This window comes from Fusicatenibacter sp., from assembly GCF_050872605.1.
GTDB lineage: Bacteria > Bacillota > Clostridia > Lachnospirales > Lachnospiraceae > Fusicatenibacter.
The window spans coordinates 1-47,468 of record NZ_JBNMHD010000023.1 but is presented as its reverse complement, the minus strand read 5'-3'; the positions used below and the strand labels follow the sequence as shown (position 1 = coordinate 47,468).

The 47,468-nt window shown below is 47.8% G+C and carries 43 protein-coding genes, 1 pseudogene and 1 riboswitch; of the genes and pseudogenes, 8 read left to right on the top strand and 36 right to left on the bottom strand.

Annotated features, from left to right (window positions below; genetic code table 11):
• Window positions 1–360: 360 nt before the first annotated feature.
• From ACY2VT_RS08500 to ACY2VT_RS08445, 12 genes are all read right to left on the bottom strand, one after another.
• Window positions 361–846 (bottom strand): metallophosphoesterase family protein, encoded by a 486-nt coding sequence (locus tag ACY2VT_RS08500; protein WP_461874443.1) that lies wholly within the window; start codon window positions 844–846, stop codon window positions 361–363.
• Window positions 847–860: 14 nt separating this feature from the next.
• Window positions 861–1,463 carry an XTP/dITP diphosphatase gene (locus tag ACY2VT_RS08495; protein ID WP_022462628.1) on the bottom strand — a complete coding sequence of 201 codons (603 nt, stop codon included), beginning with the start codon at window positions 1,461–1,463 and terminating at the stop codon, window positions 861–863.
• Window positions 1,464–1,590: 127 nt separating this feature from the next.
• Window positions 1,591–3,321, bottom strand: coding sequence for a carbon starvation CstA family protein (locus ACY2VT_RS08490; protein WP_461879578.1), 1,731 nt, complete (start codon window positions 3,319–3,321; stop codon window positions 1,591–1,593).
• Between the two features lie 44 nt (window positions 3,322–3,365).
• A complete protein-coding gene (locus ACY2VT_RS08485) occupies window positions 3,366–3,890 on the bottom strand; it encodes a hypothetical protein (protein WP_461879577.1) in 525 nt (174 codons plus the stop codon).
• A 161-nt stretch (window positions 3,891–4,051) separates the two neighbouring features.
• Window positions 4,052–5,209: a THUMP domain-containing class I SAM-dependent RNA methyltransferase gene (locus ACY2VT_RS08480; RefSeq protein WP_461879576.1), complete on the bottom strand. Its 1,158-nt coding sequence runs from the start codon at window positions 5,207–5,209 to the stop codon at window positions 4,052–4,054.
• A 16-nt stretch (window positions 5,210–5,225) separates the two neighbouring features.
• On the bottom strand, window positions 5,226–5,768 hold the full coding sequence (gene yfcE, locus ACY2VT_RS08475) for a phosphodiesterase (RefSeq protein WP_022462632.1): 543 nt from the start codon (window positions 5,766–5,768) through the stop codon (window positions 5,226–5,228).
• Between the two features lie 106 nt (window positions 5,769–5,874).
• Window positions 5,875–6,192, bottom strand: a complete 318-nt coding sequence (locus ACY2VT_RS08470; protein ID WP_461879575.1) for a rhodanese-like domain-containing protein — start codon at window positions 6,190–6,192, stop codon at window positions 5,875–5,877.
• A 120-nt stretch (window positions 6,193–6,312) separates the two neighbouring features.
• Complete coding sequence (locus ACY2VT_RS08465) at window positions 6,313–6,498, bottom strand: hypothetical protein (RefSeq protein WP_461879574.1); 186 nt, start codon at window positions 6,496–6,498, stop codon at window positions 6,313–6,315.
• Window positions 6,476–6,760 (bottom strand): hypothetical protein, encoded by a 285-nt coding sequence (locus ACY2VT_RS08460; RefSeq protein WP_461879573.1) that lies wholly within the window; start codon window positions 6,758–6,760, stop codon window positions 6,476–6,478. Before ACY2VT_RS08460 ends, ACY2VT_RS08465 begins: the two co-directional genes overlap by 23 nt.
• A gap of 286 nt (window positions 6,761–7,046) precedes the next feature.
• Window positions 7,047–8,411: an alanine/glycine:cation symporter family protein gene (locus ACY2VT_RS08455; RefSeq protein ID WP_461879572.1), complete on the bottom strand. Its 1,365-nt coding sequence runs from the start codon at window positions 8,409–8,411 to the stop codon at window positions 7,047–7,049.
• Between the two features lie 209 nt (window positions 8,412–8,620).
• A riboswitch (glycine riboswitch) is annotated at window positions 8,621–8,711 on the bottom strand.
• Between the two features lie 309 nt (window positions 8,712–9,020).
• Window positions 9,021–10,775, bottom strand: a complete 1,755-nt coding sequence (locus ACY2VT_RS08450) for an ABC transporter ATP-binding protein (protein WP_461879571.1) — start codon at window positions 10,773–10,775, stop codon at window positions 9,021–9,023.
• On the bottom strand, window positions 10,772–12,532 hold the full coding sequence (locus ACY2VT_RS08445; RefSeq protein ID WP_461879570.1) for an ABC transporter ATP-binding protein: 1,761 nt from the start codon (window positions 12,530–12,532) through the stop codon (window positions 10,772–10,774). Before ACY2VT_RS08445 ends, ACY2VT_RS08450 begins: the two co-directional genes overlap by 4 nt.
• 137 nt (window positions 12,533–12,669) lie before the next feature.
• Between ACY2VT_RS08445 and ACY2VT_RS08440 the strand changes: the two genes are divergently transcribed.
• A complete protein-coding gene (locus ACY2VT_RS08440) occupies window positions 12,670–13,527 on the top strand; it encodes a LysR family transcriptional regulator (RefSeq protein WP_461879569.1) in 858 nt (285 codons plus the stop codon).
• A gap of 76 nt (window positions 13,528–13,603) precedes the next feature.
• Here ACY2VT_RS08440 and ACY2VT_RS08435 read toward each other — a convergent pair whose 3' ends face one another.
• Window positions 13,604–14,845, bottom strand: coding sequence for an Nramp family divalent metal transporter (locus ACY2VT_RS08435; protein WP_461879568.1), 1,242 nt, complete (start codon window positions 14,843–14,845; stop codon window positions 13,604–13,606).
• Between the two features lie 216 nt (window positions 14,846–15,061).
• On the opposite strand from ACY2VT_RS08435, the gene ACY2VT_RS08430 reads away from it, so the two are divergent.
• Entirely contained in the window at window positions 15,062–15,544 is a 483-nt protein-coding gene (locus ACY2VT_RS08430) for a GNAT family N-acetyltransferase (RefSeq protein WP_461879567.1), read from the top strand.
• 153 nt (window positions 15,545–15,697) lie between these two features.
• Here the strand turns inward: ACY2VT_RS08430 and ACY2VT_RS08425 are convergent, their stop codons facing one another.
• The 9 genes from ACY2VT_RS08425 to ACY2VT_RS08385 all read right to left on the bottom strand — a co-directional run bounded on the left by ACY2VT_RS08425 (window position 15,698) and on the right by ACY2VT_RS08385 (window position 27,665).
• Window positions 15,698–17,080 carry a uracil-xanthine permease family protein gene (locus ACY2VT_RS08425; RefSeq protein ID WP_461879566.1) on the bottom strand — a complete coding sequence of 461 codons (1,383 nt, stop codon included), beginning with the start codon at window positions 17,078–17,080 and terminating at the stop codon, window positions 15,698–15,700.
• Between the two features lie 85 nt (window positions 17,081–17,165).
• A complete protein-coding gene (locus tag ACY2VT_RS08420) occupies window positions 17,166–17,825 on the bottom strand; it encodes a TatD family nuclease-associated radical SAM protein (RefSeq protein ID WP_461874431.1) in 660 nt (219 codons plus the stop codon).
• Window positions 17,825–18,661 (bottom strand): pyridoxamine kinase, encoded by an 837-nt coding sequence (locus ACY2VT_RS08415; protein WP_461879565.1) that lies wholly within the window; start codon window positions 18,659–18,661, stop codon window positions 17,825–17,827. Before ACY2VT_RS08415 ends, ACY2VT_RS08420 begins: the two co-directional genes overlap by 1 nt.
• Before the next feature lie 324 nt (window positions 18,662–18,985).
• The gene (locus tag ACY2VT_RS08410) at window positions 18,986–20,929 is read right to left on the bottom strand and encodes a beta-galactosidase (protein ID WP_461879564.1); all 1,944 of its coding nucleotides are present in this window, start codon (window positions 20,927–20,929) and stop codon (window positions 18,986–18,988) included.
• Window positions 20,930–21,116: 187 nt separating this feature from the next.
• Window positions 21,117–22,160 (bottom strand): LacI family DNA-binding transcriptional regulator, encoded by a 1,044-nt coding sequence (locus ACY2VT_RS08405; RefSeq protein ID WP_461879563.1) that lies wholly within the window; start codon window positions 22,158–22,160, stop codon window positions 21,117–21,119.
• A gap of 154 nt (window positions 22,161–22,314) precedes the next feature.
• Complete coding sequence (melB, locus tag ACY2VT_RS08400; RefSeq protein WP_461879562.1) at window positions 22,315–23,685, bottom strand: melibiose:sodium transporter MelB; 1,371 nt, start codon at window positions 23,683–23,685, stop codon at window positions 22,315–22,317.
• Between the two features lie 23 nt (window positions 23,686–23,708).
• A complete protein-coding gene (locus tag ACY2VT_RS08395) occupies window positions 23,709–25,817 on the bottom strand; it encodes an alpha-galactosidase (protein WP_461879561.1) in 2,109 nt (702 codons plus the stop codon).
• 193 nt (window positions 25,818–26,010) lie between these two features.
• The gene (locus ACY2VT_RS08390; RefSeq protein WP_055219683.1) at window positions 26,011–26,934 is read right to left on the bottom strand and encodes a SufB/SufD family protein; all 924 of its coding nucleotides are present in this window, start codon (window positions 26,932–26,934) and stop codon (window positions 26,011–26,013) included.
• Window positions 26,934–27,665, bottom strand: a complete 732-nt coding sequence (locus tag ACY2VT_RS08385) for an ATP-binding cassette domain-containing protein (RefSeq protein WP_461879560.1) — start codon at window positions 27,663–27,665, stop codon at window positions 26,934–26,936. Before ACY2VT_RS08385 ends, ACY2VT_RS08390 begins: the two co-directional genes overlap by 1 nt.
• A 230-nt stretch (window positions 27,666–27,895) precedes the next feature.
• Here ACY2VT_RS08385 and ACY2VT_RS08380 point away from each other — a divergent pair, with 230 nt between their 5' ends.
• Window positions 27,896–28,552, top strand: coding sequence for an SDR family NAD(P)-dependent oxidoreductase (locus ACY2VT_RS08380; RefSeq protein WP_461879559.1), 657 nt, complete (start codon window positions 27,896–27,898; stop codon window positions 28,550–28,552).
• 107 nt (window positions 28,553–28,659) lie between these two features.
• Here the strand turns inward: ACY2VT_RS08380 and ACY2VT_RS08375 are convergent, their stop codons facing one another.
• Window positions 28,660–29,466 carry a class I SAM-dependent methyltransferase gene (locus ACY2VT_RS08375; RefSeq protein ID WP_461879558.1) on the bottom strand — a complete coding sequence of 269 codons (807 nt, stop codon included), beginning with the start codon at window positions 29,464–29,466 and terminating at the stop codon, window positions 28,660–28,662.
• A gap of 47 nt (window positions 29,467–29,513) precedes the next feature.
• Window positions 29,514–30,158: an L-2-amino-thiazoline-4-carboxylic acid hydrolase gene (locus ACY2VT_RS08370; RefSeq protein WP_461879557.1), complete on the bottom strand. Its 645-nt coding sequence runs from the start codon at window positions 30,156–30,158 to the stop codon at window positions 29,514–29,516.
• Between the two features lie 299 nt (window positions 30,159–30,457).
• Here ACY2VT_RS08370 and ACY2VT_RS08365 point away from each other — a divergent pair, with 299 nt between their 5' ends.
• Window positions 30,458–30,550, top strand: coding sequence for a putative holin-like toxin (locus tag ACY2VT_RS08365; RefSeq protein ID WP_461879556.1), 93 nt, complete (start codon window positions 30,458–30,460; stop codon window positions 30,548–30,550).
• 601 nt (window positions 30,551–31,151) lie between these two features.
• Window positions 31,152–32,084, top strand: a complete 933-nt coding sequence (locus ACY2VT_RS08360) for an AEC family transporter (RefSeq protein WP_461879555.1) — start codon at window positions 31,152–31,154, stop codon at window positions 32,082–32,084.
• Between the two features lie 64 nt (window positions 32,085–32,148).
• Here ACY2VT_RS08360 and ACY2VT_RS08355 read toward each other — a convergent pair whose 3' ends face one another.
• The 5 genes from ACY2VT_RS08355 to ACY2VT_RS08335 all read right to left on the bottom strand — a co-directional run bounded on the left by ACY2VT_RS08355 (window position 32,149) and on the right by ACY2VT_RS08335 (window position 38,855).
• Window positions 32,149–33,831: an AAA family ATPase gene (locus ACY2VT_RS08355; protein WP_461879554.1), complete on the bottom strand. Its 1,683-nt coding sequence runs from the start codon at window positions 33,829–33,831 to the stop codon at window positions 32,149–32,151.
• Between the two features lie 210 nt (window positions 33,832–34,041).
• On the bottom strand, window positions 34,042–34,863 hold the full coding sequence (rhaD, locus tag ACY2VT_RS08350) for a rhamnulose-1-phosphate aldolase (RefSeq protein WP_461879553.1): 822 nt from the start codon (window positions 34,861–34,863) through the stop codon (window positions 34,042–34,044).
• A 37-nt stretch (window positions 34,864–34,900) separates the two neighbouring features.
• Window positions 34,901–36,322 carry an arabinose isomerase gene (locus ACY2VT_RS08345; RefSeq protein ID WP_461879552.1) on the bottom strand — a complete coding sequence of 474 codons (1,422 nt, stop codon included), beginning with the start codon at window positions 36,320–36,322 and terminating at the stop codon, window positions 34,901–34,903.
• A gap of 29 nt (window positions 36,323–36,351) precedes the next feature.
• Window positions 36,352–37,752, bottom strand: a complete 1,401-nt coding sequence (rhaB, locus tag ACY2VT_RS08340; protein ID WP_461879551.1) for a rhamnulokinase — start codon at window positions 37,750–37,752, stop codon at window positions 36,352–36,354.
• A 248-nt stretch (window positions 37,753–38,000) separates the two neighbouring features.
• Window positions 38,001–38,855 (bottom strand): YitT family protein, encoded by an 855-nt coding sequence (locus tag ACY2VT_RS08335; RefSeq protein ID WP_461879550.1) that lies wholly within the window; start codon window positions 38,853–38,855, stop codon window positions 38,001–38,003.
• 223 nt (window positions 38,856–39,078) lie between these two features.
• On the opposite strand from ACY2VT_RS08335, the gene ACY2VT_RS08330 reads away from it, so the two are divergent.
• Both ACY2VT_RS08330 and ACY2VT_RS08325 read left to right on the top strand, forming a co-directional pair.
• Window positions 39,079–39,336 carry a hypothetical protein gene (locus ACY2VT_RS08330; RefSeq protein WP_461879549.1) on the top strand — a complete coding sequence of 86 codons (258 nt, stop codon included), beginning with the start codon at window positions 39,079–39,081 and terminating at the stop codon, window positions 39,334–39,336.
• Window positions 39,300–39,968, top strand: a complete 669-nt coding sequence (locus ACY2VT_RS08325; RefSeq protein WP_461879548.1) for an ROK family protein — start codon at window positions 39,300–39,302, stop codon at window positions 39,966–39,968. The genes ACY2VT_RS08330 and ACY2VT_RS08325 overlap by 37 nt, the downstream gene beginning before the upstream one ends.
• A gap of 145 nt (window positions 39,969–40,113) precedes the next feature.
• Here the strand turns inward: ACY2VT_RS08325 and ttdB are convergent, their stop codons facing one another.
• From ttdB to ACY2VT_RS08300, 5 genes are read right to left on the bottom strand one after another with little or no spacing between them, the layout of a single operon-like run.
• Window positions 40,114–40,740 carry a L(+)-tartrate dehydratase subunit beta gene (ttdB, locus tag ACY2VT_RS08320; RefSeq protein ID WP_461879547.1) on the bottom strand — a complete coding sequence of 209 codons (627 nt, stop codon included), beginning with the start codon at window positions 40,738–40,740 and terminating at the stop codon, window positions 40,114–40,116.
• Window positions 40,740–41,639 carry a L(+)-tartrate dehydratase subunit alpha gene (gene ttdA, locus ACY2VT_RS08315; protein WP_461879546.1) on the bottom strand — a complete coding sequence of 300 codons (900 nt, stop codon included), beginning with the start codon at window positions 41,637–41,639 and terminating at the stop codon, window positions 40,740–40,742. The genes ttdB and ttdA overlap by 1 nt, the downstream gene beginning before the upstream one ends.
• Window positions 41,640–41,652: 13 nt before the next feature.
• Window positions 41,653–42,399, bottom strand: a complete 747-nt coding sequence (locus ACY2VT_RS08310; protein ID WP_461879545.1) for a hypothetical protein — start codon at window positions 42,397–42,399, stop codon at window positions 41,653–41,655.
• Entirely contained in the window at window positions 42,351–43,067 is a 717-nt protein-coding gene (locus ACY2VT_RS08305; RefSeq protein ID WP_461879544.1) for a serine hydrolase domain-containing protein, read from the bottom strand. The genes ACY2VT_RS08310 and ACY2VT_RS08305 overlap by 49 nt, the downstream gene beginning before the upstream one ends.
• Window positions 43,067–44,440: an APC family permease gene (locus tag ACY2VT_RS08300; RefSeq protein WP_461879543.1), complete on the bottom strand. Its 1,374-nt coding sequence runs from the start codon at window positions 44,438–44,440 to the stop codon at window positions 43,067–43,069. Before ACY2VT_RS08300 ends, ACY2VT_RS08305 begins: the two co-directional genes overlap by 1 nt.
• Before the next feature lie 324 nt (window positions 44,441–44,764).
• Between ACY2VT_RS08300 and ACY2VT_RS08295 the strand changes: the two genes are divergently transcribed.
• A complete protein-coding gene (locus ACY2VT_RS08295; protein WP_461879542.1) occupies window positions 44,765–45,634 on the top strand; it encodes a LysR family transcriptional regulator in 870 nt (289 codons plus the stop codon).
• Window positions 45,635–45,898: 264 nt separating this feature from the next.
• Here the strand turns inward: ACY2VT_RS08295 and ACY2VT_RS08290 are convergent.
• Window positions 45,899–46,264, bottom strand: a pseudogene (locus ACY2VT_RS08290) (PfkB family carbohydrate kinase); the annotation flags it as partial.
• A partial coding sequence (locus tag ACY2VT_RS08285; protein ID WP_461879541.1) for an MFS transporter occupies window positions 46,248–47,468 on the bottom strand: 1,221 nt, incomplete at its 5' end. The pseudogene ACY2VT_RS08290 and the gene ACY2VT_RS08285, both read right to left, overlap by 17 nt.

The following is a 47,468-nucleotide window of genomic DNA, read 5'->3' as shown; positions in this document are numbered from 1 at the left end:
GTCCCAAACCAGGCGCTCTAGCCAAGCTGAGCCACACCCCGTAAACAAGGTTTCCCGATTTGCGTTTAACCCTTTCGCGCTCGACGCAAGATTTATTATATTACATTGTTTTCGGTTTGTCAACACTTTTTTTCATTTTTTTCAAAATGTTTTTTGTGTTGTTTTGTTCTCACCGGACAACAAAGAGATCTTATCATATCTTTTCTCATCTGTCAACACCTAAATTGTATTTTTTTGACAAACTTTTTAAAGATTAGTCAGAACCTGCTCCGGTACTACCCTGTTTTCTTTGGAATAGTCATGTTAGTTGCGATAATTCATTCGATTTTGGGCTGTTTTCCGCCCTTTTTCAACCCGTTTTTACTCCAGATATTTGATTTCCACCGAAAGCTCATGCTCTTCGTTGATCGTCAGCATGGCATAGCTTGGTTTTCTTCCCATCTGGCGCGGATACGTGAGGCTGCCCGGATTGACAATCCAGAGATTTCCACGCTTTTCTGCGACCGGCCGGTGCGTATGGCCGAACAGCACGATATCCACACCTCTGGAAAGCGCCTCCGCATAGATTCCCTCTAAACCGAGCGATACGCCGTAGTTATGACCGTGTGTGATAAAGGCACGGTAATCATCGATGTTCACCTGAATCTCCGCCGGGAGGTTTGAAAACCAGTCATTATTTCCCATGACCATATAGCACGGGCCGTTTACCTTGGATTTGATCAGGTCATCCATCCCTTCCACGTCACCGCAGTGGATCATGCCGTCGAACTCCTCACGTTCCATGGCCTCCTCGAGGTTATACATCCGTCCATGGGTATCGCTCACTACCAGAAATTTCATACTCATTCTCTTCCCTCTTCTTATTTCAAATATGATGCAATCTGCTCTTTCATCGCCGCCAGTGCTTTTCCTCTGTGGCTGACTGCGTTTTTCTCTTCCGGAGAAAGTTCTGCTGTCGTGCGGCTCATATCCGGCAGATAGAAAATCGGGTCATAGCCAAAGCCGTTCTCCCCGCGTTCCTCGTAGCCGATTTTTCCTTCGATTGTTCCCTTGGTGGTACAGACTGTTCCATCCGGGAAGGCGGCTGCAATCACACAGACGAATCTTGCCGTTCTTTTCTCCACCGGCACGCCCTCCAGGCGGTCAACGAGGCTCTGATTTTTGATGCGGTAGGACGTATCCTCTCCCATATATCTTGCCGAATAGACACCAGGCTCGCCGTTTAAGGCATCGACTTCCAGACCGGAGTCATCCGCAAGCACGATCGTGTCGCCGTCTGTGCATCCGGCAACGGTCTGTGCTTTGATTTTTGCATTCTCCTCAAAGGTTTTGCCGTTCTCATCGATCTCGACCGAAATGCCGGCTTCTTTCATTGAATAAATTTCCACCGGCAGATCCGCAAGGATTTCACGGATTTCTTTCATTTTGCCGGCGTTTCCTGTTGCAAATACAATTTTTTTCATAACCGTTTTCCCTCTTTCACGCTGAAATAACTTGCGATCATTATACCGTATGTGTGACGCAAACACAAGAACCCTGTCGCAAAAAAGGCCCCCGTTTTTATCCGGGAGTCTTTTCTGTAATCCTGTATTATTTCGTTTTTTTCTGATTTGCCAGAGTCTTGAATCCATCGCCAGCCAGGATCAGCGCCAGGATGACAAGCAGGCCTGCCAGCACGATACGTGCTACGCACCAGCCGATGCCAACGCCTGCACCAAGGCCCTTGAAGTTTGCGATCAGGGTCTGTACAAGGGATGTGATGGTTACGATCAGCATGAATACCATCGGGAACAGGAACATTTTGTTGTTTTTGCCGACTTTTCCAAGCCAGGTGGCAACAGCAAGAAGTCCGATGGCTGCCAGCAGCTGGTTGGATGCACCGAACAGCGGCCAGATTTTGGAGTAACCGGTCAGGCCAAGGCCGATGCCGAGTACTACGGTGATAACGGTTGATACAACCGGATTGGTCAGAACGGCTTTGTAGCCGGTTGCCTCTTTGTAAGTCTGTCCCGGCTCAAGCCAGAACTCCTGGAACATGTATCTTGCCAGACGGGTTGCGGTATCCAGAGAAGTCAGGCAGAATACCGATACAGTCAGAACCAGCAGAGAGTACAGTACGTGGGTCGATCCGCCAAGTCCCGGAATGGTTGCTACCATCTCGGAGATACCGGTTGCAAATACAGCGGTCGGAACAACGGTGGTTCCGTCTGCGTATCTGGACCAGATGTAGCCGACTGCACACAGAGATATGATTGCAAGTGCACACTCAATCAGCATACCGCCGTATGCGATCGGGCGGGCATTTTTCTCATTGTCAAGCTGTTTCGATGTAGTTCCTGAACCAACGAGTGAATGGAATCCGGAAATTGCTCCGCAGGCGATGGTTACGAACAGGGCCGGGAACATAAATCCAAGAGAACTTCCGGTCGGAGCCAGCATATCTTTGAATCCGGTGAATGCCGGGATATCCAGGGATGCATGGCCCATCAGAGCACTTCCGATGACACCGACAACGGCTACGATCATCATGAAGTACAGAAGGAAGGAGCTTAAGTAGTCACGCGGCTGAAGCAGAATCCAGACCGGTGCAACAGAAGCTACGGTGATATAGATACCAACGATTACCATCCATGCTGTCTCGGAGAGATAGATCGGATGGAAGTTTAATCCAACAACAACGCAGACAACGATAGCTGCAACGCCTGCGATGGTGGAAACGCCAAGAGATACATTTCTTCTGTATACCATGAACCCGAACACAACGGCGAGCACAATGAACAGAATGGAAATCATAGCGGTTGTTGCATTTGCAGAACTTGCTGCCACATCGACAGCGCCGCTCTCGGTGTAGGTTGCCCTGAAGGTATTGGCAACGATGGAACCGAAGGCTGCAACAACAAGGATCAGGGTCAGGTAAGCGAATACGATAAAGAGTTTTTTCGCTTTGCTTCCCATGGTGTCTGCGATAACCTCGCCGATGGACTGTCCTTTGTGGCGCAGGGATGCAAACAGTGCGCCGTAATCATGAACGCCTCCAAAGAAGATACCGCCGATGAGTACCCATAAAAGAACCGGAACCCATCCAAAGACAGCGGCCTGAATCGGTCCGTTGATCGGGCCTGCGCCTGCGATGGATGAGAAGTGATGTCCCATTAAGACAGGAGCTTTGGCAGGAACGTAGTCCACACCGTCCTCCTCGGTGAATGCAGGGGTTTTCCGTTTCGGATCAACGCCCCACTGCTCGGCAAGCCATTTTCCGTAGAATACGTATCCGGCGATCAGAATGCCGATTCCGACAACCAGTACAAGAATACTATTCATTTGTTTTTTCCTCCCTCTTTTTGGTAGAATAAATTTATAGATAACTAAGACCGGAACATCTTAGCATATCCCTTTACCAACTCCCAAGCCGCCCGGTTTCCAAACACTTTCTGTTCTGCCGCATCAAAGACGAGCAGCCGCACCTGACAGTAGCCTCTCAAAGAAAACCGGTAATTTTTATAATACTTATATTTTCGGATTTTCTTCTTTACGTTGTCCGCAACCGGTTTGTCCGCAAAAAAAATACCGGTGACCAGCGTGTACATGTGGTCGGTATCCGGTACTTCCTTCCCCTCGCGAACCACCTTTGGCTCTATCCATTCTGTCAGGTCCGTCAGAAATGTTTCGACGTCCTGGTCGTTCAGTTCTTCCACCGCTTTAAAATACGCGTGTTCATGACAGCTGATCCTCCACAGCTCTGCTTTCTTTGAGAGCACGTATTTTGCGCCGCTCTCGTGGTAGCTTGCACAGGCATCGTATGTATGGCCGTTTACTTCGGACGGCTTTACGATATCGTAGCTCCTCTCGTAGGAATGCAGCAGCCTGTCTCTGATCTCCTGTCCGTTCATGGTTTCCTCCGCTTGATGAAAAAATTTCGCATGAGGACAGTTTAGCACAGTAGCGCAGTGATTTCAAGGAAATATTATGCTTTTCTAAAATTTTTCTTTTAATTTTTGTTTTCAAAAAGGAGCACCGCCAAAAATCATTCGGCATTGCTCCTCTATTTGTATTATTTCTGTCCTTTTTCCCGGCGCGGCGGCTTCGGTCCCGCGTACTGGTAAAAGTAGGTTTTCAGCATTCCATTGTAAATTTTACGGTTTTTATCCGCCTTTTTGCCGAGATACCGCTCGGCATCCTCGTAGCTCGTGATCAGATACATCGACCAGGAATCGAGAGCGCGGTACCGCTCTCCTAATGTCTGATACAGGGCCGGAAGATCTTTTTTGTCCTCCAGGCGCTCACCGTACGGAGGGTTGGTAATCAGAAAACCGTATTTTTTCGGGTGCGACAGCTCGGCAACCGGACGCTGCTGGAAATGGATCAGGTGATCCACACCGGCCAGCTTTGCGTTCTCTCTGGCACTCTTGATGACATCTCCGTCGATATCAAAGCCCTGAATATCTGTCTCAATATCGTTCCGGATCCGGTAGCGTGCATCCTCCGCCGCATCCATCCAGCATTTTTTCGGCACGAGGTGCGTCCACTGCTCCGCAAGGAAAGAACGGTTGAGACCCGGTGCAATATCGGCCGCCATCATGGCCGCCTCGATCGGGAACGTACCGCTTCCGCAGAACGGATCGACAAGAATCCGGTCACCCTTCCACGGAGTCAGCATGATAAGTGCTGCGGCAAGGGTCTCGGTGATCGGCGCTTTCGCGGTCAGCTTGCGGTAGCCTCTCTTATGAAGGGAAACGCCGGAGGTATCGAGTCCGATCGTAACCTCGTCTTTTAAAATCGAAACACGGATCGGGTACTGTGCACCGTCCTCCGGGAACCACTCCATATGGTAGACCTGTTTCAATCGCTCGACAATCGCTTTTTTCATGATCGACTGGATATCGGACGGGCTGAAGAGCTTACTCTTGATGGAGTTTGCCTTCGTTACCCAGAACTTTCCGTTTTTCGGGATAAAATTCTCCCACGGGAGTGCTTTTGTCGCTTCAAAGAGTTCATCGTACGTCTCGGCGTGGACCTGTCCTACTTTGAGCAGGATACGCTCGGTCGTGCGAAGGAACAGGTTGGCGTAGGCGATTCCCTCTGCATCTGCAAGAAACGTTACTTTTCCATCCTCCACGCGCTCGATTTCGTAGCCGAGGTCGAGGATTTCACGTTTCATCACCGCCTCCAGGCCGAAGTGGCACGGGGCGATCAGTTCATATAATTCCATACTCTCCCGTCCCCTCTTATAATGTGAGCTGTTTTACGACGGTGCCGTCAAAGCCTTTGATCGTAAATACGCCGTCCTCGAGGATTGCATAGGTCGGGATATTGCCCTCTTTCGGCAGAGATACAGAACCCGGGTTCAGGAAGGTGTGTGCGCCTTTTTTCTCGGCACGCAGGACGTGGGTATGGCCGTACAGGAAGATATCTCCATCCATCAGCGGCGGCAGATTCTGCTCATTGTAGATGTGGCCATGGCTCATATAGAAGGTATGGCCTCCCTCGATCAGGATGCCGTAATCTGCCAGCACCGGGAACTCCAGTACCATCTGATCTACTTCTGCGTCGCAGTTTCCGCGCACGTTGGTGAGATACTGTTTTTTCTCATTCAGCATGGCGATGACCTGTTTCGGTGCGTATTCTTTTGGAAGATCGTTTCTCGGGCCGTGATAGAGAAGGTCGCCTAACAGAAACAGGCGGCTTGCGCCCTCTGCCTCGAAGGCTTCCAGCATTTTTCTGCAGTAATAGGCAGAACCGTGAATATCAGATGCAAACATGTATTTCATATCGTGATCTCTCTTTCGTTTTGTGGTTTGGTTTTGTATTGTTTTCTGTTTCATCTTACCGTATCTTTTCCCGCTTGACAAGAAGAAATGTTGGATTGCCGCCCCCTTACAGTTCTTCTCCCGCCACCAGATATCGTCCGCGGTATGCATGCATTCCGCCGATGACCGTTTTGACCTTGTATCCGTTCTCCGCCAGCCGCTTTCCCTCCGCCATGCTCGCGGCCCCCCGCTCACAGCAGATCACAAGAATTTTGTCCCGCGGCAGACAGACCCGTTCGAGCAGATGGTCATAGGGAAGATTCACCGCTCCTTTCACATGCCCTTTTTCATATTCCCGCCGGTTCCGCACATCGATGATCATCGCCCACGGTTTTCCCACGTACCAGTCCAGCTGGTCTGCCGCCAGCAGTGTCATGCCTGCCATATCCTGGTCCCCCTCTCCGGATCTGACTTTCTCTCCTGTTTTATATGTATGCAGAAACCGGCGGCAGAGTCCGTATGGGACCCGCCGCCGGCTTTTTTCTGCCGGAATCCCAAGGTTTACTTAGTATTTTTCATACTCATCCTTTTCTTCCTGCTCCCGGTTCTGCTGACCATAGGATGACATCTCACGGTCTTTCACATGACTGCAGTCTCTGCTGTTCTTCTGGTTTTTGCTGTATTCGCTTTTCTCGTATCCGTTCTTACTGTACTCGTTTTTGCTGTATTCATTTTTGCTGTTTCTGGTCATAATCTTGTTTCCTCCTGAATGTTTTTTGTCCTGCGACATCCTTTAGTATCGCTTTTTCCGCGCAGATTATGCATCCAGAACCCTGTTTTTCCATGGTATCTGTTCCAAAGTGGGGAATGCAAGCCCAAAAACACTGTGTTTTTCCTGCTTTTGGACCACTGCTTTCCAAATTGTGGTAATTTTTTCCAACTTTTGAATTTCGATGTTGCTTTTTCCCGTTATCTGTATTATAATCAATTTTGTAAAAGAATTTACCCTTCATAAATTTTTTTACAATTAATAACCCCTTATTAATTATTTATACTCCCCTTGAAAGACCGGTAGCTCCCCTGCCGGTCTTTCTTTTTGCAATTATTCAGAGCCATGCAAAATTTCAAAAAGAACTGTGAGTCATGCTCGCATGAACGAACAGTTCTTCTTGAAATTTTATATGGCGAGAAGCCACATCGAGATGCAGCGCAGCGGAATCGAGATGGGGCTCTGAATAATTGCAAAAAGAAAGTCTGCATCAGCAGACTTTCCTCCTTTTTCCCGTTCTGTATATATGATTAGAATTCTACTTTTTCACCTTTTGCCGCTTTCGCTACGGTTCCTGCGAGGACGATCAGCGCCATGAGGTTTGGAATTACCATCAGGCCGTTAAAGAGATCTGACAGGTTCCATACGAGATCTACTTTCAGCAGAGAGCCGAAGAATACAAACACAACAACAATCAGCGAGAACGGAACGACTGCTTTCTTTCCAAACAGATACTGTACGTTCTGTCTTGCGAAGAAGTACCATCCGACGATGGTTGAGAACGCAAAGAACAGAAGGCAGATCGCTACGAACGCCGGACCAAAGCCTTTGAGGCCGGTACGGAATGCCGCCTGTGCAACCGGGGTTCCTACAACACCGGTACTCATCATCTCTTCCAGAACGCCGGAAGAAAGAATAACGAGAGCGGTCATGGTCAGAACAACGAAGGTATCAACAAAGACACCGATCATCGCTACTTCACCCTGATCCTCCGGGTTCTCGACATCGGCAATCGCATGGGCATGCGGGGTGGAACCCATACCGGCTTCATTAGAGAAGAGGCCTCGGGCAACACCGTAACGCATGGCTTTCCGCACGGTAATACCGGCTGCTGCACCAAATACGGCGTCCGGACGGAATGCACAGATAAAGATCGAAGCAATCGCTGACGGCACATGCTGGATGTTGATCAGAATAACAACAAGGGCTCCGACGAGATACAGGGCTGCCATCACCGGAACAACTTTTTCGGTGAAGGATGCGATACGGGAGATACCTCCGATGAAAATGAATGCGGCGAGAACGGCTACAATCACACCCATCACCCATTTCGGTACGGAAAATGCGGTGTAGAACGCATCACTGATGGAGTTCGACTGTACCATATTTCCCATAAAGCCAAGCGCCAGAATAACGGCTACGGCAAAGAAGCCTGCCAGTGCTTTTCCAAACGTTCCCTTGAATGCGTGGGTAATGTAGTAAACCGGTCCTCCGATGACTTCTCCGTTCTCATCGCGGCGTTTGGAGATCTGCGCGAGATACGCCTCGCCGTAGATCGTTGCCATGCCGAAGAACGCAGCAAGCCACATCCAGAAGATGGCTCCCGGGCCGCCGGATACGAGTGCGGTCGCACATCCTGCGATGTTTCCGGTTCCGACCTGTGCGGCGATCGCTGTTGCAAGCGCCTGGAAGGAAGTCATGCCGTCTTTTCCGGCCTTCTTACCCTTTAACGAGAAACCGCCGAAAACGCGGTTCCACGCGGTCTTAAACTTTCTTACCTGTACAAAGCGGGTCCGAACAGAGAAATAAACTCCCGTACCTACCAGCAGAAACAGCAGTACGCTGTTCCAGAGCACATCACTGATCTGCGCAATTGCCTGATTCAATGCATCCATTTTCTTTTCTCCCTTTCCATTCGACGTATGGTCTGAACGATGTGGATCACACATCCGCACCGTTTTGAGAAAAAAAATACCATCTCCTGCGGGACTTTTCCTGCAGAACATGGCTCTGATTGAAAAATACAGCAAAAAACCGCGCTTCCGGAATTTTTTCGTTTCTGCGTACCGCTTTTTTGTTCCGCGGCTGTTCTTCTTCTGTATCTTTTTTTGACTCTGTCCTTTTGCCTGAGAGATTCTGCATCGCTGCATTGCACCTTCGGCACTCTTTTCAAGAGCTTCTCCAGAGACCACTCCGTTTTTAGTCCTCGCCGTCTCCCGTCCGTTCTTGTTTTAAGAAGAGAACCAGCACCTGAAAGTTTTACTTCTTCGGTCGTGCACCTTTCAAAAATTAAATTTCCAAAGGCTCTCCGCACATTTTCTAAAAACTTCTACGTCTTTTTTTATTTTTGTAAAACTATAGCACCTGTGATAGGATTCGTCAATACCCCATGCCGTATTTTTTTCGGAATATTGCAAAAATATATAAAAAATCAGCAGATCTGCGCGCACGCCTCAAAATCGCATGCGCGGCACAGATCTGCTGTTCTCTTTTCCAAATATCTTTTATGACGCCTGGAACTGGCTGTTGTACAGATTGTAGTAGAAGCCTTTCTTCTCAAGAAGCTCCTCATGGCATCCCTGCTCGATGATCTTTCCGTCTTTCATGACAAGGATCAGCGAAGCGTTGCGGATCGTGGACAGACGATGGGCAACGACGAAACTCGTTCTGCCCTGCATCAGCTTGTCAAACGCCTCCTGAACCTGCAGTTCGGTACGGGTATCGATGCTGGAGGTCGCCTCGTCGAGGATCAGCATCGGCGGCAGGCAGAGCATGACACGGGTGATACAGAGAAGCTGTTTCTGACCCTGGCTGATGCTGTCTTCGCTGAGAACCGTGTCAAGCCCCTTCGGCAGACGCTTGATAAACTCCCAGCTGTGTGCCTCTTTGGCCGCATTGATGATCTCCTCTTCCGTCGCATCCGGCTTTCCGAAGCTGATGTTGTCGCGCACGGTTCCCTGTTTGATCCAGGTATCCTGCAGCACCATACCAAAGCAGCTGCGGAGCGCATGGCGGGACAGTCCGTCGATCGGCTTTCCGTCGATGCAGATCTTTCCGGCATCGACATCATAGAAGCGCATCAACAGGTTGATAAACGTCGTCTTTCCGCATCCGGTCGGGCCGACAATGGCAACACGCATGCCCGGCTGTACGTCAAGCTTAAAGTTCTCGATCAGTTTTTTCTCTTTGTCATAACTGAATGCTACATCATCGATCGTCACATTTCCCGTCACGGTATCGATCGTTCCGGCCGGGTCTGCACTCTCCTCTTTCTCTTCCAGAAGAGCAAAGATACGGCCTGCGCAGGCAAGCGCGTTCTGCATCTCGGTGATAACGGAGCTGATATCATTGAACGGTTTCATATACTGGTTTGCGTACGACAGCAGAACGGAAAGTCCGCCGACGGTCAGCGCGCCGCCCGGGATCATGAAAGCTCCCACAAGGGCAACACCGGCATAGATCACGTTGTTGACAAAACGGGTGGACGGGTTCGTTAAGGAACTGTAGAACACGGCCTGCTGGCTGTATTTCTGCAGATCTTTGTTGATCTCTGCAAAACGCTCGGAAGCTTTTTCCTCATAGCCGAACGCTTTGACTACTTTCTGGTTTCCGATCATCTCATCGATGAGTGCGGTCTGTTTTCCTCTCGTCTCACTCTGTTTCTGGAACATTTTGAACGAGCGGCCGGAAATAAATTTTGCCACGAAGAAGCTGAGAGGTGTCAGGCAGATCACAAGAAGGGTGATCCATACGTTCTTCGAGAACATGAAAAACAGTGTCACAATAATGGTTACGATGCCGGAGAACAGCTGCGTAAAGCCAAGCAGAAGACCGTCCGATAAGATATCGGTATCTGCGATAACACGGCTTACGATGTCTCCGGAGCTGTGCTGATCCAGATAGGACAGCGGCAGCACCTGGATATGACGGATCGCCTGGGAACGAAGGTCGCGCACGATGCGGTACGTCATACGGTTGTTGATCAGGTTCATGATCCATGCGGAAAGTGCGGAAACGAGGGTAAAGAATACGATTCGTTTCAGATAGAACCACATCTCCGGGAAATTGACCTGGTGGGCTGCAACGACCTCATCGATCGCATCGCCGAACAGGATCGGAATATAAAGCTGTAAAATAACGGTAACCGCAGCCAGGACAATACTAAGGCCTAAGAAAATTTTATAATTTCCGATAAACGCCATCAGCTTTTTCATGACCTGCATGCCGCTTTTTCCGGACTTGTTTTCTGTCTTTTTCATGCGATCACCCCGCTTTCGTTGTTATAAACTGCACGCTCTTCCGGGAACTGGGAGAAGTAAATCTCGCGGTAAACCTCGCAGGTTTTCATCAGCTCGTCGTGTGTGCCGTTTCCTTCGAGCGTACCATTTCCAAGAACGAGGATCTGGTCTGCCTGACGGATGCCGGCGATTCGCTGGGATACGAGGAAGGTTGTCGTGTTTCCTTCGAGATTGTGGATGGCTTTGCGGAGTTTTGCATCCGTTGCAAAGTCAAGCGCACTCGAGCTGTCGTCCAGAATCAGGATTTCCGGTTTTTTTACCAGCGCACGCGCAATAGAAAGACGCTGTTTCTGTCCGCCGGAGAGGTTCTTTCCGTTCTGCTCCAGCATAAAATCGAGCTGATCCTGTTTTGCTTCTACGACTTCTTTCGCCTGGGCTGTGGTGAGTGCCTCCCAGATTTCTGCATCGGTGGCGTCCTCTTTGCCCCACTTCATATTGTCGCGGATGCTGCCTTTAAAGAGCACTGCTCTCTGCTGAACAACACCGACTTTATTGCAGAGCTCTTCTTTCGTGTAATTCTTTACATTCTCGCCGTCTACCATGACGTCACCGCTGGTCGCATCGTAGAAACGGGAAATCAGGCTGACCAGCGTCGATTTTCCGCTTCCGGTACCGCCGATGATTCCGATGGTCTGGCCGCGTTTTGCGGTAAAGCTGATATCCAATAAGCTCTCTGCGCCGGCTCCTGCATAGGTGAAGCTGACATTTTTAAATGTAACAGCCGCATCGCCAGTTACTTTCTTTGCAGCGCCGCCTTTTGCCGGGTAGTTCATGGTTGTCGGAACCGCCAGTACGCCGGAGACACGCTCTGCACAGGCAACGGATTTGTTTAAGGTGATGATGAGCGATGCCAGTTTGATCAGCTCCACGATGATCTGCAGCATGTAGTTGTAAAGTGCGACAACCTGTCCCTGCTGCATACTGCCGATGTTGACCTGAAGGCCTGCCTGCCAGATCAGGACAACGGCTGCAATGTTGATGAGGACATAGGTCAGCGGATTTAACAGTGCGGAAATTTTTCCGACAAACTCGTTCAGACGGGTCAGCTCATCGTTGCTCTTTTCGAAATCGGCAACAGACTGCTCCTCACGGCAGAACGCACGGATGACACGGACACCGGTCAGATTTTCTCTTGTCATTCCGGTGACGCGGTCGAGTGCCGCCTGTACCTTTTTGAACAGCGGGATGCTGACCAGCATAATGCCGAATACGGCAACGAACAGGATCGGAATAGTAATCAGGAATACGATGGCACATTTTACGTTGACGGTAAATGCCATCACAACGGAACCGAATACGATAAACGGACTCCGCAGCAGCAGACGCAGACCCATGTTGATTCCGTTCTGCACTTGGTTGATATCGTTGATCAGACGGGTGATCAGCGTATCGGTTCCAATGGTATCCAGCTCCGTAAAGGACAGAGCCTGGATGTGGTCAAAGACCGCCTGGCGAAGCTCGGTTGCACAGCCGACGCTCGCTTTTGCCGCGAAATACTGCGCGGTGAAGCTGCAGCAAAGTCCGACTGCCGCCATCAGAACGAGGATTCCAAAACGGCTGACGATGTACGGACGGTTATTGCCTGCGATACCCACATCGATGATCTGGGCAACAACCATCGGCACCAGAAGGTCGAATACGACTTCCAGAAGCTTGAACAAAGGAGCGATGACGCTCTCTTTTTTGTAGTGCTTCAAGTAGACTCCAAGACTTTTCATCTTCTTTTTCACTCTCCATTTCTTTGTTTCTTGACATTGACAGTATAATCTCATATGATTAATACGAATAGTATTGTTTTTATAGCTTAGTGATACAATTTTAATATCATAGATAATTTCACGAAAGGAAGTCTCTTATGGAACTGCGCCAGCTTGAATATTTCCGCGTCATCGCCGAAACCGAAAGCATTCACGAGGCCGCCCGCCGCCTCAATATGTCCCAGCCGCCGCTCAGTTATCAGTTAAAGCAGCTGGAAGCCGAACTGAACGTCACTTTATTTGAACGCACCCGCCAGGGCGTCCGCCTGACCGAAGCCGGAAAACTGCTGTACGACCGCTCCGCCAACCTGCTCGAGTACGTGAAATCGACGGAGCTTGAGGTCGCAAAGGTCGGCAAAAAGCGGGTTCTGCGCCTCGGCATCACACCGACCACCGTTGCGACGATCATGCCGTGCGTCTCGCTTTTTTCCCGCCGCAATCCCGATGTCAACTTCGAGGTGCACGACGGCATCACCTACACGCTGTACCGCTATCTGATGGACGGCATCATCGACATTTCCATCGCCCGCACGCCGCTGCGGCTCGACGATGTCGACTATAAAATTTTAAGCTCTGAACCTATGATTGCCGTTTCTTCAAAAGATATGCTTCCCGAAAAGAACGGATCGCTAAAGCTCTCGGATCTTTTGAATGTTCCGCTCATCATCTACCGCCGGTATGAGGCGCTCATCATGGATGCGTTCCACTCGCGCGGCATGGAGCCCGATCTTTTCTGCGTCTGCGACGATCCCCGCGGCGCGATGCTCTGGGCAAAGGAAGGCCTTGCCACTGCCATTTTCCCGCAGTCCATGAGCTCTCTCTGCCAGGGACTCCGCATCCAGCCGCTCGCAGAAAGCGACCTGGAAACGCAGATCGCCGTGATCTGGAAAAAGGGGCGGAAACTCTCTCCGCTTCTGCAGAACTTTGTCGATGCCTGCATGGAGAGCATATTATAATAGAAGAAGTCCGCTGCGCCGGTCTCTTTTTCAGGGATCAGCGCAGCAGACTTCCTTTTTTTATTTCTCATTCTTTTTACTGCACAAACAGCAGCGCGATATTCAGCAGTGTCACAATCACCGCAATCGCAGACAGGGCAATTTTCAACCGCAGACTGTTCGCATATTTTCCCATGACTTTTTTCGAGGACGTCAGATAAATCTGCGTAAATACCGTAATCGGGAGCTGCATTCCAAGGAACATCTGTGAATAGAGAAGGCCCTGGAACGGGGAATCAATCAGAAGAATGACCGCTGCGGCCGGGATCATGGTAAGAAGGATTCCCCAGCGTGTCTCCTTACTCTTGATCTCATACGGCTTGTTGAAAATCCCCGAAAAAATCGTTCCGCCCGCCATTCCCGCGGTGATGCTCGATGAAATTCCGGCGAGGAGAAGCGCCGCTGCGAAGATCACCGATGCGGCATTTCCAAGGAGCGGTGTCAGCATCTTTCCCGCCGTTGCGAGATCATCCACCTGTTTTGCATTCTGCGGCTGGAAAAACGTCGCGGCCGCCATCAGGATCATTGCACTGTTGATGGCCCATCCGATGATCATGGAAAACAGGGTGTCTTTGAACTCATACTTTAACTGGCGCGCAATCACCTCATCATCCTCAAGATTCCACTGGCGGCTCTGAATAAATTCCGAGTGGAGAAACAGGTTGTGCGGCATGACGACCGCACCGAGGACGCTTAAGATGACCGGCATTGAGTGCTCTGGAAACGACGGTTTTACCCAGCCGACAGCCGCCTGCGCCCAGTCGATATCGGCGATCCAGACCTCAAAGAGGAACGAAAAGCCGATCAGCGAGACAAACACAATGATCAGTTTTTCAATCCGTTTGTAAGCACTTGTAAACTCACAGATCAGAACCAGCACGAGAATTATCATGCTGCCGAGCTTGATCGGAATGCCGAACAGCATCTGGAGCGCAATCGCACCGCCGAGGATCTCCGCCATTGCGGTCGCCACCGCTGCCATCATCGCCGTCGCAAGAATCGTGTTTTTCAGCCACGCAGGCAGATAGAGGCTCGCCGCCTCCGAGAGGCACTTTCCCGTGACAATGCCGAGATGCGCCGCATTGTGCTGCAGAAAAATCAGCATGATCGTGGACAGGGTGACCATCCACAGAAGCTCGTAGCCGTAACCCGATCCGGCGGCAATGTTGGATGCCCAGTTTCCCGGGTCGATAAAACCGACCGTAACGAGAAGTCCCGGGCCGAGATAGCGGAGAAAATTCATGCCCGCCGTCTCTTTTCGTTTTCGATTTTGTTTCATATTCTTTCCTTTCTGACAATTTGATACGGAACCGGCCCATCCAGGACCGGCAGAAATCGTTGTGTTGTGGTTTTGGTTACTTTGGTTAGTTATAACTAACTGCATTGTACATGGGATTTTTCAAAAAGTCAAATCCTGTTTTCTCTTTCTTGTACTTCACCGTCCGCTGTGCTACAATAAAACTGCTTATTTTGAACTAAAAGGAGAATTTTTATCATGATACGACTTGCCGTCCCGGAGGATTTTACTTCGATCATGTCAATCTATGCTTACGCCCGCTCTTTTATGCAGGAAACCGGAAATCCAAACCAGTGGGGAAATCATTTTCCGCCGGAGGAACTGATTCACAACAGAATCCGCGACAAACAGCTTTTTGTTTTTGAGGAAAGCGGCACGCTGCACGGCGCGTTTGCCTTCATCATCGGCGAGGATCCGACGTATCTGCAGATTGATGACGGCTCCTGGCTCTCCGATGCGCCGTACGGCACAATCCACCAGGTTGCCTCGGATGGAGCGATCCACGGATTTTTCTCGCAGATCGTCGATTACTGCTGGGCACAGATCCCGCATCTGCGCGTCGATACGCATGCGGACAACAAAATCATGCAGCATCTGATCCGGAAAAACGGATTTGAACAGCGCGGTATTATTTATGTGCTGAATCACTCCCCGCGGATTGCGTTTGAGCGGGTAAAATAAGTTTTTCTTCGCCGTACAGGCATCAAAAAACAGAGCACCTGATCTGTCGTAACATACAGATCTGTGCTCTGTCTTTTTATACAAACTTCAGCAGTGTGCGGATCACACGGCTCCTCTTTCAGGACCTCTTTTCCATCTTTCCTGTGTATCGTTTTATGCGTGGATTCCTCTGTTCTCGTCCCCGGACTCGTTTACGCCGAATTCGTAATCATTGCCCGGCAGAATCATGTTCAGCAGGATTCCTGCGATGGCTGCAATGGCAAGTGCCGTCAGGGTGACGGTCGTTCCGCCGATCGTAAAGGAGAGACCGTTGCTGAAGCCCAGTCCGCAGACAAAGATGACGCCCGCGATGATCAGGTTTCTCGATTTGGTCAGGTCTACTTTATTCTCTACCACGTTGCGCACACCGATGGCAGAAATCATACCGTACAGCATGAAGCTGACGCCTCCGATGATGGAGGACGGCATGGTGCTGATGAGTGCCGATACCTTCGGAATGAAGCTGACGATAATCGCAAAGACTGCGGCAATACGGATGACTCTCGGGTCATGTACGCGGCTCAATTCCAGAACGCCGGTGTTCTCGCCGTACGTCGTGTTGGCCGGTCCGCCGATGAAACCTGCCATTGCGGTTGCAAGACCATCACCGAGCAGGGTTCTGTGCAGGCCCGGATCAGAAAGGAAGTTCTCTCCTACGGTTGCAGAGATCGCCGACATATCGCCGACATGTTCCATCATGGTCGCGATCGCGATCGGTGCCATGATCATAATGCTGGTCAGATCGAATTTGCAGAGCTGCAGCGGCGGAAGTCCGACGATGCCTGCCTGTGCAGCCGGCGCAAAGTTGATGATCACGGATCCGTCCGGATTTTTGATGCCGAGTGCATTCAGGACAACTGCCACAGCGTAGGCAATCACAACGCCCATCAGAATCGGAATGATTTTGAACATTCCTTTTCCCCAAATGTTGAAAATGATGATGACTGCCAGCGCAACCAGTGCCAGGAACCAGTTCGTCGAAGCATTATTAATGGCGGAACCAGCAAGGCTGAGGCCAATGCAGATGATAACCGGACCTGTGACAACCGGCGGCAGGTAGCGCATCACGCGTTTGACGCCGACCATGCGGATGATCAGGGCAAAAATCAGGTACAGAAGACCTGCTACCACAATACCTCCGCAGGCATAGGCTGCCTTGTCGTTGACACTCATGCTGGCATATTTTCCGGTGTTCAGGTTTGCAACAGCAGCAAAGCCGCTTAAGAATGCAAACGAGGAACCAAGAAATGCCGGTACTTTAAATTTCGCACACAGATGGAACAGCAGCGTTCCAAAGCCGGCGCAGAACAGCGTGACGGATACGGTAAGACCGCGGGACGTTCCCTCGCCGCATGCATCTACAAAGTAGCTGTTTACCAGAATCGGCACCAGAATGGTTGCACCGAACATGGCAAACATGTGCTGCAATCCGAGAATCAGCATTTTAGGAATGCCGAGCTTTCTCGCATCGCGGATGACTCCATTAGACTCGTTCATACGTCTCTCCCTCTCTTTTGTTTTTCCTTCCCATTATAGGCGTTATATTCTGGAAATACAAGCGAAAGATTCCGTTCCGCACACTTTAATTTTCAAACGGGCGGACACGAAGGGCAACACCTAATTCATCGCAGATTTCCCGGCATTTCTGAATCTTTTCTTCCGGCATAACTTTCTCGACAACGGTCATCACAACATTCGGCACATACTGTTTTGCAAGTACTGCAAACTCCTTGATCGCCTCGTACGACTGGATGCCGAATTTCGACCGCGTGAGCTCCAGAAATTCCTTTTCATCCGGCGCGTTTAAGGAAATCGAGACGGTATCGAATCTTCCCTTTAATTCCGGGGTGACATCTCTTCCATAGATCAGGTTGGCAAGACCGATCGTATTCAGACGCACTTTCAGGTTCGGATACGTTTCTTTTAAGGAATCGATCACCCGACAGACATCCGCAAGCCGCTCAAGCGGTTCCCCGAAGCCGCAGAATACCAGTTCATTGATCACGTTCAGATCGTACTGCGCGAACAGCTCCAGCATCGTCTCAACGGATGGCTCGCCCTCTTTTAACCACAGTGTATTTCCCTCCTGCTGCTGTTTCGTCTGGCGCAGACAGAACACACAGCTGCACGGGCATTTGTTTGTCATGTTGACATAGACATTTTTTCCGGTAAGATCGCCGCTCTTTGCAAGGTCGAGATACCCTTCCTCGCCGACGGCTCCGGTTACAGTATATAAATACATTACGCTTCCTCCGTTAAGTCCTTCATAAACATTTCAAAGCAGAGTCCCCAGCAGCTCGGCACTTCGTTTTCTTCGCAGTAGCGGATGCATTTCGATACGTAATCCGCTGCCTTTTTCACCGACTCGTACAGGCTGTGGCCGTTCAGATACATGCCTGCGATAATTGCCGCAATGACATCTCCCGTACCGCTCCGGTCGCCGCCGATGCGGTCTACCATGACGATCTGGAAATCTTCGCCTTTGTTATAGATAAAGTTGGCAATCTGTGTCTGGTTAAAGTGGATACCCGTCACAACAATATGTTTCGGTCCCCGCTCTGCCAGTTTTCCGCACATCTCCTTCAGCTCCTCAATCGAAGCTCCGTTCTCCGGATACGGCGCATCGAGCAGTGTACAGAGCTCTGTCAGGTTCGGCGTGATGATGTCCGCGTAGTGAACCAGCTCTTTCATCTTGTCGCACATCTCTTTCGTGTACGTCCGATACAGCTTTCCATAGTCTCCCATGACCGGATCGACGATGACAAAGTTGCGGTCCGTCTTGAAATGGCGGATAAAATCAAGCACAATATCCACCTGCTGTTCCGATCCTAAAAAGCCGGTCGAGATCGCATCGAAATCGAGCTTCAGATCCTTATAGGTCTGAATGTAATCCTTCATCCGGTCAGTATAATCATCAAAGTAATACGTCGGAAACTGCGTATGTGCCGAGAGAATTGCGGTCGGAACTACCACCGCCTGAATCTTCATCGCCGACACGATCGGCGCCATCACAGCAGTGGAACAGCGGCCAAAACCGGTCAAATCGTTAATCAGTGCTATCTGTTTCTGTTTTTCCATGTTGTTCTCCTCTTTTCCGGAATGCCACCACACCCGTTTTACGTTTATTTTTACACAACTGTTCCTTATTTACAAGTTTTTTCCGGAGAAAAAGAAAAGTATCCGTCACAGATACCGGATACCTTTCTTTTTCTCTTTGCTATTTTGCGGGTTTCTATGTCTACGCTTCTATAGCAAGACCCGAAAATAATGCAAAAAAGGCAGTGCTACAGAGCGCGAATTGCAAGGAACAGATTTGAAGGCGTACCGGGGTACGACGAAAATCTGTGACGCAGTAATTCACGCTCTGCGGTGCTGAATTTTTTGCATTATTTTCGGGGATTGCTATAAAATCTTGCATGCGAATGGTGCCAGTGCCATATCTCCATACGTTACTTCCTTCGCGTTATGATTGATATACATTGTCACCTTCTGCTTCTCGTTTCCTCTCGTCACGATCTCAAGGCCCTCTTCGGACGGCACCATCTGGAAATGGCAGTCCCGCATCACCTGCTCCATCAGAAGCTTCGTGATCTTCTCTTCCAGACCGCAGCCCACGTAATACAGGGTTCCCTTTCCTGTCTGTTTTCTCGTCACGGCTGCAAATTCCTGGTAGAACGCATCCGCGTAACGGAACAGCACTTCCGCATCCTGCACTTTGATCATATCGCGGAAGATTCCGCCTGTGCCTTCCACGCCCTCGAACACGCCGCTTCCCACAACCGGGAATGCATCGTAGTCCTGAAGACTCTCCGTCTCCTCTACCGTAAGACCCGCAAGCGCATTGTAGTGCACCGGCAGTGTCTCGCCGAACGGAACGTTATTGTCCGCATCTTTCACGGCGTGGCGGTACGTCACGATTACGGTTCCGCCGTTTTTCACAAACGCTTCCACCTTTTCTTCCATCTCCGGCTTCGTAATGATCATCTGCGGCAGGATCACAACTTTATAAGAAGAAAATTCTCTGTCCTCCGGAATCACGTCCACGCCGACATTCTGATCATAGAATGCTTTATAAAACTTCTGCATCTCCGCCGCCGGGTCGAGCAGAATGCTCTGGCGCTGGATACGGAACGATGCCAGGGAATCGTAATCGTACACGATCGCCGCCTCGTTCTTCACCGGGGCTTCCATCGCTTCTCTGTATTTTATAATATCATGGAAGAAGCTCTGTACTTCATAGAATTTTCTGCGTTTCACATTATCCGCATCAATGATACCATAGCAGAACTGCTCCGCACCTTTTGTGGCCCCGCGGTAACGGAAATACATCAGGGAATCGGCGCCGTGTGCCATACTCTGATACGACCACATCTTCGCCTGGTTCGGACGCGGCAAAAAGCCCGTCACATCGTGGCCCTGCGCTCCCATGATCGCCTCGGTAATCCAGAAATTCTCACCTTTTAAGCCGCGGATGTAGTCGAGCGCGAACGCAATCTCATGCGGCGCAATCGGCTCTTTCTGTCCGCCCCAGACCGGGTAATTGTTGTATGCTGCCTGATCGAGTGTCTTTGCCACTTTCGAATAGTCAACATGTTTTCCAAGACCGCCGCCCGGGAAATCATGCATCACAACAGCCTCCGGCGAGATCTCCTTGATGAGCTTTGCCTGAAAGGCCATGAAATCCACGATCGACTGGCTGCGGAACCGCTCCCAGTCCTGGCGGAGTGCCGGGTTGTGTGTCGTGATCGTCTCCGACGGGGTCGGAATTTCATCAAATGTGTTGTATTCCTGCGACCAGAACGTGGTTCCGTACGTCTCGTTTAACGCATCCATATCGCCTGAAAACTTTTTCGACAGATACGTCTGAAACGCCTTCTGACAGTTTTCGCAGTAGCAGACATCGCTTCCCTCATGGCCGATCTCATTGTCGATCTGCCATGCCACGATGCTCTCCTCATCCTTATAGTGCTCGACCAGTTCACGGATGATTTTTTCAGAATACGCATACATGTGCGGACTGTTGAAGCAGTAAACGTGTCTTCCGCCGAAGGCTCTCTTCTTTCCGCCTTCGAATTCCGAGAGGATGTCCGGATGCTTTTTTGCCAGCCATGCCGGAATCGTCGCGGTCGGGGTTCCCATAATCACCTTCAGGTTCCGCTCTTTTGCTTTTTCGATGACACGGTCAAAGAAAGAGAAATCGTACTGTCCTTCCTGTTTCTCCATCAGATGCCAGGAAAATTCCGCAATTCGGATCACGTTGCATCCCAGCTCCACAATTGTATCAAGATCCTGCTCAAGCAGGGATGCATCCCACTGCTCCGGATAGTAATCTACACCAAGCCACATAGTCGTTCCTCCACATTTTTACTAAAATTTTTATATTGTTTCTGCAAGCCCTCATTCGGCTTTTTCTCTGTGTTTTCTGACTATAATGGTAGCAAATTCCATCCGTTGTGTCAACGCTATTTTACTAAAACTTTTACTGTTTTCCCTTCATAGAAGAAAAGTTTTACTTCATCCCGTTTTTCCTGTTTTACTGTTCTTTTTTCACACTGCCGCGTACCACAAGACTGCACGGAACTACGATTTTTCGCGGGAGACGCTCCACGTTCCACAGCCGCTCCAGTGCAAAGGCAGCCTCCCTTGCACTCTCCCGCAGATACACCTCAATAGAATCGAGCGGCGGTGTGCTGCTCTCGGAAAATGCCGTGTTGTTGTACGTCACGATACTGCAGTCGTCCGGAACGGAAAATCCATGCTCATGGATTGCCTTTAAAATACCGGCGGCAGTGGCATCACTGGAGATAAAGAGAGCCTTTGGCGGCATCCCGTTTTCGTCCAGATAACGGTCCATTGCTTCGTAAGAGCTTCTGGAATTCATCTCGCAGTCGATGATCTGCTTTTCATCAAACAGATTTTTGTCCAGCATGGAATTTTTGTAATAATAATATCTCGGATCCATCGTCAGCTCTTTGACCTGGTTGTACGTATACACAGCGCCCGCGTACGCCACACTCTCATATCCCTGCTCTGCAAAGTGCTGCAGTACCAGGCGGGTCGCCATATGATAATTCGGAACGATGCTGTAATATTTCATCTCATCCGGCGAGGAATCGATAAAGACCAGATTCCCCGTATACTTTTCAAAGCTTCGGATTTCTTCTTTCGTAAATCGTCCGAGCGCAATGATTCCATCCAGGTTCCGATCACTGTTCGTCATAAAGCTGCCGTTTCCATCCCGGTACAACGATACCGTATTCCAGCCATTTGCAAAACACTCTGCTTCCACCAGATTTTTCAGCATCATGTAGTAAATATCGTCCTGAAGCTGTGGCATCTCAAACATCTGCGCAATGCCGATCGTTCTGTTTTTCGTCGTTTTTGTCTGTTCTGCTTCCTGTTCTTTACTGTTTTTATGCTTCTGCGATGTGGAACGGTAGCCCAGCTCCATCGCAATCCTCGTCACATTTTCTCTTGTTTCTGCCGCCACATTCAGTGTACTGTCCCCATTTAAAATCCGGGATACCGTTCCCTGGGACACACCGGCGCGCAGCGCAATATCTTTTAATGTTGCCATAAATTCCCCTTCTCCGTTCGAGTAATTTCATATTCAGAAACTATTCGGAACCCCATCTTGATTTTGTATTTACTAAAACATTTTACCATAATCCCCTCTAAAATGCAACGAACCGGCCTTTTTCAAAGCCGGTTCGCCTACATCATTTTACTGTTTATGCTTCTGTTTTTTTACTTTTATTTACCTTGTTCAGAATTTCTTCCAGGAATGCACCATCCAGTTTGTAACCTTTTACATAAATCACAAACGCAAGAACGGTAATCACAGCCGGAATCACGCCCATCAGAACACGCATACCCATGATGGTTGCTGCGGACTGCTCTGTATTTGCAACATAGCCTACGATGGTAAGACCGACACCGATCAGCCATGCAGAAACAGCAGATGCTGTTTTTACCAGCAGTGTCTGGAAAGAGGCAATGATACTTTCGTTACGGCTTCCTAATTTCACCTGCCCGTAATCGATAACGTCTGCCAGCATAACAGTTGTTGCGCCTAATGTCAGACCGGATCCAAGCTTATACAGCACGCCGCATACTGCAATGATTACCACGTTCTGCGGAGCAAAGAAACCGCTGACAACAAGTCCAACAAGTCCAATAGCCGGGCTGAAACTTGCGATTGCAAATACCTGCTTTTTGCTCAGGCGTTTGGAAAGTACCGGGAACAGGAACAGTGCACCAATCTCGGCAAACTGTGCTGCTGTTGTGAAAATCGGATACAGATCTTTATCACCGGCAACGTAGGTGAAATAGTAAATTGCAACACCACCGGCCAGCTGTACAACCAGGTTGTAGCAGAGCACAACACCGATGAATACCTTTAACTGATCATTTGCCATAATGACATGGAGCGCATCTTTTACCGTTGTTCTTTCCGCTTTTTTATCTCCTGTTTCTCCAAAACAGCTGCGGTCTTTGACAAATACAACAGTAATAATGGAAGTAACCACAAAAATAACGGCAATGCCGACCGCCAGCATGGAATAACCCTTCGCGTCATCTCCGTTTCCGAGCATGGAAACCATCTTGATCGCAAATGCACCCATGAGCAGCCATGCCAGACTGGCAAAGATACGTGGAATTACGGACATGGAATCTCTCTCCTCCTTGGTGCTGGAAAGAGACGGCAGCATGGACCAGTACGGAATATCAATTACAGTGTAAGTCATACCCCAGAGAATATACATCACAGAAAAATAGGCGTACATGCTAAATCCGGTCATACCTGCCGGTTTGCGGAACATAAAAATCATCACGATCGAGTTCAATACTGCACCGAGCAGAATCCACGGACGGAATTTGCCCCATTTGCTTCTGGTGTTATCTACAACGAAGCCCATCATCGGATCGTTAAATGCATCCCAGATTCTGGCTACCAGGAACAGGTTTCCGACGAACAGCGGTGCCATTCCAACCGTGTCTGTAAAGTAGATCATCAGGAAATACGAAATCATCGCATAGCACAGGTCTTTACCAAGTGCACCAAGTCCAAATGAAAATTTGGTGAAATTTGTTTGTTTCATACGTTTTCTCTCCTTATTTTTTCTTATGCTCTGCCGGTTTCACATTTTGCGAACCGGATCAGCGTGCTTGCATAGTCGCCATTTAAGCGGAGCTCCAGTCCATGCTGCATCAGATAAGCGCCGCTTTTTTTCAGCTCCCCATTCTCCAGCAAAACGGTGTAAACCGCATCTGCTTCCAGACCCCTGAAGCGGACCGTTGTGCTTCTATGGCCGATTTTCCCCTGCGCAAGGAAGGCAAAAATCAATCCTTTATCTTCTTTCTGATACTCATAAACTGCATAATCATTTGCAGACGGGTTTTCCAGACGATAGAAGATTCCCTCCTGGACGATCGGTCGGATCTCTTTGTATTCGCGGATCATTTCTTTTGCCGTCGCGGTATCTTCTTCGGTAAACTTCAGAACATTGCATCCGATGCCGAGGCTTCCCATCATTGCGCTGTGAAAGCGGAATTTCATCGGGATCATGCGAGCCGAAAGGAAATTCGGGCAGTCCGTGACCCAGGCACGCATTGCCTTGATCGGATAAATGTAAGAATAGCTGTCCTGAATCGTCAGACGATCGTATGCATCGGTGTTATCGCTTGTCCAGAAATCATCAAAAATGCCAAGGATGCCGTAGTCGATTCGTCCGCCGCCGGAAGCACAGGCTTCAAACAGTACGTGCGGATGTTTTTTCTTTAATGCTTTTACGATATCGTAAACCGCTTCGATGTGGCGGTACCAGAGATCGCGGTGCAGATTTGTCTGAGAAATCGGACGGTTGGCATCCCACTTAATGTAGTCAATTTCATGGCCGGAAAGCAGGTTGTCCAGCATCTCATAGAGGAACGATTTCACTTCTGCTTTCGTCAGATCCAGTACATACTGACCTCTTGAAGTGTCACTCGTTCTCGTATCAAAGTGATAAATCCAGTCCGGATGCTCTGCAAACAGCTTCGTCGGCGGATTGACCATTTCCGGCTCAACCCAGATGCCGAACATCATGCCGAGGGATTTTACTTCACGGATCAGCTCGTCGATGCCGTTCGGGAATTTCTTCTCGTTGACATACCAGTCGCCGAGACCGTTGTCGATGCCATTCCGCTCGCCGAACCAGCCGTCATCCACAACGAACAGCTCTGCTCCAAGCTCCTTTGCTTTTTTCGCCAGCTTTTTCTGCTCTTCACACGTTACCCCGAACTCCGTTGCCTCCCAGGAATTGTAGAGCACCGGACGAAAACCTTCGGACAAAATAAAGTCATTCGCAAAGCGGTGCAGGCGGTGTGACATGGTTTCAAAACCACAGTCCGAGTAGCCGCAGAGAATCGCAGGGCTTGCAAAGCGCTCTCCTGCTTTCAGCTCCAGACAGAAATCATGTGCATTCAGCCCCATCTGGACGAGTGTCCCGCCATACGGGGTCTGCTCGACAACGCCGCTGAAGTTTCCGCTTTGGCGAAGTGCTCCGAAGTAAACATCTCCGCTTGTCTCGGTCGCATCGCGGTCCAGAATAAAGTATGGGTTGTGATTGTGGGAAGAAATTCCTCTTCGGTTCTCAATCACAATTTTTCCATAGCTGACTTTCTGCACAAACCGCTGCTGTTCTGCGCCCCAGTGACCGTGTACGTTCGAAAAGTTCAGGTTCTCATACGGAATATGGAACTGTCCGCTCTGGAGCTGCTCCACTTCCATTGTTTCACCGGACGCATTATAAAGAACAACGAAACGCTCCATCAGATCGTACGCTTCATAGACCTTGTAATGCAGTTCCATTTTCAGCGCATAGTATCGGTCTTTCAGTTCCAGAATCAGCTCCTCGCAGGATTCCCCGTTTTCGATGCGGTATCCCACGTATTCGTAAACGACTTCGCGGACACCATCTGCAAACGTCACCTTCAGACAATGCTCTTTATATCGAAGACTTCCGTATACCGGAAACTCTTCTCTTGTGATTTCGTAAACCGGATCATTCGTGGATACCTCGGTCAGTACCGGCAATTCAAAATCTTCCACTTCGTTGATCCGTTTTCCCCAATATAAATGTCTTACCATTCCCTGGTCGTCAATGCCGAATGCATAACTGTTGGATCTGGTCTGCAGCAGGAAAATATTTTCGGAATGATTGATCACAATACCCATTTTCGCTTTCCCCATTTCTCTATCTTGTATCTTTCCTTTTTTCAACAGTACAAATTTATCATACGTTTTACTAAAAGTCAAAATATTTTACTTTTTATTTTAGTAAAATTTACTACCTGTTTTTTGTGAAAAATGCACAAAAAGAGGCATCTCCATCTATGCAGACTGGAAATGCCTCTTTTTTTGTTCTCTTGTTTCCTTTTTTTCTTCAGCTCAGGAAGTTTTCAATAATGACGTTTTCCGCCTCCGCTTCCGTCATGCCGAGCGTTCTGAGTTTCAACAGCTGCTCGTCATTGATCCGTCCGATCGCCGCCTCGTGGATGATTGCCGCATCCACATGTTTTGCCTGGATCTCCGGAATAGATCCGACCTGGGCGTGATCCATGATGATAGAATCGCACTGGATATGGGCGTGGCATTTGTTTTTGCCGACTGCCTTCGGATGGAAGACCTGGGAGGAATTGCCCTTTCCGACAGAACGTGAAATAATCTGTGCGGAAGAACCGCTTCCGTTCATACATACTTCAATATCCGACTCTGCCTTCTGGTCACCGTCTGTCATCAGACGTTCGAGCACGAACAGTTTGGAGTTTGCATCCATCACAACATTCGTCGTACGAATTGTTGAGTCAACGCCCTTAATCTGTACGGTATCCAGCGTAAAAACGGAATTTTCTCCGATTTCAATATTTGTCACCGGGTTCAGAATCCGCTGTCCCGTTCCGTTTCCCTCACCGTAATGCTTTTCCTCGTAGCGCACGTTGGCATTTTTTCCTACATGGAACGTATGGATACCGTCGTGCCGGCTGTCGTTACAGCCGCCGTTGTGAATACCGCAGCCCGCTACAATCGTAACATCGGCGCCGTCCGCAACGTAGAAATCATTGTAAACAAGATCCGTCATACCGGAAACGCTGACGACAACCGGGATAAATACTTTTTCGCCTTTTGTCTCGCCGTCAATCAAAATATCAATGCCCGGCTTATCCTCTTTTTTGCGGATTTTGATATGTTCACTGTCACCGTGGCAGAGCGGAATGCCGTTCTGGCGGAGATTGTATGCCCCTTTCTGCTCAAATCCCTCGCTGATCTGATTTAATACGCCCTGGGTTGTCTCATCTACCTGTACCATCAGCATGTGCCTCCTTCCTGGCCGCACATCCGGCCTGTTTTCTGCTGGAACAGGGTCGGCAGTACGTCTTCCTTTGTACCGTATTCTTTCACCTGGCCGTCCTCGATCACCATGATCTTGTCTGCCATCTGGATAATGCGTTCCTGATGGGAAATGAGGATCAGACATTCTTTCTTCTCTTTGTGGATTTCTTCAAACCGTTTGATCAGCATGGAAAAGCTCCACAGGTCAATGCCGGCCTCCGGCTCATCGAAAATGCTGACCTTATGCGGTTTTGCAAGAACCGTTGCGATCTCCAGACGCTTCATCTCTCCTCCCGAGAGCGTACCGTCCATCTGGCGGTTCAGGTAATCGGCAGAGCAGAGTCCGACAGCGGAGAGGAGTTTACAGCTCTCGGCTTCCGTCAGTTCTTTTCCGGCTGCCAGCGACAGCATTTTTTTCACCGTCATTCCTTTAAAACGCGGCGGCTGCTGGAATGCATAGCCGATGCCGGCGTTTGCGCGGTGGTCAATATCATAACCGGTAATATTTTCCTCATCCAGGAAGATTTCTCCGCCGTTTGCTTTCTCAATGCCGGCAAGTACTTTGGCCAGCGTCGATTTTCCGCCGCCGTTCGGTCCGGTAATCACCAGCATTTCCCCGTCCTTCACCTCAAAACTGATGTGGTTGACGAGGCAGCGTTTTCTTCCCTCTTCGTTTACTTCAAAGGTAAGATTGTCTACTTTCAGCATATTTGCACCTCTTTTGTTTTCGGTCTTTGAGGAATGATCCCTCTTCCAAAAACTCTACTCCTTCTCTTAAAGTCTGTCAATTGTTTGTTACAGTTTTGGGACACTCTTTCTTTTTTGGTTATTGATTCTCCCTGTAACGTTTTCCTCTTCTGCATTCTTGCCATTTCTTCTGGATCGTATGCCCTGTTTGCGGTATAATGGGGATAATATTTCATCGGGAGGTTATCGTTATGCGTGTACTTATTACAGGAACCAGCTCCGGGATCGGGAAGGCGATTGCGGAGAAATTTTTGAAAGACGGCTTTGATGTTACCGGATTTGACCGGAAGGAATCTTCGATTGCGCAGGAGCATTATACCCACTTCTGTCTCGATATCCGCGACAAAGAACAGTATCCGGATCTGGCACCGTTTGATATCGTCATCAACAACGCCGGTGTGCAGAATGAGGATGATATTGATATCAATTTGAAAGGAACGATCGCGATTACGGAGGCGTACGGAATTCATGACGGGATCCGCGCCGTCCTTATGATCGGCTCGGCCAGCGGCCATACCGGAGCTGAATTTCCGGAATACACCGCAAGCAAGGGCGGCGTTCTCGCCTACACAAAAAATGTGGCACTCCGCATTGCACCGTACGGCGGAACGTGCAACAGCCTTGATTTCGGCGGCGTACTGACCGAGCTGAATCTGCCTGTCACAGAAGACCAAAAACTCTGGGATCAGATCATGGATCTGACGCCGCTGAAACGATGGATGACCGTCGAGGAAACGGCCGACTGGGCGTATTTCATGACCGTGACGAACCGGTTCTGCACGGGGCAGAATATTCTGATTGACGGCCTTGAAGCCGGAAACGCACACTTTGTGTGGCCGGATGAATGATTTGTTGATTGCCTGCACAAACAAAAAAACAGGTTCCCTGCACGGAAGCTTTTTGGGCTTTTCCGCTGCCGGGCTGCCTGTTTCTTTTTATTTTTTTTCGTTTTTTCTTACGCTTTCTCAAACACCAGAATTTTCTCTGCGAATTTGTGGACAATCGGCATCCACATGAACAGCTTGTAGATGGGATTCAGTGTTTCCATACCGCGGGCGATGTTGTCGTCTTTTACTTTTCGGAAACCGGCGGCAATGTTGCCCAGGTCTGCAAAGCTGTTCGCACCCCAGGTAAACATCGCGCCCGTCGCCTGGATGGATTTTTCGATGTTTTCTTTCTTTACAAAGTACGGGCACAGCGTTTCCATGCAGACGTAGGCGTTGTCGAAATGATCGCGGATGATGGCGAGCATCGTTCTGACTTCGTCCGCTTTCATGTACATGGTCAGACCTTCGATAATGAAAAGCATTTTGCCCCGCACTTTTACCTGATCGGCCCATGCCGGATCGAGCACGGAACACGCAATCGTGGAAACGCGGCCGGATTCCTGATAGATGGAATCGCGCACCTCAATCGTCTCCGGCAGATCGAGATTGTACCAGGTAATTTTTCCATTATCCATGCGATAAAACCGTGTGTCCAGACCACATGCAATGTTGACCACGGTGCATTCCGGGTTCTTCCGGATAAAGTCGCTGACCAGCTCATCAAACACAACACTCCGCGCTACAATTCCTCCGCTCATTGCTGTGTCCTTTTTCGCATTGCTGAAATCGTAGTCGATGCGGTCAATCAGCACTTCTGCTTTGGTGTCGCGGAACTTGTTTTTCGGATTTCTGCTGTGCATGGCACGGGCGTAGAAGCACTGCAGCATCGTCTCGGCGGTTCCGTTCAGTTTTGGTTTTATTTTTTCATTGCTCATTCTGGGTGATCTCCCTTCCATTTCACCGGTTCCGGTCCGGTCTTGTTTTATTTCGGATTTTCCACCTTGTCTCCCACAAACCAGTAATCACAGACCTCACCGCCGCCTGCCAGCGTATGGTCACGATGGAGCTTTGCATGCATCAGGGCTGCTGTCTTGTAATCAATGTCGCACATAATCGGCAGCACTTCCAGATAGCCCTCTTTTCGGGCGAAGGTGTTCAGGGGACATTGGGTGAAGTGGTAATAAAAACCGTCCTGATGCTTCGTCTCATCAAAATGAAAATCCCACGAATACGCCTTATACTGCGGATGTGCTTCCAGCCAGGCGGCATCCTTATGCATCATCTCCGCAATCCGCGCCATGCCGCTCTTCTTATTCGCATTGATCATCAGACCCATGGCTTTCAGAAGCGGGAAGGACATCATCTCCTCTGAGATTGTACGCAGTTCATCCACAGAGATTTTCCGGTCGGATGCATCCCACAGGGCGAGGAAGATGAGGCCCTCATAGAGATTCGACGCCATGGGATTGTCCTTTCTGATATCGTCGGCGCGGCGAAGCAGGTCGCGGTAGATCTGGTTGGTTTTGCGGAGAAGCTCGGTGGTTTTCGCTTTGCCGTAACGTTTTCGCAGGCTTTTCTTTATTAAAGGAGTCAGCATGTTCCAGTATTTGCTGGTGTATTCCATCATGGGCGGGTACCTTCCTGATGTTTCTTCTATTTTTCTTTATTATCTCATATACCTTTGTAAATTTCAAACTTTTGTTCTGTTTTGTATTATATTCAAATTCAATACACTGCACATTTACAGGAACTTCAAATTTTCTGACTATTTTTTATTACTTTCTTTTACTTCTCTTTTTTGTTATAATACATTTCAAGAAATGAGTTTTTCTTGTTTGTTTTTCATTGGGAATCTTAGACAATCTAATATATTTAACCGGGCAGCCGGGGGACGTGCTTTCATCTGATCTGAGTCTTGCAGAAAGGATGATTATTATGAGTACATACGAAGAATTGCAGATTATAATCAGTGTTGCTTTGCTTATTGTCGCAATTTTGACTTATACAAATAAGAAATAGCCGTCCTGCTCCCTGGTAAAGAATGGACGGCTATTTCTTATAGCAATTTAACATTTTCGCCAGATCGGGTGATCGCACTCACCTTCCGGCTGTCTTGTTAAGTATATTATATTGCAATCGTGTAATTTTGTCAACGCTGGCTTTTGCGTAAGCTTCTTTATTTGCTGAATAAATATCAATTTAATACATTTAACCAGGGAACCGTTGGGGTGTTATGTCAGCCGCCGGACATTTTTTGAAAGGAGGCTGGTGCTGATGGTTACATATAGTGATTTATTTACTTTCGTAATTATGCTTTGTGCTGTTATAACTCTTGTTATCAATATCATGCACAAAAAATAGCGCCCTCGCTCTGGTAAAGTAAGGCGCTATTTTTTGCAATATCTTTTATCCGGCGGTCAGGTGTGCACTGACCAACGGTTCTCTTGTTAAGTGTATTATATTACAAGGTTTTCGCTTTGTCAACGTTCGCTTTTTAGCTGATCAGATCTCTTTCCTTCCCATTCTGAAACTTCGACCAAAATCTCCCAAAAAGAATTTGAAATCCCCTCCCCATCGTCTTATAATATTTCCCATAAGGCACAAATATGGGGGGATTTTTATGACAATCAGTATTCTTCTTGCGCAGCAGATCGCGCAGCTCTTTCTTATGATTTTGATGGGCTTTTTAATCGTAAAAGCCGGACTTTTAAAAGATGAGGACAGCAAGGTTCTGTCGAAAATTGTGCTGTACCTGATCATTCCCTGCGTGATCCTGAATGCGTTTCAGGTCGATTACACGCCGGAAACGGTGCGGGGGCTGCTGGTTGCGTTTGCGGCTTCGCTTCTGACGCAGGTTGTGCTTCTTTTTGCGGTTTCGGCTCTTGGACGGGTGTCTCATTTGGATGCGGTTGAGATAACTTCTGTTTACTACTCCAATTCCGGCAATCTGATTGTGCCGCTTGTGACGGCTATTTTAGGGGAGGAATGGGTGCTTTACAGCTGCGTTTACATGAGCGTACAGCTTGTCTTTTTCTGGACGCACTGCAAAAAGGTGATCAGCCGGGAGGCTTCCTATGACTGGAAGAAAATTGTTCTGAACCTCAATATTATCTCTATTTTCGTCGGAATTCTTCTTTTCTTCACGGGCATCCGGCTTCCTGCGCTGTTCAACAATACGCTTCATTCTGTCGGAAGCATGGTTGGTCCTGCCAGTATGATTGTTACGGGTATGCTTTTTGCCGGCATGGACTTCCGGCAGATTTTTGCGAATAAACGGATTTACTTCGTGACCTTTCTTCGCCTGATCGCCGTTCCGCTGATGGCGCTTATTCTTCTGAAAGTCAGCCATCTCGCCGACCTTTCCGCGGACGGACCGACACTGATTTTGATTGTTTTTCTCGCCATCATCACGCCATCTGCTTCTACGGTCACACAGATGTGTCAGGTATACGGAAACGATTCACGCTATGCCAGTGCGATCAATGTTGTCACCACGCTGGCTTCTATTGTGACGATGCCGCTTATGGTGATGCTGCTTCAGATGGTAATCTGATCACAATTAATAGAAAAACGCTGTCCCGCTTCCCCTTCCAGAGAAGCATTGACAGCGTTTTCTATTACCCAATTAGTACCTTTTTCCCTTCAAACGCAAATCCATAATGCCGGATTCTTTCTTTTGGGATTCCCCGTTCTTTCAGCTCCGCGTCGTATTTCTTTATTTCAATCTGCGCCAGTGCTTTTTGTACCGTTTCCTGCAACGTTTTTTCCTCAGTTTCTTTTACTTTAAATTCCAGAATCATAGCATCTCGATCCAAATTTCTGGGAATTAGAATCACATCGTATCTTCCATACCCACTTTCCCGATTGGAACGTACTTCATAAAGATCTCGGACTTCCACCAGCAATCCAAGTACAAATCCATGATAAAACCGCTCTGGCTGGCTCCGCTCGGATACATGTTTTCCAACATCAAAATTACTAAATGTAGCAAGTTCAATATCATTCATATAGAGGTTCATCGCTTTTACATCCCCATTCAGCAATGCTTTGATAAATTCATTATAATTGGCAGATGCCGCTGCAAACCAGCTTTTGAACATATTCGAAAACATGCTCACAGTCTCCAGATTTGTGATGGAAAGAGAATACCACGGCTCCAGCGTCAGTCCTCTGTATTCAATCTCCTCCACTTTCAGATAACCGCTTGCCACCAACAGACTCCATACCGCACTTTCATCCTGTTCTAATTGTCCAAATATAATCTGCTCATCAAAATTAACTACAATTTGTTGTCTGTTGATCAGTTTTTCCAGTTCTTCCTTCATATTTACCGATGCCGACTGCAGGAGTTTGCTGATCAATCCATTGGAACTTGTAGCTGCCCAGTAGGGCCGCAGTTTTTTCTCTTTCAGATAATTTGTAATAGACCACGGATTGTAAATATCACGATGCGTGCCAAAGCAAAATCCGTCATACCATTGCTTTACCAGATCTTTCTTTTCCGGCATTCCAAATTGATCTAATGATTGAAATACCTCTTCTTCTGTAAAACCAAAACAGTCTGCATAGGCATCGGATGTTGTTGTAATAACCGTCAGATTATTGAGGTCCGAAAAAACAGATTCTTTGGAAATACGGGTAATTCCAGTCATCACAGCGCGTTCCAGATATGGATTTGTTTTGAATGTCGCATTGAAAAGGCTTCTCATAAATCCTACAAATTCATCCCAGTATCCATGAATATAGGCTTCCTGCATGGGCGTGTCATATTCATCCAGAAAGATCAAAACTTTTTTTCCATATAAAAGATTCAAATAACTGGAAAGATTTTTTAATGCATCCTGTGCTGTCACATCACTCATTTTTTCTGTAATTTCCAGCATCTGCTGTTTCTCATTTTGCGTAAAGCATTCTTCCTGCTCCAAATACCGATGTTGGCGATAAGCATCTACAATAATATTTTTTATCTTCTGCACTGCATCTTGATAGTTATTCTGTTTTACGTCCGCAAAGCTCAGAAAAATCACCGGATAAGTTCCCTGCAGTCTGCGGTATTTTTCCTGTTTCCAGATGGAAAGCCCTTCAAAGATGGTACCTTTTTCTGCATACTGTCTGGAAAAGAAACAATTCAGCATGCTCATATTCAATGTTTTGCCAAATCTTCTCGGACGTGTGATCAGCGTAATGTCATCTCCACTTTCCCACCATTGTCTGATAAAATCGGTTTTATCAACATAAAAATAATGATTTTCTCGGAGGGAAGCAAAATCCTGCTTTCCTATACTAATCGCCGAAGTCATATTTCATCTTTCCTTTCTGCGCGCAGACACACCAGCATTTTCTGTCTGATAATGAAATGTTCCACTGTTTTCTAATCGATAATCTTATCTTATAGTTTATCAAATTCCGAAAGAAATTAATAGACTTTTTCTTCTGCACAGCAAAAAAATGGCCGTCCCATTCCTCAGTGCAAGGATCAGACGGCCATTTTTCACTATCAGTTTCCAGTTTTATTTCTCATACAAAAACTCTTCCGGCAGTGTTACGCCGAAGTCTTTTGCCAGGTGGCGGAACTCATCCGGTGTAATCGTCTGGCGTTTGGTTGGCTGCATGGAGAGGACTTTGACGAGAATCTCTGCGGATTTCTCTGCGGTGTGCATCAGGCCGAAGGTCAGGTCGAAGTCGAAACCGGCTGCGAACATGCCGTGGTGTGCCCATACGGCGAGGTCGTATTTTTTCATCAGCTCACTCGTTGCAACGGCGATCTCTCTTCCGCCTGGAACCATCCACGGAACGACGCCGATGCCGGATGGGAATACGACCGGGCATTCAGTTGCCATTTCCCAGAGTTCGCGGGTGAATACTTTATCTTCTAACGGCAGGACGAAAGTCAGTGCAATGACGTTGGTTGTGTGTGCATGGTAAACGACGCGGTATCTTTCGTCCTGCAGTTTTTTCACTTCCAGGTTCATCAGATGGCTTGGAAGCTCGGAGGTCGGACGGCCTCCGTTGACAAGGCCCCAGACGATGCGATAATTCTCTCCCTTCTCGTCCAGCTCGATCATGCAGATGCTGTCTTCCGGTTTGATGATGACATTTCGGAAATATTTTCCACTGCCGGTTACAAGAAAATATTCTCCGGCAAGATTCGGAACGGAAGTTCCGATCGGGTTCCATTCTCTGGCTTTAAAATTTTCTTTTACGCTCTCAACTTCTTCCGGTTTTACACGGTAGGAAAGGTTTCCGCCGTTTCTCTCATGCCATCCCTGCTCCCAGCCGTCATTTGCCATCCGGATAAAGCCTTTTACAAATTCTGCATCTAAAAATTTCATGTTTTTCTCCTCATCTTTCTCTATGATAATTCTGTCTTTAGCGGCACACAATGTCTACCGGCACATCCAGGATTTTTGCTACTTTCAAAATCGTATCAATATGGCGTCCGACTGCTGCTGCCATGTGATGCGTCGGGCCTGCCTCGCTCCATCTGTTGCAGAATTCTCTTGCTCCGATGGAGAATCGTGTTCTCATATTGGTATCGCCGAACATGAAGATCGGGCCGTCCTCGTTGACGCCTTCTGCGACAACAAATTTGAAATGGCCGTCTTTATCCTGCGTAATTCCAAGGTACGTAACGTCTCCGACCGACGGATAGAACTGGGTCAGATAGCCGCCGCCTGTCTTTCCGTGAAAGACATCAACGATTTTCATGGTAGGTTTTCTTGCCTGGGAAATATCCGCATCGCCCGATCCGGAATGGCCGATGATACAGATGTCCTCGTTGAAGTCGATCGAATACATCTCGGAAAGCTGGCCGGTTCCGGCGATTGTTTTCAAAATGCTCATTGCCATCGCAACTTTGATGTCGCCCTCTACGGCGCAGGCAGTTCCCTGTTTGATCAGCATGGAGAATGCCGGGATCAGCATGCTGTCCAGTTTTCCGGCAATGCCCTGGGCAAAGCCGTCATAGTGGGATGCCACCATGCCAAGGTCCTCTTCTTTGACCCACTCTTCAAATGCAACAACATATTTTGCCATATCCCATACAGTTTCTACGGTAGCGCCGCCCTCGATGTCGAAGGTGTCGAGGATATCCTCGGCTTTTGCGCGGATCGCGTCTTCGTTTGTGATGTGATCGGCGATGGCCCACATTTTCTCCCAGTCGAACTGTTTCGTGTAAAGTCCCATCCGGTTGTAAAGGTTGGTTTCATCAATATAAAGATCCATCATACCCGGATACGGTCTTCCGATCTGGGCAATGTTGGTGTAGCGGAATCTTCTGCGCACCTGGGCTGCACGGCACCACTCGTCGATTTCTTTTGCCACATAATCATCGCCGCCTTCTACGACACCGGTGATAACGGCATGACGTTTGCCCGCGCGCTCCAGATCGGCCACCATCTCGCCGACAGCGCCGCACGCATACAGCTCGCCGAGCCATTTCGGGGTATCGGTGTTGGCGTAGTCCGGTGCTTTCAGTTTCTGTACGTTGACCAGCACAACCGGCACATTCAGGTCACGGATCGCCGGGAGCATGTTGTAGCTGGTTGCATACGTCAGAAGCTGTAAAATAACAAGATCGACATCCGCTGCACGGAACTTGTCTCCTGCTTTCATGGATAATTCTTTTGTTGTGACAATTCCGCCGTCGATCATTTCCACGGTGTCCGGAATGGTCTTTTTGAATGCATCATACTGCGCCTCGAACTCCGGAACCAGAGTCGGGAACTGCGGCAGGTATGCGCCAAGTGCAATGGCAAATACGCCTACTTTTGCTTTTGTTTCAACTAACATGTTCTTCGCCTTTTTAACCTTTCTTATTTTTATGCTTCATATTTTTTAATTTCAAAAGAATGGAAAATGCATTTTCTCGCATCCTTCAGGTCTTTGAATTCTTTTCCAGCAATCATCTGCACCGCCAGATTTCCGATCGCGGTTGCCTCGGTCGGGCCTGCCAGCACGGTTCTTTCGGTCTTTTCTGCGGTCAATCGGTTCAGATAATCTGCATTGGCACCGCCGCCGACTACATGAATCGTCTCGTAACGGCATCCGGTCTGCTCTTCAAGTTCTTTTAAGGTCGCCCCATAGCATACGGCCAGGCTGTTGTAAATAACGGCCGCCACTTCGGCGATTCCCTGCGGTACCTGCTGGCCGCTCTCCTCGCATGCTTTCTGCACTTCGTCGGTCATATTTTCCGGTGCAAGGAAACGGTCGTCGTTTGCATCCACGATAGATGGAATGGTGCATTTTGATGCCATTTCACAGATCGTTCCAAAGCCCAGATCTTCTGCAATTTCTTTCCGCACGGACTGAATCATCCACAGTCCCATGATGTTTTTCAGGAAGCGGTATCTTCGGTTGTATCCGCCCTCGTTGGTGAAATTGCGCTGCATGGCTTCCGGTCCACAGTCGGCTTCTTTTAATTCCGTTCCCATTAAGGACCACGTTCCGGAGCTGATGTAGAGCACATGCTCCTCATTGCTCGGTACCGCAGCTACGGCAGAACCAGTGTCGTGTGTTGCAGGAAGCACGACCTCGCAGTCGAAGCCGACCTGCTCTTGGATTTCTTTTTTCAGATGACCGATGACGGTGCCCGGCTCGCTGATCGGCAGGAAAATTTTCTCCGGATAACCCAAGTCTCGAATCATCTCTTTGTTCCAGTCTCCCGTTGCCGGATTGACAAGCTGGGTTGTTGTCGCGTTCGTGTACTCCTGTGCTTTCACGCCGGACAGCAGAAAATTCAGGTAATCCGGAATCATCAGAAGAGTCTCTGCTTTTTCCAGCTGTTCCGGTTTTTTCTTTTTCCACGCCATGAGCTGATAAATGCTGTTGAAAATCTGTTTCTGGATACCGGTCGATGCATAAAGTTCTTCCTCCGGCACCGTACGGTAAACCTCCTCATCCATCCCTTTCGTGCGGTCATCGCGATAAGCAACGGCATTTCCGATCCGCTGATCGTCCTTGTCCAGAAGGACAAAATCAACCGCCCATGTATCAATTCCGACACTCACCGGGATCTTTCCAAGTTCTTTGCATTTTTTCATTCCGGCCAACACGGATTCAAAGAGCGCCTCGATATCCCACACCTTCTCACCGTCCCGTTTCTGCATTCCATTTGGGAAACGGTAAATTTCCTCGAGAACCATTTTCCCATCTTCCATATGGCCGAGAATATGTCTTCCGCTGGATGCTCCTATATCAATTGCTAAATAATATTTTTCCATACCCATCCTCCATTTTCTGTCTCTAATTATAGAGAACTTTCCGGCGTAAAAAAAGAACACGCTTTGTCTAAAAAAGTGTCCTTATTTGCACTGCCGCGACCTCAAAACAGGTATCTGCCTGTTTCATCCGCAGTGCAATTCTGCCCGAGGGCTTTTTGCTCCATGAGATAATTCAAGAAACGTTTTCACAGGAAATTATGATAAAAAAATTCCGCAGCACTTCAGCGATTGAGGTGCTGCGGAACTTTTTACATTTTTGGCTGATATCTCATGTCGGATACATTGTAAACTGTGATAAATGCTTTTGGATCAAGTTTGTTGATAAAATTCATCAATTTCTGGTATTCGGTCTTGTCTACGATCGTGATGATTTCTTTGCGCTTCTGCATGTTATAGGCACCATAGGCTTCGTAGATCGTAGCACCGCTGTGCAGCTCATGAAGGATAAATTCCCGAAGTTCTTCTTCCTTTGGAGTGATGATACATACCCGGCGTTTGATATTGTGATCAAAAATAAAATGATCCAGAACAATTCCGTTAAAATACGTTCCAAGGATACTTAAAACTACCGTTTTCTTGTCGTAAACGAGTGCTGCAGACAGAGCAACACACATACCGGACAGAGACATGGCTTTTCCAAGCTCCATATGAAGATATTTATTCATGATCTTTGCTACAATATCAAGTCCGCCGGAAGAAGCATTTCTGTTAAAAAGAATGCTGAGTCCCACACTGACTACAAGTGTATAGCACAAAACATCCAGCTCCTGACTGTTTGTCATCGAGCCAAAATCCGGAAAGATTTTTTCAAACAGTCCAAGAAAAGCAGGAAGCATAATACTGGTGTAAACAGTTTTTACGCCAAATTCTCTTCCGCAGGTAAAAAAGCCAATGATCAGAAGTACTACATTCAAAATCATGGTGATGGCGGAAAGAGGCAGCGGTACAAAGTTGGAAAGTACGATACCCAGACCGGAAATGCTGCTGACAGAGGTATGGCTTGGCACCAGAAAGAAATAGACTGCCGCCGCAATAATAGCAACAGCTGCTGTCAGGATCAGGATTTCCAACAGGATCTGAGTATCCTTCAGTTGTTTTTTCATATTAATTCTCCGTATCTTATTTTTTATAGATGGGAAGATCCCTTCCTTATATTAATGGCATTTTGAAGATATGTAAACCCTTTCCGGGAATCATTCCAACATATTTGTGTATCGTTGTTGCTTTTCCGTCAGCTTTCTGTAATACATATCCTTTTTATTGCTTTTTTTCGTTCTATGCTACAATAAACTTAACATTATCTTGCAACGTAATCAGGAGAACAACATGAGCGAAAAGGGATTGACCAACATTAGTCTCAAAAAAATAAATAAATCAAAGGTTTACCAATATATTTACAGAAAGAAAAAGACCTCCAAGCAGCAGATCGTTCAGGAACTGCAGATGGGTTTATCCGCGGTCAGCCAGAACCTCAACCTTCTGGAGCAGGAAGGTCTGACCATGACAAAGTTCTTGGCATTTCCATTGCCACACAGGGTATCATATCTTTGGATCATACCACCGTATTATATGGATATATCATGAATAATACAAACATGAAACTGGATGATTTTTCCAGATACCTTCCTTATCCCTGTTATCTGGAGCATGATTCGAAATCAGCTGCATTTCTTGAATTATGGAATCATCCGGAGCTTGACAGTGCTGTTATTATTCTGCTGAACAGAAATCTGGGCGGCGGTATCATCACCGATCATCAGGTTCAGCAGGGAGTCTCCATGCACAGCGGAACGCTGGAACATATGTGTATTTATCCCGATGGGCCACTTTGTTATTACGGAAGCCGTGGCTGCCTGGAGACCTACTGCTCTGCCAATGCACTGGAACAGGCTGCAGGTATGCCTGTCAAAGAATTTTTTCCTCTTCTTCGCGAAAAAAAATCTCCCCAGATCCTGCAGATCTGGAAAGATTTTTCAGATTATCTGGCATTTGCCATGAGAAATCTTAACCTGATGATCGATGCACCGATCATCCTTAGTGGCTACCTTGCACCTTATTTTACAGAGGAAGATTTGGCCTATCTGGCAGAGTATCTTCATACTGCTGCACCATCCATACCAGATAACACGCAGATACTGGTCGGTACGCATGGACAGTATACACCGGCAATCGGAGCTGCCCTGCATTATGTAGAGAAATTTGTTCAATCCATTTAACCGAAACCAACCAGTTCTGTTTCATGTCCACCAGCAAGTGGCGGAGCAAAACACATGTGTGTGTATAAGTAAATTCATGGCAGTGATTACTTATCAATTTATAGCAAGATTGCTTTTTTATTTCAGAGAAGTATTTTGAAAATTACTATTTGATAAATCCAACCTGTTTGCTGATAATCTCATACTGTTCTTCTTTCTTCTTGTTGTAGCCGACCTTCAGCTCCTCAAACAGGTTGTTACCCTCCGGATCAATTGAGACGATCAGCGGGCCGAATTCTTTCACACGGCAATTCCATAACGTTTCCGGCATTCCAAGATCCTGCCACTCTGCGCGGACAATCTCTTCGACCTCCGTTGCAGCAACAACAGCATTTCCAGCCGGGAAGACACAGTGGATTGCACCGAATTCCTTACAGGCTCTCTCCGTATTCTCTTTCATTCCGCCCTTTCCGACGATCACGCGGACACCGGTTTCTTTTACAAATTCATACTCAAATTTTTCCATCCGCATGCTGGTAGTCGGGCCGACCGATACCATCTCAAATTTTCCGTTTTCCAGCGGGCGGATAATCGGACCTGCATGGAAAATTGCGTTATTTCTTACATCAACCGGCAGTTCTCTTCCCTCTTCTACGAGACGACGGTGTGCTACATCACGGCATGTCGTCAGACTTCCGCTTAAATATACGATATCTCCGATTTTGATACCCTTTAAATCTTCTGCTGTTACAGGAGTAACCAGGATTTTCTTTCCATTTCTTTCTTCTACCATTATAATTCTACCCCCGAATGCGTTGTAATTGTGTAGTTGAGGTCCTTATCAAAAATAATGTGGCCTCTTCTGTGGCTCCAGCATCCCACGTTTACGGCAACACCGATAACGGACGGATGGCGCGCGGTATTTTCAATATTGACACCGAGCACAGAATACTTTCCGCCCATACCCTGCGGTCCAAGGCCGATCGCATTGATGCCGTCCTCGAGCAGACGCTCCATTTTGGCAGCACGCTCATTGTCATTGTGGGAACCGATCGGACGCATCAGCGCTTTTTTTGACAGCAGCGAGGCTGCGTCAATCGAGGTTCCAATGCCGACACCGACAAGAAGCGGCGGGCAGGCATTCAGACCATATGTGGTCATAATGTCGAGAACGAACCGCGTCACACCCTCATATCCCTCTCCAGGCATCAGCACCATAGCTTTTCCGGGAAGCGTACAGCCGCCACCTGCCATGTAGGTGTAGATTTCACACTGATCAGAATCCGGAACGATATCCCAGTAAACGGTCGGAGTTCCCTTTCCCACATTCTTTCCAGTATTGTACTCATCGAATGTCTCAACACTGTTGTGGCGCAACGGCGCTTCGAACGTTGCCTGTACTACCGCATCTTTTAACAGTATTTCCAGTTCTCCGATCAGTGGGAATTTCGTGCCGCATTTTACCCAGAACTGCAGAACTCCGGTGTCCTGACAGCTCGGACGGTTCAGCTCAACTGCTTTTTTCTGATTTTCAAACATCGTATTGTAAATCGTTTTCGCAAGCGGGCTGTCCTCTTTATCGCGCAATTCTTCCAGTTTTGCAATGACATCATCCGGCAGTTTTTTCGCCGTATGGGCAATGAATTTTGCCATTTTGTCGGTCATTTTCCGAACCTGTTCTTCTTTTGACATACTATGCACCTCTTTATTTTTCAATATTGATATCAAATTCACGCGGGCTGCAGTCGTTGTTGTCCAGATATGTGACATTTGGCTGCCAGGCTCCTCTCATCTTCCCATGGAAATCCAGCGTGTAGACCTCCCGGTAAGACGTATTAATCATGCTGTCCGCAATCACGAGTTTTTCATCGGAATATGCAAAGCTTAAGCAATGATATTCTTTTCTGAAGTCGTCCGGATACAGATCGTTTCTGACCCACTTTTTCAGTCCGGCCGTCAGCTCTTTTTCTTCTCCCTGCAGATCGGCCGTGATGCGCAGCATACCGTCTCCCAGCTTGTCGAGCTTCACCCAGCGGACATTTCTTGGGTTGACACCGAAGAAGATTTTCCTTCCTTTCACTTTCCAGTAAAGCTCCTCTGGAACGTCCTCCCCATCCGGCATCGGCAGACAAAGATCCGCCTCTTTTTTCCGCAGCGCGGTACGCTCTTCTTCTGTCGATTTTGGAGCTTCCACTGCTTTTAAAATATATTTCTGACAGATATCCGCGATTTTTTCACTCGCTGTACCGGATGTGATACCGATCACAACCGGAATCTCGCGGAATCCGATCATGAACTGGCCGAAAGTGCCCTCAGCTGCAAATATTTTCTCGCCGGTCTTGACCTGATAACCGTAGCTGTCGATCGCATGACCTGCTGCCTCCGGGATCTGCACGCGCGGTTTTACCATATCGGAAATCCACTCGGCCGATACGAGCTGTTGCCATTCCACATTCCATTCTGCTTGATCAGCCAGCCAAGTGCGGCAATCCACGGTGCAGTCAGATACATTCCCCATCCGCCGGTATTATAGCCTTCCGGGCTGGAAAGCCAGTTGATTTCCGGCAGATCCATTTTGGAAAAGACACGCTCTTTCAAAAGTTCCAGGCACGTTTTTCCCATAACCTTTGATACGATCACAGACAGCGTATAACTGCAGCCGGAATCGTAATGGAAGCCGTTTCCAATTTCATCGGCATTTCGTTTTTGTCCAAGCCACGTTGTTTCCCAGTCTTTTGTCAGACGTGTGAACCACACATTGTTGGCACAGAAGGTGGAACCGGCCTGCATCGTCAGCAGATCACGGATCGTGATTTTCTCAAGTGTGGTATCGTACGTCACCGGAAGCTCGTCCCGCAGATAGTCCAGCATGTAGTCATCCAGAAAAAGTTTTCCCTCGGACACAGCCATGCCGACACAAAGAGACGTTCCTGTTTTAGAGAGGGAATGCATCATCTGCGGTACTCTGAGGGAATATGGCGCCCATGCTCCCTCAAAAACGGTTTTTCCTTCTTCCAGCACGCAGATGCTGTGCAGCTCTGCCTCCTGTTCCAGTTCTTTGATCATCTCGAGAAGAATGCCGGCATTCAGCATTTCCTCTCCTGCTTTTTTTCGTTCCATTACTTTTCCTCCTCTGTTTTTGGCGGCCATACGGATGTCTCCACCTGGATTCCGCCGCGCTTCGACAGATAAATACCAAGCACAATCAGACATACCATGATGACGACAGCGCTTGCGGCGTAGATCGGTTTTACGCTCAAAATTCCTTTGATAAAGATGGTTGTATAAATCAGAATACTGATTCCGCAGAACACGTACAGCATCTGTGTTTTCAGATGGAATTTGTTATTTTTCCATGCCTCCGGATACTTTTTCGGCACCTGGGAAATCGCATAAACAACGGTTACGTTCATAAAGAATGAGATAACCTGGAAAATATTAGTGATCGTTACGATGCTCATATCACAGATAATCGGAAGCAGGATAACAATCAGTGTGTAAGTATAAATCAGATACGGCATTCCCTTGCGGTTCGTTTTCAGGATCTTTTTCGGAAGCCAGCCATCATTTGCCGCCTGCGTGATTGGGTAACGGACATCGTTGAACACACCGTTCTGTGTGGTAATGATCGCCATAATCGGACCACCGATCAGGAACAGTTTGTAAACGGCTGACGGAAGGATTGCCTGCGCTGCCGGAAGAATGGTCGGTGCTCCGGCCACTTCATCGTGCGGCAGGATTCCGCCGGTTACCATGGCAAGCCCGACGTAAATGAACAGCAGACACGGAACGCAGCTCACGCTTGCCACCGGCACATCTTTTGTTGCATTTTTTGCATCTTTTCCATACCAAATGACACCGAAATAACCGTTCGCGGAGTTGATCAGCAGCAACGCTGCCAGCATGAAGCCTTTGAATCCGCCGGTGAACATCTGGACACCAGAAAAATCAAAGATCGGCTGACGGATCTGGGTCAGTCCAAAGATCACGTAGAGAACCATGGTACAGAGCAGAATCGTTGACATGATTTTGCTGACTTTGGCGAAAATATCAACGCCCATAAGGTTCAGTACGAACAGAACGACTGTTCCTGCGATTGCCAGCGTTTTGGCAGACAAAGACGGAATCAGTACATTCAGGTAAAGGCCGAGCGCCAGGGCAAAGGAGCTGTTCAGGATCGGCATGACCAGTTTGGAATACGTGATCAGACCACCTGCGCTTACACCCGCCAGGTTTGTTACGACCGAGTACGGACCACCCGCTACGCGAAGGGTTCCGCCAAGGATGATATACGGAAATACCATGAAAAATCCCATGATAATAGCCACCAGATACGCCAGCCACACGGAGTATCCTGTGTACGCCATCGCCGGACCAATAAGCGTTACCATTCCCGAACCAATTACGCCGCCGACAGCGATTGCGAACAGATCGCTTCTTTTCAGAATTCCCGGAGCTGGTTCCGGTTTATTCTTGATGATGTTTTTTGTCATTTTCTCTTCTTTTCCTCCCAATTTGATGCGAAAAACGTAAAACCCGGCCGGAATTTTCTCTTTTTCTTAACCGCTATTATAGGCGCGTGACGCGATGTTGTACATTTACGAAAAATGAGGGCGCTATAAAAAAAAATGATAGTTTGGGAATAAGGAAAATTTATAATATACGATGTGCTATTGTTTTTGAATTTTGTAATTGAATACTGAAAATTTTACAGACCATCTACAGATAAATATGCTATAATAAGCAAAATAGCAGCGAATTGTGCTGTATTTTCTCTCTTTTTCCAGAATTCATCTGACCTTATGGAGGATATTCCCATGAAAATAATACAGCTTGAATATTTCTGCGCGGTTGCGCGCTATCATAGTATTTCCGAGGCCGCGCGGAAGCTGTACGTGACACAGCCAGCCATTTCCAATGCGATCAAGGAGTTGGAAAAAGAATATGCAATCCGGCTCTTTTTTCACGGAAAAAATAAACTTTCCCTGACCTCGGAGGGCGAGCAGTTTTATCGTACCGCCGAGGCTCTGCTGAAACAGGTAGAAAATGCCTCTGTACAGCTCCACGCACTCGGAAAGTCTGTGCCACCGCTTCGCATCGGCATTCCACCACTCCTCAGCACCGTATTTTTTCCGGATCTGCTGGTGGATTTTAAAAAACGGTATCCGACGATTTCGGTGGAACTTTTCGAGTACGGCTCCAAGCGCGCCGCTTATCTCACTTCCGAGGGATTTTTAGATTTGTCGATCGTCAATATGCATTTTTATGATGTTGATAAATTCCACGCCTGTCCGATGCTATCCGACGAACTTGTCTACTGCATCGCCACTGACCACCCGCTCGCAGGCTCCGATCCCCTCCCTATTTCCGCTCTGGCAGACGAGCATCTGATTCTCTGCAACACAGACTCCGTTCTGGATACGACACTGTCCAGTCTCTTTGAAGCCTCTGCCGTCAGACCGGAAATCTTGCTCCACAGCAGCCAGCTTGCGACAGTTCATACCTTTATTGTGAACCATCTCGGCGGAGCGTTTTTATACCATTCGGTCGCACAGAAATACGATGACCTCGCCGAAATTTCCATCACCCCGCCGATCGACCAGAACATCGGTCTCATCTGGCCGAAGGGAAAATATCTGAACAGCAGCGTGGAAAAATTCATTTCTTTCGTAAAAGAGAGGGGCTGATCCCGATAGATTCCCCTCGCGTTTTCCTAATGATTTATCATTTTTTAAGGGTGAAGTTCATCCGAACTTCACCCTTATTTATTGGTATGCTTTACTTGGAAATTCTGTCAATTGGTTGCATTTTCAGAATTATTGAACCGGATTCATTTCCTACACCAAGCAATCTTAATGTACGATAATCCAGCTTCCCGTGAAAGAATTTCTCCAAAACAGCTGTCATGAATAAAGCGAGACAAGTCATGGCTGCTGTCTTGTACATTAATGATCCAGTTCTTCTTTTTTTAACTGTGTATCTGCACCCGGTTTTCTTGCAAAAGAAAAATTCCGTTCTCCATTTTCACCGATTTCCACAAATGCCAACGTTGTAAAATAACCCGGGTCTTCGACAATAGCATCTGTATTGATTCCTTCCTTTTGCAATGTCTTCTTTAAAAATTTACCATGCATATCGTTTCCAACTTTTCCAATAGAAGATGTGCGATACCCAAAGTGGCTTGCAACTGTCAGAAGATTTGCCGGAGCACCGCCGGGATTCTGTTCAAACAGTTTTCTCCCATCCTGACTGTGTCCTGCTTCCGTAAAATCGATCAGCAATTCTCCCAATGCCACGATATCAACTTTTTCTTCCATTTTTCAGTTCCTCCACAATCTCGTTATAACGTTTTTTATTTAACCGGTAGAAAAACAATACAACCGCAGTTACAATCCAAAGTGCACCTGGAATCGTCGTAAATGCATGTTTCATAATTGAAAGTACAGTTGTATTTTGTGTCTGATTTGCAATATAACCATATTTTCCAAGCAATCCTGCTAAAAGTGCTGTTCCAACTGCCATTCCGATTTTATTTCCAAGTGAAATAAATGCATACTGAAAACCGTCATTTCTAAGTCCGGTTTTCCACTCCCCATATTCCACACAGTCTGGAATAATTGCATAGATTGCGGTATTAAATCCAGAGAAGAAAAACTGTGTCAGACCAGATAAAGCATAAAAAATGGCTGGTGATTCTTTGGCATTAAAGAAAAACATAGTCAGCATGGAAATTCCTGTAAATAAAGCAAAGAGAGATGCTGTTCTTCCTTTGTTATTCAGCTTGCGGAATACTGGTTGAAAACAGGCTGCCCCGATGATAGAAGGAATAATGATGCACATCGAATAAGTTGTGTAGTAGGAGGTATTCCCTTCCACATATGTAAAATAATACAGAATGTCTGCATTTCTACCATACAATGTAAATCCAAATAATATCTGTCCTACCAATGCAAGAAGATATGGTCTGTTCTGCATGACTGCTTTCAACTGAACCTTTACAGAAATTTTTTCTTTTTCCGGAGTAATCACTGCCTCTTTCGTCTTCGCAAAACAGAAGAAATGACAGGCTGTAAAAATACATCCATATATGACCGCAACCGTCAGATATCCTGTCTTTGCACTGTGACTGCCAAATTTGCTGATCAGTGGAACTGTGATAATATTTAACACACCAATTGCAATCATCGCTGCAACCGAACGGGATGTATTTATTTTTGCACGTTCATCAATATCCTGTGTCATAGCACCACACAAGGTTCCATATGGAATATTCACACAGGTATACCCCAAAACCAGCAGACAGTATGTAATTACCATATAAATAATCTTTCCATTCTGCGGCCAGTCAGGTCTTGCCCAGAATGTCATGACAAGAAGAATCGCTGTAATTGGTGCCGCTACTAACAACCATGGACGGTACCGTCCCCATCTCGATTTTGTTTTATCCGTAAGTCCCCCGACGATTGGATCATTGATTGCATCCCAGAATCTTGAAAAAAGCATAAGTGCTGACACCGCCGC

Excerpts from the sequence above, each read along its gene's own strand:
- ACY2VT_RS08500 (WP_461874443.1), bottom strand. The coding sequence starts at position 846 with ATGAGTATGAAATTTCTGGTAGTGAGCGATACCCATGGACGGATGTAT.
- ACY2VT_RS08495 (WP_022462628.1), bottom strand. The coding sequence starts at position 1,463 with ATGAAAAAAATTGTATTTGCAACAGGAAACGCCGGCAAAATGAAAGAA.
- ACY2VT_RS08490 (WP_461879578.1), bottom strand. The coding sequence starts at position 3,321 with ATGAATAGTATTCTTGTACTGGTTGTCGGAATCGGCATTCTGATCGCC.
- ACY2VT_RS08485 (WP_461879577.1), bottom strand. The coding sequence starts at position 3,890 with ATGAACGGACAGGAGATCAGAGACAGGCTGCTGCATTCCTACGAGAGG.
- ACY2VT_RS08480 (WP_461879576.1), bottom strand. The coding sequence starts at position 5,209 with ATGGAATTATATGAACTGATCGCCCCGTGCCACTTCGGCCTGGAGGCG.
- yfcE (WP_022462632.1), bottom strand. The coding sequence starts at position 5,768 with ATGAAATACATGTTTGCATCTGATATTCACGGTTCTGCCTATTACTGC.
- ACY2VT_RS08470 (WP_461879575.1), bottom strand. The coding sequence starts at position 6,192 with ATGGCAGGCATGACACTGCTGGCGGCAGACCAGCTGGACTGGTACGTG.
- ACY2VT_RS08465 (WP_461879574.1), bottom strand. The coding sequence starts at position 6,498 with ATGACCAGAAACAGCAAAAATGAATACAGCAAAAACGAGTACAGTAAG.
- ACY2VT_RS08460 (WP_461879573.1), bottom strand. The coding sequence starts at position 6,760 with ATGAAGGGTAAATTCTTTTACAAAATTGATTATAATACAGATAACGGG.
- ACY2VT_RS08455 (WP_461879572.1), bottom strand. The coding sequence starts at position 8,411 with ATGGATGCATTGAATCAGGCAATTGCGCAGATCAGTGATGTGCTCTGG.
- ACY2VT_RS08450 (WP_461879571.1), bottom strand. The coding sequence starts at position 10,775 with ATGAAAAAGACAGAAAACAAGTCCGGAAAAAGCGGCATGCAGGTCATG.
- ACY2VT_RS08445 (WP_461879570.1), bottom strand. The coding sequence starts at position 12,532 with ATGAAAAGTCTTGGAGTCTACTTGAAGCACTACAAAAAAGAGAGCGTC.
- ACY2VT_RS08440 (WP_461879569.1), top strand. The coding sequence starts at position 12,670 with ATGGAACTGCGCCAGCTTGAATATTTCCGCGTCATCGCCGAAACCGAA.
- ACY2VT_RS08435 (WP_461879568.1), bottom strand. The coding sequence starts at position 14,845 with ATGAAACAAAATCGAAAACGAAAAGAGACGGCGGGCATGAATTTTCTC.
- ACY2VT_RS08430 (WP_461879567.1), top strand. The coding sequence starts at position 15,062 with ATGATACGACTTGCCGTCCCGGAGGATTTTACTTCGATCATGTCAATC.
- ACY2VT_RS08425 (WP_461879566.1), bottom strand. The coding sequence starts at position 17,080 with ATGAACGAGTCTAATGGAGTCATCCGCGATGCGAGAAAGCTCGGCATT.
- ACY2VT_RS08420 (WP_461874431.1), bottom strand. The coding sequence starts at position 17,825 with ATGTATTTATATACTGTAACCGGAGCCGTCGGCGAGGAAGGGTATCTC.
- ACY2VT_RS08415 (WP_461879565.1), bottom strand. The coding sequence starts at position 18,661 with ATGGAAAAACAGAAACAGATAGCACTGATTAACGATTTGACCGGTTTT.
- ACY2VT_RS08410 (WP_461879564.1), bottom strand. The coding sequence starts at position 20,929 with ATGTGGCTTGGTGTAGATTACTATCCGGAGCAGTGGGATGCATCCCTG.
- ACY2VT_RS08405 (WP_461879563.1), bottom strand. The coding sequence starts at position 22,160 with ATGGCAACATTAAAAGATATTGCGCTGCGCGCCGGTGTGTCCCAGGGA.
- melB (WP_461879562.1), bottom strand. The coding sequence starts at position 23,685 with ATGAAACAAACAAATTTCACCAAATTTTCATTTGGACTTGGTGCACTT.
- ACY2VT_RS08395 (WP_461879561.1), bottom strand. The coding sequence starts at position 25,817 with ATGGGGAAAGCGAAAATGGGTATTGTGATCAATCATTCCGAAAATATT.
- ACY2VT_RS08390 (WP_055219683.1), bottom strand. The coding sequence starts at position 26,934 with ATGGTACAGGTAGATGAGACAACCCAGGGCGTATTAAATCAGATCAGC.
- ACY2VT_RS08385 (WP_461879560.1), bottom strand. The coding sequence starts at position 27,665 with ATGCTGAAAGTAGACAATCTTACCTTTGAAGTAAACGAAGAGGGAAGA.
- ACY2VT_RS08380 (WP_461879559.1), top strand. The coding sequence starts at position 27,896 with ATGCGTGTACTTATTACAGGAACCAGCTCCGGGATCGGGAAGGCGATT.
- ACY2VT_RS08375 (WP_461879558.1), bottom strand. The coding sequence starts at position 29,466 with ATGAGCAATGAAAAAATAAAACCAAAACTGAACGGAACCGCCGAGACG.
- ACY2VT_RS08370 (WP_461879557.1), bottom strand. The coding sequence starts at position 30,158 with ATGATGGAATACACCAGCAAATACTGGAACATGCTGACTCCTTTAATA.
- ACY2VT_RS08365 (WP_461879556.1), top strand. The coding sequence starts at position 30,458 with ATGATTATTATGAGTACATACGAAGAATTGCAGATTATAATCAGTGTT.
- ACY2VT_RS08360 (WP_461879555.1), top strand. The coding sequence starts at position 31,152 with ATGACAATCAGTATTCTTCTTGCGCAGCAGATCGCGCAGCTCTTTCTT.
- ACY2VT_RS08355 (WP_461879554.1), bottom strand. The coding sequence starts at position 33,831 with ATGACTTCGGCGATTAGTATAGGAAAGCAGGATTTTGCTTCCCTCCGA.
- rhaD (WP_461879553.1), bottom strand. The coding sequence starts at position 34,863 with ATGAAATTTTTAGATGCAGAATTTGTAAAAGGCTTTATCCGGATGGCA.
- ACY2VT_RS08345 (WP_461879552.1), bottom strand. The coding sequence starts at position 36,322 with ATGTTAGTTGAAACAAAAGCAAAAGTAGGCGTATTTGCCATTGCACTT.
- rhaB (WP_461879551.1), bottom strand. The coding sequence starts at position 37,752 with ATGGAAAAATATTATTTAGCAATTGATATAGGAGCATCCAGCGGAAGA.
- ACY2VT_RS08335 (WP_461879550.1), bottom strand. The coding sequence starts at position 38,855 with ATGAAAAAACAACTGAAGGATACTCAGATCCTGTTGGAAATCCTGATC.
- ACY2VT_RS08330 (WP_461879549.1), top strand. The coding sequence starts at position 39,079 with ATGAGCGAAAAGGGATTGACCAACATTAGTCTCAAAAAAATAAATAAA.
- ttdB (WP_461879547.1), bottom strand. The coding sequence starts at position 40,740 with ATGGTAGAAGAAAGAAATGGAAAGAAAATCCTGGTTACTCCTGTAACA.
- ttdA (WP_461879546.1), bottom strand. The coding sequence starts at position 41,639 with ATGTCAAAAGAAGAACAGGTTCGGAAAATGACCGACAAAATGGCAAAA.
- ACY2VT_RS08305 (WP_461879544.1), bottom strand. The coding sequence starts at position 43,067 with ATGGAACGAAAAAAAGCAGGAGAGGAAATGCTGAATGCCGGCATTCTT.
- ACY2VT_RS08300 (WP_461879543.1), bottom strand. The coding sequence starts at position 44,440 with ATGACAAAAAACATCATCAAGAATAAACCGGAACCAGCTCCGGGAATT.
- ACY2VT_RS08295 (WP_461879542.1), top strand. The coding sequence starts at position 44,765 with ATGAAAATAATACAGCTTGAATATTTCTGCGCGGTTGCGCGCTATCAT.